Origin of the sequence: Polyangium jinanense (assembly GCF_028435265.1) — a bacterium.
GTDB lineage: Bacteria > Myxococcota_A > Polyangia > Polyangiales > Polyangiaceae > Polyangium > Polyangium jinanense.
In genome coordinates this window covers 682,638-739,533 of sequence record NZ_JAGTJK010000001.1, presented here as the reverse complement: position 1 = coordinate 739,533, position 56,896 = coordinate 682,638, and the positions used below count along the sequence as shown (strand labels likewise).

Annotated in this window: 50 protein-coding genes (2 of these 50 only partly in view); 20 read left to right on the top strand and 30 right to left on the bottom strand. The window is 67.4% G+C overall.

Going from position 1 to position 56,896, the window contains the following annotated elements:
* Window positions 1-317: the beginning of a hypothetical protein gene (locus KEG38_RS03110; protein WP_272417466.1), read on the bottom strand. It extends 541 nt beyond the left edge of the window; 317 of the gene's 858 nt are visible here — the first part of the coding sequence; its start codon is at window positions 315-317; its stop codon lies off the left edge, out of view.
* Between the two features lie 177 nt (window positions 318-494).
* Window positions 495-3,680 carry a serine/threonine-protein kinase gene (locus KEG38_RS03105; RefSeq protein ID WP_272417465.1) on the bottom strand — a complete coding sequence of 1,062 codons (3,186 nt, stop codon included), beginning with the start codon at window positions 3,678-3,680 and terminating at the stop codon, window positions 495-497.
* A gap of 67 nt (window positions 3,681-3,747) precedes the next feature.
* On the opposite strand from KEG38_RS03105, the gene KEG38_RS03100 reads away from it, so the two are divergent.
* A complete protein-coding gene (locus KEG38_RS03100; protein ID WP_272417464.1) occupies window positions 3,748-4,137 on the top strand; it encodes a Smr/MutS family protein in 390 nt (129 codons plus the stop codon).
* Here the strand turns inward: KEG38_RS03100 and KEG38_RS03095 are convergent.
* Complete coding sequence (locus KEG38_RS03095; RefSeq protein WP_272417463.1) at window positions 4,124-5,005, bottom strand: endonuclease/exonuclease/phosphatase family protein; 882 nt, start codon at window positions 5,003-5,005, stop codon at window positions 4,124-4,126. The two genes, KEG38_RS03100 and KEG38_RS03095, sit on opposite strands and share 14 nt — an antisense overlap.
* A 35-nt stretch (window positions 5,006-5,040) precedes the next feature.
* Window positions 5,041-6,681, bottom strand: a complete 1,641-nt coding sequence (locus tag KEG38_RS03090; protein WP_272417462.1) for a PAS domain S-box protein — start codon at window positions 6,679-6,681, stop codon at window positions 5,041-5,043.
* 249 nt (window positions 6,682-6,930) lie between these two features.
* On the opposite strand from KEG38_RS03090, the gene KEG38_RS03085 reads away from it, so the two are divergent.
* Window positions 6,931-7,881, top strand: coding sequence for a DUF6882 domain-containing protein (locus tag KEG38_RS03085; protein WP_272417461.1), 951 nt, complete (start codon window positions 6,931-6,933; stop codon window positions 7,879-7,881).
* On the opposite strand, the gene KEG38_RS03080 is transcribed toward KEG38_RS03085, so the two are convergent.
* Complete coding sequence (locus KEG38_RS03080) at window positions 7,843-9,183, bottom strand: ATP phosphoribosyltransferase regulatory subunit (protein ID WP_272417460.1); 1,341 nt, start codon at window positions 9,181-9,183, stop codon at window positions 7,843-7,845. The two genes, KEG38_RS03085 and KEG38_RS03080, sit on opposite strands and share 39 nt — an antisense overlap.
* Before the next feature lie 232 nt (window positions 9,184-9,415).
* On the opposite strand from KEG38_RS03080, the gene KEG38_RS03075 reads away from it, so the two are divergent.
* Together KEG38_RS03075 and KEG38_RS03070 are read left to right on the top strand one after the other, a co-directional pair.
* The gene (locus KEG38_RS03075) at window positions 9,416-10,099 is read left to right on the top strand and encodes an RNA polymerase sigma factor (protein ID WP_272417459.1); all 684 of its coding nucleotides are present in this window, start codon (window positions 9,416-9,418) and stop codon (window positions 10,097-10,099) included.
* A gap of 105 nt (window positions 10,100-10,204) precedes the next feature.
* The gene (locus KEG38_RS03070) at window positions 10,205-11,494 is read left to right on the top strand and encodes a hypothetical protein (protein ID WP_272417458.1); all 1,290 of its coding nucleotides are present in this window, start codon (window positions 10,205-10,207) and stop codon (window positions 11,492-11,494) included.
* Here KEG38_RS03070 and KEG38_RS03065 read toward each other — a convergent pair.
* The 4 genes from KEG38_RS03065 to KEG38_RS03050 are packed head-to-tail and all read right to left on the bottom strand — an operon-like array spanning window position 11,487 to window position 16,144.
* Window positions 11,487-12,134: a pseudouridine synthase gene (locus KEG38_RS03065; protein WP_272417457.1), complete on the bottom strand. Its 648-nt coding sequence runs from the start codon at window positions 12,132-12,134 to the stop codon at window positions 11,487-11,489. The genes KEG38_RS03070 and KEG38_RS03065 overlap by 8 nt on opposite strands.
* Before the next feature lie 5 nt (window positions 12,135-12,139).
* Complete coding sequence (locus tag KEG38_RS03060) at window positions 12,140-12,832, bottom strand: HAD family hydrolase (RefSeq protein ID WP_372518155.1); 693 nt, start codon at window positions 12,830-12,832, stop codon at window positions 12,140-12,142.
* Between the two features lie 52 nt (window positions 12,833-12,884).
* Entirely contained in the window at window positions 12,885-15,167 is a 2,283-nt protein-coding gene (locus KEG38_RS03055; protein WP_272417455.1) for a sulfatase-like hydrolase/transferase, read from the bottom strand.
* A complete protein-coding gene (locus KEG38_RS03050; protein WP_272417454.1) occupies window positions 15,164-16,144 on the bottom strand; it encodes a tyrosine recombinase XerC in 981 nt (326 codons plus the stop codon). Before KEG38_RS03050 ends, KEG38_RS03055 begins: the two co-directional genes overlap by 4 nt.
* Window positions 16,145-16,282: 138 nt before the next feature.
* Between KEG38_RS03050 and KEG38_RS03045 the strand changes: the two genes are divergently transcribed.
* The 3 genes from KEG38_RS03045 (at window position 16,283) to KEG38_RS03035 (ending at window position 19,337) form a co-directional block, all read left to right on the top strand.
* On the top strand, window positions 16,283-17,176 hold the full coding sequence (locus tag KEG38_RS03045) for a serine/threonine-protein kinase (RefSeq protein ID WP_272417453.1): 894 nt from the start codon (window positions 16,283-16,285) through the stop codon (window positions 17,174-17,176).
* Window positions 17,177-17,182: 6 nt separating this feature from the next.
* Window positions 17,183-18,460 (top strand): serine/threonine protein kinase, encoded by a 1,278-nt coding sequence (locus tag KEG38_RS03040; protein ID WP_272417452.1) that lies wholly within the window; start codon window positions 17,183-17,185, stop codon window positions 18,458-18,460.
* A gap of 118 nt (window positions 18,461-18,578) precedes the next feature.
* On the top strand, window positions 18,579-19,337 hold the full coding sequence (locus tag KEG38_RS03035; protein ID WP_272417451.1) for a hypothetical protein: 759 nt from the start codon (window positions 18,579-18,581) through the stop codon (window positions 19,335-19,337).
* A 22-nt stretch (window positions 19,338-19,359) separates the two neighbouring features.
* Here KEG38_RS03035 and KEG38_RS03030 read toward each other — a convergent pair whose 3' ends face one another.
* The 4 genes from KEG38_RS03030 to KEG38_RS03020 form a co-directional block, all read right to left on the bottom strand.
* The gene (locus KEG38_RS03030; protein WP_272417450.1) at window positions 19,360-20,565 is read right to left on the bottom strand and encodes a hypothetical protein; all 1,206 of its coding nucleotides are present in this window, start codon (window positions 20,563-20,565) and stop codon (window positions 19,360-19,362) included.
* A gap of 53 nt (window positions 20,566-20,618) precedes the next feature.
* On the bottom strand, window positions 20,619-21,884 hold the full coding sequence (locus KEG38_RS03025; RefSeq protein WP_272417449.1) for a tetratricopeptide repeat protein: 1,266 nt from the start codon (window positions 21,882-21,884) through the stop codon (window positions 20,619-20,621).
* Window positions 21,885-22,123: 239 nt separating this feature from the next.
* Entirely contained in the window at window positions 22,124-22,435 is a 312-nt protein-coding gene (locus KEG38_RS55970; RefSeq protein ID WP_372518154.1) for a DUF6968 family protein, read from the bottom strand.
* Window positions 22,423-23,109, bottom strand: a complete 687-nt coding sequence (locus KEG38_RS03020; RefSeq protein ID WP_272417448.1) for a hypothetical protein — start codon at window positions 23,107-23,109, stop codon at window positions 22,423-22,425. Before KEG38_RS03020 ends, KEG38_RS55970 begins: the two co-directional genes overlap by 13 nt.
* Window positions 23,110-23,614: 505 nt before the next feature.
* Here KEG38_RS03020 and KEG38_RS03015 point away from each other — a divergent pair.
* Window positions 23,615-24,358 carry a hypothetical protein gene (locus tag KEG38_RS03015; RefSeq protein ID WP_272417447.1) on the top strand — a complete coding sequence of 248 codons (744 nt, stop codon included), beginning with the start codon at window positions 23,615-23,617 and terminating at the stop codon, window positions 24,356-24,358.
* Between the two features lie 2 nt (window positions 24,359-24,360).
* Here the strand turns inward: KEG38_RS03015 and gor are convergent, their stop codons facing one another.
* The 7 genes from gor to KEG38_RS02980 all read right to left on the bottom strand — a co-directional run bounded on the left by gor (window position 24,361) and on the right by KEG38_RS02980 (window position 33,787).
* Complete coding sequence (gene gor, locus KEG38_RS03010) at window positions 24,361-25,737, bottom strand: glutathione-disulfide reductase (RefSeq protein ID WP_272417446.1); 1,377 nt, start codon at window positions 25,735-25,737, stop codon at window positions 24,361-24,363.
* Window positions 25,738-25,817: 80 nt separating this feature from the next.
* Entirely contained in the window at window positions 25,818-26,882 is a 1,065-nt protein-coding gene (locus KEG38_RS03005) for an STAS domain-containing protein (RefSeq protein ID WP_272417445.1), read from the bottom strand.
* Window positions 26,883-27,094: 212 nt separating this feature from the next.
* Window positions 27,095-28,168 (bottom strand): STAS domain-containing protein, encoded by a 1,074-nt coding sequence (locus KEG38_RS03000; RefSeq protein WP_272417444.1) that lies wholly within the window; start codon window positions 28,166-28,168, stop codon window positions 27,095-27,097.
* A gap of 74 nt (window positions 28,169-28,242) precedes the next feature.
* A complete protein-coding gene (locus tag KEG38_RS02995; protein ID WP_272417443.1) occupies window positions 28,243-28,959 on the bottom strand; it encodes a dienelactone hydrolase family protein in 717 nt (238 codons plus the stop codon).
* Window positions 28,960-28,992: 33 nt separating this feature from the next.
* Window positions 28,993-29,742 carry a hypothetical protein gene (locus KEG38_RS02990; RefSeq protein ID WP_272417442.1) on the bottom strand — a complete coding sequence of 250 codons (750 nt, stop codon included), beginning with the start codon at window positions 29,740-29,742 and terminating at the stop codon, window positions 28,993-28,995.
* A gap of 131 nt (window positions 29,743-29,873) precedes the next feature.
* Window positions 29,874-32,516: a hybrid sensor histidine kinase/response regulator gene (locus tag KEG38_RS02985; protein WP_272417441.1), complete on the bottom strand. Its 2,643-nt coding sequence runs from the start codon at window positions 32,514-32,516 to the stop codon at window positions 29,874-29,876.
* Window positions 32,517-32,662: 146 nt separating this feature from the next.
* Entirely contained in the window at window positions 32,663-33,787 is a 1,125-nt protein-coding gene (locus tag KEG38_RS02980; RefSeq protein ID WP_272417440.1) for an alpha/beta hydrolase family protein, read from the bottom strand.
* Between the two features lie 142 nt (window positions 33,788-33,929).
* On the opposite strand from KEG38_RS02980, the gene KEG38_RS02975 reads away from it, so the two are divergent.
* Genes KEG38_RS02975 through KEG38_RS02965 form a run of 3 tightly spaced genes read left to right on the top strand, consistent with a single transcriptional unit; the run spans window position 33,930 to window position 38,475 of the window.
* Window positions 33,930-36,716, top strand: coding sequence for an NACHT domain-containing protein (locus tag KEG38_RS02975; protein ID WP_272417439.1), 2,787 nt, complete (start codon window positions 33,930-33,932; stop codon window positions 36,714-36,716).
* Complete coding sequence (locus KEG38_RS02970) at window positions 36,713-38,056, top strand: S8 family serine peptidase (RefSeq protein ID WP_272417438.1); 1,344 nt, start codon at window positions 36,713-36,715, stop codon at window positions 38,054-38,056. Before KEG38_RS02975 ends, KEG38_RS02970 begins: the two co-directional genes overlap by 4 nt.
* A gap of 23 nt (window positions 38,057-38,079) precedes the next feature.
* Entirely contained in the window at window positions 38,080-38,475 is a 396-nt protein-coding gene (locus tag KEG38_RS02965; protein WP_272417437.1) for a hypothetical protein, read from the top strand.
* 13 nt (window positions 38,476-38,488) lie between these two features.
* On the opposite strand, the gene KEG38_RS02960 is transcribed toward KEG38_RS02965, so the two are convergent.
* The 5 genes from KEG38_RS02960 to KEG38_RS02940 form a co-directional block, all read right to left on the bottom strand.
* Window positions 38,489-40,597: an ATP-dependent helicase gene (locus KEG38_RS02960; protein ID WP_272417436.1), complete on the bottom strand. Its 2,109-nt coding sequence runs from the start codon at window positions 40,595-40,597 to the stop codon at window positions 38,489-38,491.
* 92 nt (window positions 40,598-40,689) lie between these two features.
* Window positions 40,690-41,673: a hypothetical protein gene (locus tag KEG38_RS02955; RefSeq protein WP_272417435.1), complete on the bottom strand. Its 984-nt coding sequence runs from the start codon at window positions 41,671-41,673 to the stop codon at window positions 40,690-40,692.
* 60 nt (window positions 41,674-41,733) lie between these two features.
* Window positions 41,734-42,912: a serine/threonine-protein kinase gene (locus tag KEG38_RS02950; protein WP_272417433.1), complete on the bottom strand. Its 1,179-nt coding sequence runs from the start codon at window positions 42,910-42,912 to the stop codon at window positions 41,734-41,736.
* Complete coding sequence (locus KEG38_RS02945; protein WP_272417432.1) at window positions 42,909-43,808, bottom strand: serine/threonine-protein kinase; 900 nt, start codon at window positions 43,806-43,808, stop codon at window positions 42,909-42,911. Before KEG38_RS02945 ends, KEG38_RS02950 begins: the two co-directional genes overlap by 4 nt.
* A gap of 326 nt (window positions 43,809-44,134) precedes the next feature.
* The gene (locus KEG38_RS02940) at window positions 44,135-44,533 is read right to left on the bottom strand and encodes a winged helix-turn-helix transcriptional regulator (RefSeq protein ID WP_272417431.1); all 399 of its coding nucleotides are present in this window, start codon (window positions 44,531-44,533) and stop codon (window positions 44,135-44,137) included.
* Window positions 44,534-44,620: 87 nt separating this feature from the next.
* Here KEG38_RS02940 and KEG38_RS02935 point away from each other — a divergent pair, with 87 nt between their 5' ends.
* The 3 genes from KEG38_RS02935 (at window position 44,621) to KEG38_RS02925 (ending at window position 47,383) form a co-directional block, all read left to right on the top strand.
* Window positions 44,621-45,481, top strand: coding sequence for an MDR family oxidoreductase (locus tag KEG38_RS02935; RefSeq protein ID WP_272417430.1), 861 nt, complete (start codon window positions 44,621-44,623; stop codon window positions 45,479-45,481).
* A 234-nt stretch (window positions 45,482-45,715) separates the two neighbouring features.
* Window positions 45,716-46,612, top strand: coding sequence for an enoyl-CoA hydratase/isomerase family protein (locus KEG38_RS02930; RefSeq protein ID WP_272417429.1), 897 nt, complete (start codon window positions 45,716-45,718; stop codon window positions 46,610-46,612).
* Between the two features lie 246 nt (window positions 46,613-46,858).
* A complete protein-coding gene (locus KEG38_RS02925) occupies window positions 46,859-47,383 on the top strand; it encodes a hypothetical protein (RefSeq protein ID WP_272417428.1) in 525 nt (174 codons plus the stop codon).
* Between the two features lie 7 nt (window positions 47,384-47,390).
* Here KEG38_RS02925 and KEG38_RS55395 read toward each other — a convergent pair whose 3' ends face one another.
* Window positions 47,391-48,647: an extensin family protein gene (locus KEG38_RS55395; RefSeq protein WP_272417427.1), complete on the bottom strand. Its 1,257-nt coding sequence runs from the start codon at window positions 48,645-48,647 to the stop codon at window positions 47,391-47,393.
* Window positions 48,648-48,760: 113 nt separating this feature from the next.
* Between KEG38_RS55395 and mrtC the strand changes: the two genes are divergently transcribed.
* The 5 genes from mrtC to KEG38_RS02895 are packed head-to-tail and all read left to right on the top strand — an operon-like array spanning window position 48,761 to window position 52,081.
* Window positions 48,761-49,561, top strand: a complete 801-nt coding sequence (gene mrtC, locus KEG38_RS02915) for a myxosortase MrtC (RefSeq protein ID WP_272417426.1) — start codon at window positions 48,761-48,763, stop codon at window positions 49,559-49,561.
* Window positions 49,558-50,223 (top strand): HAD family hydrolase, encoded by a 666-nt coding sequence (locus tag KEG38_RS02910; protein WP_272417425.1) that lies wholly within the window; start codon window positions 49,558-49,560, stop codon window positions 50,221-50,223. The genes mrtC and KEG38_RS02910 overlap by 4 nt, the downstream gene beginning before the upstream one ends.
* A gap of 1 nt (window position 50,224) precedes the next feature.
* Window positions 50,225-50,647: a hypothetical protein gene (locus tag KEG38_RS02905; protein WP_272417424.1), complete on the top strand. Its 423-nt coding sequence runs from the start codon at window positions 50,225-50,227 to the stop codon at window positions 50,645-50,647.
* A 13-nt stretch (window positions 50,648-50,660) separates the two neighbouring features.
* Complete coding sequence (locus KEG38_RS02900; protein ID WP_272417423.1) at window positions 50,661-51,071, top strand: hypothetical protein; 411 nt, start codon at window positions 50,661-50,663, stop codon at window positions 51,069-51,071.
* Window positions 51,068-52,081 (top strand): NAD-dependent epimerase/dehydratase family protein, encoded by a 1,014-nt coding sequence (locus KEG38_RS02895; protein ID WP_272417422.1) that lies wholly within the window; start codon window positions 51,068-51,070, stop codon window positions 52,079-52,081. Before KEG38_RS02900 ends, KEG38_RS02895 begins: the two co-directional genes overlap by 4 nt.
* Before the next feature lie 21 nt (window positions 52,082-52,102).
* Here the strand turns inward: KEG38_RS02895 and KEG38_RS02890 are convergent, their stop codons facing one another.
* On the bottom strand, window positions 52,103-52,786 hold the full coding sequence (locus KEG38_RS02890; protein WP_272417421.1) for an MgtC/SapB family protein: 684 nt from the start codon (window positions 52,784-52,786) through the stop codon (window positions 52,103-52,105).
* Between the two features lie 126 nt (window positions 52,787-52,912).
* On the opposite strand from KEG38_RS02890, the gene KEG38_RS02885 reads away from it, so the two are divergent.
* A complete protein-coding gene (locus KEG38_RS02885) occupies window positions 52,913-53,926 on the top strand; it encodes a M23 family metallopeptidase (protein ID WP_272417420.1) in 1,014 nt (337 codons plus the stop codon).
* Between the two features lie 2 nt (window positions 53,927-53,928).
* Here the strand turns inward: KEG38_RS02885 and KEG38_RS02880 are convergent, their stop codons facing one another.
* From KEG38_RS02880 to KEG38_RS02870, 3 genes are all read right to left on the bottom strand, one after another.
* A complete protein-coding gene (locus tag KEG38_RS02880; protein WP_272417419.1) occupies window positions 53,929-55,038 on the bottom strand; it encodes an AI-2E family transporter in 1,110 nt (369 codons plus the stop codon).
* A 95-nt stretch (window positions 55,039-55,133) separates the two neighbouring features.
* Window positions 55,134-56,105 carry a hypothetical protein gene (locus tag KEG38_RS02875; RefSeq protein WP_272417418.1) on the bottom strand — a complete coding sequence of 324 codons (972 nt, stop codon included), beginning with the start codon at window positions 56,103-56,105 and terminating at the stop codon, window positions 55,134-55,136.
* Between the two features lie 57 nt (window positions 56,106-56,162).
* A protein-coding gene (locus KEG38_RS02870) for a vWA domain-containing protein (protein ID WP_272417417.1) crosses the window boundary here: on the bottom strand, window positions 56,163-56,896 show its end. It continues 778 nt past the right edge of the window; only the last 734 of its 1,512 coding nucleotides appear in the window; its start codon lies beyond the right edge, outside the window — the gene reads right to left on this strand; its stop codon occupies window positions 56,163-56,165.

The following is a 56,896-nucleotide window of genomic DNA, read 5'->3' as shown; positions in this document are numbered from 1 at the left end:
GCCTGGTTTCTGCACGCGGACGTGACCTGGTCCAGGTACGAGATGGTATCGGAAATATTGCCCTGCGCATCCACGTAAAGCGGCTTCTGCGCGAGGAGCCGGTAGGCCGCCTGGATGTTGGGATTCCAGAAGCAACCAGGGTTGAACAGGTTGTTGCTGCCCGGCGGCCTGGGATCGGGGTCGCCGGGATCTTGCGTCTCCAGGCCAACCGCGAAATCGTCGGCGCCAACCGGATTCTCCGCCTCGGGCGCCGCGCAACCCATGAAGGCGACGCTGGCAGCAACCACGACAAAGGAAAAGCAATGCGATTTCAGCATGGGGGGCTCCTCTTCAAGAACGACGTGGGGAACGGGTAGCACAGCTCGTGCCACGTACCCCAGCCCGGCACGGGCGCGGCTTTTCGTGGGTTCTCGGGCTCATGGCGCAGACCCCTGCGGGGAGGTCCCTGCAGGCGATGCTGGCCACGGCATGCAAGCCCGCCACTCGGGCGACGTTCACGGGAGGAGAGCGCCGATCTCCTTCCGTTCGTCCTCATACTTCCGCGCGAAGAGCGCGTTCTCCCGGAGCGCCGCATCGAAGGCCTCCTTCGCGCGGCGCGCGGCCTCCACGCGCTCCCTCTCGACCCGCGACGTGCGTGCCTGCACGAGGCGGAGTTGCCCCATCGCTGCATACGCAGTTGCCATGTGCGGGTTCTTGGCGAGCGCCTTCTCTGCCATGCGGAGGCCCTCGGCGAGGTCCGCCTGGAAGCTTTGACCGGACCTCGCCGACCATTGCGCTCGCAGACCATACACCTCGCTCATGATCTGGTAAGGCGTGGATTGCTCCTTGGCCTCCTCCAGGACGGGGGTCATGATCATGAAAGCGGTGTCGAAGCTCGATGCGGTCGCGCTGCCACGCCGCACTTCGGCGCGAATGGTCAGGATCTGGATGCGTGCGTCGAGGATGCGCAGCGCCATGTTCGCGCCGCCATTGATGGCCGCCGCGTCCCCCACCCGCCGCCGTGCCTCACCGAGGAGAGAGCTCGGATCGAGGCCCTCGCGCAGCGCGTGCTCGGCCGAGAGCTGCCGGCACCTCGCCACCTCGATGAGAAAAAACATGTCCCGCGGTGATTCCCCCGCGAATCTACGGATGGCGTCGATGGCGGCCTCGGTGAATCGCCGAGGGTCGCGGCCGAGGGCCAGCTCGTGACCGCCGAGGATTCGGTACGTGCGCGCCTTCCAATAAGCCGTGCGCCACGGATCGGCGGCGCTTCGCTCGTCGAGGGCAGCCAAGGCGTCGAGCGCGGCCTTCACGTGCCCGTCGGCGGCCTCCCCCCGCTCGAGACTGTTGTCCACGAGCATCGCGAGCACCTCCACGAGCATGAATGCGGGGATCGAGAACCGGGGGTCCAGCGCGAGAGCGCGCTCGAATTGTCGCCTCGCTTTCTCCAGCGCGCCCCTGGCATCCCGGCCTTTTCGGCGGTCGATGTCGGAGGCGAGGATGTACACCTGCCCGAGCTCGTTGTACGACCAGGTGAACAACGGATCGAGCTCCTGGACGCGCAAATAGGCCTGGATGACGTCCTCGATCGGGACGTCCTGACCTCGGGTATCCAGGTGCTTCGCGCGCTCGTACAAAGCCACGGCGACCGCATAATGAGCCATCACGTCCTGCGGTCGCGCGCGCAGGGCCTCCCCGGCAGCGTCGACCGCATCCTGGGCGGTGGTCAGCGCCGAATCCTTTGCGTTGCTGCCGGATACGGCATTGGCCCGCGCAACGAGGAACAACGCGCGCTGCACGAGCGACCTGCCATCCCTGCTGCTCGCCTGCACGGCCCGGTTGCAAGCCTCGACGCCGGCCTCGAACGGGACCTGCCGGTTCGTGTTGCTGTTCAGCGCCGCCCACCCCATCTTCTCCCACAACTCGCACTCCGCCCGGTGCACCTCCGGATCACTCCGCCCCATGTTCGACGCGGCCGCATACGCCCTCGCCGCAGGCTCGAAATACGATTTCATCTTCTCGTAATCGAACGCCGCGTCATGCCGATACTTGCTCCCCTCCGCGAAGAGCGCGTCCCCTTCGAGTTTCTTCGCCTCGTGCATCCAGGGCGCCTTCTCGAATGCCTCCCGCGCCTTCGCCGCGGCCTCCTCGTTTTTCCCCTCGTACAGCGCGATGAGCCCCTCCGCGTAGGCCGGCACCTCGATCCGCGCCCCCATCGCTGCCCGCAAATGCCCGAGCGCCGGATCCCGGAGATCCCTCGAAAGCTCCGCGACCTTCTTCTGCCGCTCCTCCTCGTTCGTGATCCGCCGCGTCTCGGCGAGCGCCTGCTGATAGATCTCGCCAATCGCCCGCCCGAGCGCATATCGCAAATCCGGCGACGAATACCCCGCCGCGATCGCCCTCTCCAGATGCTCCCGCGCCCCCTCCGGATCCCCGAGCGCGAGATATCCACGCCCGATCGCATAATGCCCCGGCCCCTCCCCCACCTTCCCCGCGGCTGCCATTCGCTGCTCGATCTCCGCGAGCCGCGCGCGCACCACGTCCCTTTCCCGCTCCACGTCGTGCAGCGGATACGCATACGCCGCCCGCAGGAACAGCTCCATTTCCTTCACGCCCTCGCCGAGCTCCCGCGCGAGCTCCGCCTGCTCCGCCGCCTGCCGCTGGGCCCGCACCCACACGCCGCCGAACCCCAGCGACGACGCGACGCCGAGCGCCAGAAGCGCCGCGACCAGCTTATGCTTGCGCGCCCTCTTCCAGAGCAAGTATCCGACCGAGGCGCGCTTCGCCTGGATCGGCTCGCCGTCGAGGAACCGCTGCAAATCCTCCGCGAGCGACCGCGCCGAATCGTATCGCCTCGAAGGATCCCGCTCGAGGCATTTCATCACGATCGTTTCGAGCTCCGAAGGCACCCCCTTTTGCACCCTCCCGATCGTCGGCGCGTCCTCGTACGCCACCATCATCAAGAGCTTCCACGGGTGCTCCGCAATGAACGGCGGATGCCCGACGATCATGTCGTAGAGCGTCGCCCCCAGCGAAAACACGTCCGAGCGCCGATCCATCGCCCGCACGTCCCCTTTCGCCTGCTCCGGCGGCATGTACGCCGGCGTGCCGACCACCGCGCCCGTGCGGGTTTGTCCGCGCTCCGAGACCTCCCGCGCCAATCCGAAATCCATGATGTACGGCTTGAGTGAACCGTCCTCGCGCTTCTCCACGAGGATGTTCCCCGGCTTGATGTCCCGGTGAATGATCCCGAGCCGGTGCGCCTCGTGCACCGCCGTCGCGATCTCGCACATCAGCTTGACCCGCTGCTCCAAGGTCAGCCGATCCTTCCAGCGCGACAGCGGCTCGCCGTCGATGAATTGCATCGCGATGTACGGCTCGCCGTCGGCCTGCCCGGCCTCGTACACGCGGCAAACGTGCTCGTGCTGAATGCGCGCCTGCGCCCGCGCCTCGCCCAGGAATCGTCGCCAGAGCTCCGGATCGTCGCCCTTCAAGAGCTTGAGCGCCACGGTCCGGCCGAGGCGCGGATCCATGGCGCGGTAGACCGTGCCCATCCCGCCTTCGCCGACGAACGTGATGTCCTGGTATCGCTCCGAGAGCGACGGCGGCACGCCCCGCCGCTCGGCCGGCGGGCCGGGCAGGACGAGCGGCACCGTCGACGCGTGCCCGATCTCCGCTTGTCCTCCGTCCTCCGCCGACATGGGACCGGGAAGATACACGCGCGAAGGCGGCCACGACAGGTCCACGTGATACCCTGTCCCCCCGGCCATGCTCCGCGCCCTCCTCGACCACCTCGCGCGCCTCTTCTCCCCGGCAAAACCGAAAGAGCCGCCCGCGCCCGCGCCCGACGAGGCCGAGGACGACGAACCTTTGCCCGACCCCGACGCAATCGCCGTGCTCCCGATCGAGGACGCGATCGACCTGCATGGCTTTGCGCCCCGCGACATCCCCTCCGTCGTGGAGGAATATCTGCACGAGGCCCACGCGCGGGGTTTTCCCGAGGTGCGGCTCATTCACGGCCGCGGCAAAGGCGTGCAGCGGCGCGTCGTGCAATCGATCCTGGCGCGTCACCCGCTCGTCGAATCGTTCCGCGACGCCCCGGCCACGCGCGGCGGCTGGGGCGCGACGATCGCGCGGCTCCGCGTCAATCGATCGTGACCGTCACGCCCACGCCGAAATGATCCGAGGCGAACGCTCGGCCCTCATACCTTGGAGGACAACCCGAAAGCTCGCCGAGCGGCGCGACGAACTCCATCGCGATCTGCGTCGGCGCGGCCCGCCGCGACGTCCACACGTAATCGATGAGCGCCCGCTCCGGGCCGCCCTCGTGAAACGCCCGCGCCACGTCGTTCAACTCCGTATCGTACGTCAAGAGCCCCGCGCGCGCCGTGTGGTCCGTCAAGCTCTCGCCGAGCCGCCGCGCCAAACCCTCGTATTCGCGGGTTCCGCAAGGCACGTTCAGATCCCCGCAGAGCACCGTGGGCACGCCGCTCGAAAGCGGCTCCCGCAGCGCCTCGCAGAGCTCCTCGACCTGCGCCTTTCGCACCGCGAGGCACTCCTCCGGCGACACGCGCCCGTCGTCCGCCTGCAAATGCGTGTTCACCAGGAAAAGCTCGCGCCCGCCGGGCAAACGAACCTCCGCGAGCGCGGCGCCCTTCCGGGCGAATCCGTCCGCTCCCACGCCGTGCGGCAATCGCAAAAAACGCGCTTTCACGGGGAAACGCGAGAGGATCACGAGGCCCGCGCCGACGAGCGTCTTGGTCACCGCGCAGGGACCCGGCGGATCGTGCCAGAGCTCGGAAAAACCTCCCGCCGTCCGCAGCGCTTCCAGCCGCTCGTGCACCCCGCCCACGAAGTTCTCCTGGATGCACACGATGTCGAAGCGCGAGAGCGCCTCGATCACCGCCGGCGCGCCGAACCGCTCGGGCCAGAAAGGCCGGCCCTCCAGAAAATCTTCGAGGCTCTGCGGCGCGCCGAAGCAGTTCCAGGTCGCGAGCCGAACGGACAGGGGCCTTTGGTCATCCATCGGGAAATCATCCTAAGCAATTCGCGTGCGCCCGGCTACTTGCCGCTTCCTTTCCTGAAAGAAGCGTTTTTCCCGCGCTTTCGCTCGGAAAGCGCCCAGCGGATGCCCATCTCCAGCGTCGAGCGCGTCACGATCGTGCCGAGATCGAGCCCGAGCCCGACGATCGTGTGCGCGACGTCCGGCCGCAGGCCCGTGAGCAGCACCTCCGCGCCGAGCAGCCGCGCCGCTTGCGTCGCCGAGACGAGCGCGCTCGCCACCTGCGCATCCACGACGCCCACGCCCGTCACGTCGAGGATCACGACCTCCGCCGCATGCGCCACGATCCCTTCGAGAAGCGTCTCGAGCACCTGCCGCGCCCGCGCCGAATCGAGCACACCCACGATCGGCATCGCGAGCACACCCTGTCCAATCGGCACGAGCGGCGTCGACAGCTCCCGCAGCGCGTCCGCCTGCCGCCGGATGAGCTCCGACGTCGATCGCTGCTCGGTGATGTCCGTCGCGAGCCCCACGAGCCGCACGACCTTCCCCGACGCATCCTTTACCGGAAATGCCCGATCCCGCACCCAGCGGATCGTCCCGCCCGGCCGCACGACCCGATATTCGATATCGTATTCGCCCTTCTCCTGCAGCGGCAGCGCTTCGAGGACGCTCGAGTGATCGTCGGGGTGAATCGCTTCGAGAAAATTGGAACGGTCTTCGTATACTTCCGACCGCGGCCGGCCCCACACGTTCTCGTAGGCAGGGCTCACGTACACGAGCCCGTGTTCGTCTGCGTTCGTCATCCAGAAGACGTCGGTGATCGTCTCGGCGAGGAGGCGGAACGTCTCCTCACGCTCGGCGAGCGCGCGCGTGGCTTTTTGGGCCTCGGTGACGTCACTGAGCGTCGCGACGTACTGCTCGATCGCGCCGTCCGCGCCCCGTTGCACCATCACGTTGACCAGGATCCACACGCGATCGGCGGTCTTCGGCCGATCCACGCCGATGATCATGGCCGAAAGCGACTCGCCTTTCCCGAGGGCGCGCGCCATCGGGGCTTGGTCGGGGGGCAAGGGTTTGCCGTCCTCGTCGAGCATCGCCCAGCCCGGATCGCTCGGGGCGCGGCCGAGCATCTGCGCCTCGGTCAAGCCGAGTAGCTCCAGCGCGCGGCGGTTCACGAAGCGCATCTCCCCCCGCGGCCCGCGGATGATGAGGCCGATCTGGAGGTTCCTTAGCAGCCCGTCGAAGCGCGACTCCATGGCCGTGAGATCACGCGTCCTTCGGGCCACGGTGTCCTCGAGCTCGCGCCAGCGCGCCGAGGTGTCGGTCATGTCGCGACCGATCGACACGATGAACGAAACGCCGCCGTCCGCGCCGCGCATCGGCGTGTAGCTCGTGTCGAGGTAGACGACCTCCCCCGATCCGCCGCGGATCTTGTGCACCACCTGCACGACCTCGCCGCTCGAAAACGCGCGCTCCACGCACTGCTCGATGCTCGAAGCCCGGTCCCCATAAAGATCCCGCGGCGACTTGCCCGCGAGCGCCGCCGGCTCGAACGCGAACAGCGCGGTCGCCGCCGGGTTTGCATAGACAAACCGCCGCGCCACGTCGTAGACCACGCAGACATCCTTCGACTGCGCGAAAAACGTAGGCGCATCGAACGGCAGCGGTGGGGCGGGGGCGATTGTAGAGGTGACCATGGGCCTATCGTATTCGCAGGATCGCGCAAGGGACGTGCACCACGCAACTGGGATCCGAAAGCCAAGACCGGAGCAGGATTTCGCGGGGCTTCCGCCAGGGGCGTGACACGCCACGCATGGCGGGCGTGCTGGGCCACCTCGACCGGGGCGTTCGTTGGGAGAGCCAAAAACTAAGGGCGTGACAAACGTGGGGATTCGTTGAAAATGGTGGCAGAGCGCGGCCACGATCCGCGCTGCCTTCGAGGCACGATGAGCAAGGCGCGCGCAGGATCGAAGCCAAAGCCCACGAAAAAGGCCGCCGCAAAGGCCACGAAGGTCGGAAGGAAGACGACCTCGAAGGCCGCCGCGAAAAGGCCCGGGGACGAGCCTGCCCTCGCGCCGAACGCGCCCGAGATGCCCGAGGTTCGGTCCGCACGCACCGAGCCTCCGCCCGCCGCGGACGCGTCGCTCGTCAAGAAGTGGGCCGAGCGCGGGGCCGCGCTGCTCCGCGAGCTCGCCGCGCACGGCGCCGAGGACCACGAGTATCGCGTGGACCTGAAGGACGGACGTTTCGTGTGGCTCGACCCGCGCGGACGCGTCTCGGCCGAGGCCCGCGCCCGCGCGCTCTGCAGCTACGCGCCCACGACGTCCTCGCTGACCATGGCCTGGGCCGATCCGCTCCTGCGCGCGGCCTCGGTGCGTCCGGTCGAACGGCTGCCGACGGAGCGGGACGACGTCGACGAGGAAGAAGCCTGGGGCGTGGCGATCGCCGCGGCCGAGGCCTCGGGCGCCGAATGGCTCTACCGCGTGGCCGCGCCGCACTCGTGGTACTTCCTCGCGCTCTCGGACCTCTCGTTCCAGCCGATCAGCGCGTCGTTCACGCCCGGTTCGCCCGCGGGCCTCGTTCTCTTGGAGCTCGAAGCAAGTCGCAGGGCGATCCGCTCGGGCGCGGAGCCCGCCGTGGTGGTGCGCGAGCGCCTCGCGCGCGTGGGCAGCGCGCTCCTGCACGAGGCCGAATACGCCTACCGCAGCACGGACTGGGTCTCGCGGCTCGCGCGGACGGGCAAACGGCTGGAGAAGCTCGCGGGCAAGGTGCCGGTGCCGTCGTTCGAGTCGGTCGCGAAGGGCGCCTCGTCGTCGGAATGGCTTTCGCCGGACCTCGCAGGTAGCCTCGACGAGGCGCTAGGGCTGCTCGTCGACGAGTGGCGCCTCTTCGCCTAGGGCCCGCACGATCGCATCCACCCCCCCCGCGCCCGCCGCGATCTCCACCGCGGCCTCGGGTTTGTCCGTCCGGATGATTTGCACGGCCCCGTCGTTCCCCTCGGTCACGACGTGCGAGAACCGATGCGCAGCCGCATATCGCAAGGCATCCGCCCCCGACGCGTGAAACGCCGTCGCGATGCCCCGTGCTCGCAGCGACGCGGCCAGCGCCTCCCCCGGCGGATCCGCGGACACGAGCACCCTGAGCGGCCGCTCCTCCCGCACGCCCGCGGCTTCCCGCGCCCGCGCAATCGCGTCGAGGTGCAGACCAAACCCCACGGCTTGCAGCGGCAAACCAAAACGCCCGAGCAAATCGTCGTATCGCCCCCCCGCGCCCACGGGCTCGCCCGGCCCTGGCGCGAGCACGTGGAAGATCGGCCCCGTGTAATACGCGAAGCCCCGCACCTCGCCGAGATCGAGCCGCAAGACGTCCCCGAGCCCGCTCTCCCCCGTCCCACGCGCCGTCTCCCAGAGCGCCCGAAGCTCGCCGAGCGGCCCCTCCGCCCTCGTCCCGGCAAACAGTTTTTCGGCGCGGGCGAGAATCTCCTCGCCCGGCCGATCCTCCGCCCCGCCCGCGAGCTCCGGCAGCGCCACGAGCGCGTCCGCCACGCGCGCCGGCACCCCCGAAGCCTCCCGCCCCGCAAGCAGCGCCCGGAGCCGCGTGGCGTCCTTCTGCGCCAGCGCGTCCGTCACCTCCACGTCGAGCGGCGACGGCACCACGTCGACCAGGGCGCGCGCGATGAGCGCGTGGCCGAGGTCGATCACGAACGATTCGAGGCCCACCGCGCGCGTCACCGAGGCGAGGAGCCGCAGCGCTTCGAGGTCCCCCTCCGGCGACGGCGCGCCGTAGAGCTCCACGCCGGCCTGCGGGATTTGCCGGTGCTTCTTGGCGCGACCTTGGCGGCGCCGGACGATGGTCCCTTCGTAGCAGAGCCGGATCGGCACGGGCTCGGCGGCGAGGCGCGTGGCCACCATCCGCGCGATCTGCGGCGTCATGTCGGGACGGAGCGCGCACACCTCCCCCGACTCCGGCTCCACGAAGCGCAGAACGTCGCCGGGGTCGAGGGCGCCGAGGCCTTTTTCCAGCACCTCGGCCAGCTCGAACGCCGGGGGCGTGACCGGGTCGTATCCGTGCAGAGCGAAATGGTCGAGAATTGCCCGGGCGAGCGCGCGCCTTCTTCGCGTCTCCTCCGGTAAGAGATCACGCATCCCGGCGGGCAGCGGATGCGATAGCGCCTTGGGCGGAGAGCCAGAACGGTCCACGCCGGGCTTATACCGCGGCTGGGCAATCCGTGCGCATCGTTTGTGCCCTCGCTGCGATGGCCCACGCGATCCGCGAGGCGCGGAGGCACATACCTCACGCCCCGACGTGCCAGCGGCGCCAGCCATTCGCGCGGATCCCGACCTGCCATGCCTGGCAGATGACTTGCTAACTCCGACCACCTGCCAGGCGCGCCCACGAAGTGCCGGGAATGCGCTGGCGATGGAGGCTCTCATGGCCGTCCAGGCCGTCACGACGACGCGTACCTCCGCGGCACCGCCCGCGCCTGCCGGGGCCGAGGCCCGGCTCAGCGAGCTCATCGAGCGCGTCAAGAATGGCGACACCGTGGCGCTCGACGCGCTCACGCGTGCCATCCGACCGCATGTGGAGCGGCAGCTCGCTCGGTATCCCGTCTCGGACGAAGACAGACTCGATCTCGTTCAATCGACGCTCCTCCAGGTCATCCGACGAATTCGCTCTTTCCGCGGCGATTCGAGCTTCACCACGTGGCTCTTCCGGGTCACGGCGAATGAAGCTCTGATGCTGATGCGCTCCCAGAGGCGTCAGCGGGCGCGGTTCGTCGGCGGCCTCGACCTCGAGGACCTCAGCGTTCTGCCCACGATGCGCGCCCCGGCGCTCGAAGACGACGCGGCGAGCGTGGCCGAGCGCGAGCGGTTCGTCCGGCTCGCCCTGGGCGAACTGCCGAACGACTATCGGGACGTGGTGATGGCGCATTACCACGAGGACCTCGGGCTCCAGGAAATCGCCCAGAAACTCATGGTGAGCGAAAGTGCCGTCCGTTCGCGGCTGCACCGCGCGCGCCTGCGCCTGCGCGCCATTCTGAACGCGACACCTTATGGTCGCGAGCTGCAGGCGGGATTCGGCCCGGTCGAGCGCCGGGGACCGACGGCTGGGTGACGCCCCACCCACCCCTGTGCGGCCTCCCGTACGCAACGCCAGGGTGACACCGATTTGCCACCGACGGACCCTGTTCGGCATGGAAAACGGTGGTAAGGTCCGACCATGCGCCCTTGCGTCTTGCTTTCGCTCTTCGCCTCGACCCTCGCCACCATGTTCATTGCGTGTGCCACCTCGAACGGAGGCGGCGTCCCAGGGGACCCTTCGGGAGACGGCGGAGCCGGGGCGACCGGGGGAGCCGGTGAGGGAGCGGGCGCGGGCGGCTCGGGGGGCGCGGGCGGATTTTTCCTGGACGACGGGGGGACGGGCACGGACGCGCCGTTCTCGGACGACGCCGCGTGCGCCTCGACGGCGTCCGAGGCGACGGTCGAAAAACTCCCCGTCGACATCATCTGGGTCGTCGACAACTCGTCGAGCATGGAGCCCGCGATCATCGAGATCAAAAAGGGCCTCAATGCGTTCGCTGCGCTGATCGCGGCGAAGAACCTGGATTACAAGGTCATCATGCTCTCGCTCCGGAACAAGACGAGCCCGGTGCAGATCAGCGGTAGCACGCGGTATCCGATCTGCATTCCGGCGCCGCTCGCGGGCGACGACAATTGCGGCAATGGCGCGCGGTTCTTCCATTCGAGCGTGGACATCCGCAGCGTCCAGCCGCTCGAGCAGTTCCTTGGCACGCTCGGACAAACGGACGGCTACAAGCTCGGCGACGAGAGGGGCGGCGAGCCGTGGAAGCAAGAGCTCCGGCCGCAGGCGACGAAGACGATCGTCATCGTATCGGACGATAACTCCCGGCTCTCGGCGGCCAATTTCGAGTCGTTCCAGGGCGGGAAGAACCCGGCGAACACGCTGACCTTGCCGCCGGGGATCCTGAACCCGACGTGGAACGGGCTCTTCACCGATTACGTATTCAGCGGCATCTACGGCTGGGACTCGCTCTCGAACCCCAACACGGTCTGCCAGTACGCGGACGGCACCGAGCCGCCGAGCTCGGGCCCGACGTACACGACGCTCGTGAACAAGACGGGCGGCGTCCGGGCGAAGCTCTGCGACGGCAGCGCCGCGTGGCAGCCGTTCTTCGACGCGGTCGCACAGGCGGTGGACCAGACGGCGAAGCTCTCGTGCGAGCTCGCGATCCCGAAGCCGCCCTCGGGCGAGGACCTCGATCCGGAGCTCGTGAACGTGGCCCTCTCGGACGGCGGCGCGCCGACGTACCTGCCACGCGTGGCCGACGCGGCCGCCTGCAATGGCGGCGGCTGGTATTACGACGATCCCGCGGCGCCGAAGAAGGTGATCCTCTGCGAGAGCTCGTGCGACCAGGCCCAGGCCCTGGTCGGCGAGGACAAGACCGGGAAGATCGAGGTCTTCTTCGGCTGTCAGTCGATCATCAAATGACCACGCCGATCCGCTCGAAGGGCGCCCGGAGGTCCTCCGGCAGCGCCGCTTCGAACGTGATCGGTCGCCCCTCCCACGGATGCACGAAGCCGAGCGAGCGCGCGTGCAGCGCGAGCCGCGCGAGGCCGAAGCGATCCCGATATTCGCGGTTCAGCGCGCCCTTGCCATAATTCGCGTCCCCGATCAGCGGGTGGCTGATGTGCTTCATGTGCCGGCGCACCTGGTGGAGCCGGCCCGAATGCGGCTCCGCGTCGACGAGGGAAAGGTGTTCGCCCCGCCAAACCCGGCGGAACGACGTCGAGGCGGGTACACGCGGGCCGCCCTCGCGGCGGGGGATCGGGTGGTCGATCGTGCCGGCCTCGGGCGTGACGCCGCGGACGAGCGCGAGGTAATGCTTTTCGACCCGGCCCTCCTCGAACATCTCGCAAAAGACGCGGGCGCTCTCGGGATCGAGCGCGAAGACGAGCACACCGCTCGTGGCGCGGTCGAGGCGGTGGACGGGAAAAACCTTCTGGCCGATCGAATCGCGGACCTCGTGCATCGCGGTCCGCTCGTCGTCGGACCAGCCGGGATGGACCGCGAGGCCGGAAGGTTTGTCGACGACGACGAAGCGTTCGCCGTGGTGGAGGATCGAGAGCAACGCGCCTAACGCAGCTTGATCTTCGTCGTCGGCTCGCGCCAGCGCTGCACGATGCCGGGCAGCATCGACAGATCCCGCACGGTCACGTCCGGCCCCGCCTGCACGAGCGCCTCGACCGTGGAGAAGCCGGACTCGACGCCCACGGCCCAGGTCCCGGCGTTTCGAGCACAAAGGATGTCCTGCGGGCCGTCGCCAACCATCACCACCGCCGCCGGCATCGAGCCGAGCTGCTTCGCCGCGAGCAGGAGCGGCGCCGCGTCGGGCTTGCGCTCCTTCGTGTCGCCGCCCGCCACGATCACCCCGAACCGATCCTCGATGCCGAGCGCACGCAGCACCACGTCGGTCGTCGAGCGAGGCTTGTTCGTGCAGATGCCGAGCGCCATGTTCTCCATCGAGGAGAGCGCCTCGATCGCCTCCAGCGCGCCCTTCGCCCAGCGCGTGAAATCGAGCGGGTGCTGCTTGTAGTAGTCGACGAAGAGGCGGACGAGCTCGTCGACCTCCGGCGCGTCCTCCGGGATCTTCGCCGTCCTCGCGCAGAGGGCGCGCGCGCCGTCGCCGACGAGGCGCACGATCACCTGCGCGGGCTGCGGATTGCGCCCCGTCGTGAGGAGCGCGTGGTTGATCGCGGCCACGATATCGCCGCGGCTGTCGAGCAGCGTCCCGTCGAGATCGAACACGACCGCAGTGGGGGGAAGCACGGGGCTCATCCTAGGCGATCGCCTACCGGGTCTGGAAGGGGCTCCCCGGGTTTTACTTCCGCGGGCCGGTCACGCGGATCTCCCGGAGGCGCGCGCGCAGGGCCGCGTATCGCTCCTCCATGCCCCGACGCGTGTCGGGCGAACGCCAGAGGTCCTTTCGTTCCTCGGGATCCTGGCCGAGGTCGTAGAGCTCGTAGCCAGCGTTGTTCGAGACGATCAGCTTGAGGTCGCCGTGGATGAGCGCGCGGCGCGCGTCGTTGTAGGGGCCGGCCGGCATGTCGATGAGGACGTCACGCTCGGCCGGCGTTTGCCCCTCGGGCAAGAGCACGTCGGAAAGGAGCGAGGTGCCCGAGAGGAAATCCGGGCCCTCGGCGGCGGGTTTCGGCTGCTCGATGCGGAAGAGGTCGAGGACCGTGGGCGTGAGGTCGATGAGGCTCCTGCGCGCCTCGATGCGCGCGGGCTTGGCGCCCGGGACGTGCACGAGGAGCGGCACACGCACGAGCGGCTCCCAGAGCTCGAAGCCGTGGCGGAACATCTTGTGCTCGCCGAAGGCCTCGCCATGGTCGCTCGTCACGACGATCGCCGTGCGTTTGCCCCAGGGCGCCGCGCGGATGCCGTCGATGAGCCGGCCGATGTGTTTGTCCGTGAACGCGACCTCGCCGTCGTAGAGACCGCGCTGGCCGGCGCCGAAGCTCGGCACGTCGTCGTGGCGCAGGTAGTCGGCGTGCGGGTCGAGGTAGTGCACCCAGAGGAAGAAACGTCCCTGCGTGTTCTCCGGCTTCGCGAGCTGCGCCAGCGCCGCGTCCGTGAGCGCGTGGCTCGACTTCATGTCCGCCACGTCCCAGGGCGCGTTCTCGGGCGGCGCGGCCGAGAGATCGACCACGTCGAAGCCGGAGTCGAGGCCGCCGAACTTGCCGAAGTAGCGGTGCGCGTGGACGCCCATCGTGCGGACGCCCGCGCGCGAGAGGCGCTCGGCGAGGAAGGTCTCCGTCTCCTCGAACTTGTTGAAGTGCCCCCAGTTGCGCTGCGTCTCGCTGCCGTACTTGCCGATCAGCATCGGGCCGACGCTCTTGCCCGTGTACGAGGCAAGCGAGTAGGCCCGGAGGAACACGGCGCTCTCGGCGGCGAGCTTGTCGAGGTTCGGCGAGACGGGCTGCGGATAACCGGCGTAGCCGAGGTCGGCGCGCAGCGTGTCCACCGTGATGAGCACGACGTTGAGATCGGCGGGGACGTCGGCGCTCTTCGGCGCGGGCGCTTGTGCTGCGGGCGCGGGCGCGAGCGCGGCGAGGACCTCGGCGCGGAGGTCCGTGCCCGAGCAGTCCTCGTCGATGCCGTTGTCGGGGATCTCCACGCCGAGCGGCCCGACCGACGCGTCGCCCTCGCGGCAATCGCCACCGCCGAAGAGCGCGCTCGCGCCGTCGTGATCCCGATCGGCGAGCTTGCGCATCGCCGCGAGCGAGAGCTTGCCGAGCGGCGCATCCCGCTCGATCGCCTGCGCCACCGGCGCGCCCTCGCCCCCGAGCGAGACGGCCGTCCGCGGCGCGAGGAGGACCGGCGCGAGCGCGACGAGCGCCGCGACGAACGACCTGCGCGGCGAGGCAAGCGCGGACGAGAGGAACGCGGCGAACGCGACGAGCGCGAGCATCCCGACCGCGCGCAGATCGAGCTCGGGGCGCTTGAGCACGCCGTAAATCCCGAACAGCCCGCCTTCGCCGCTCGGCCCGCCCGTCGCGACGCCGAGGCCGAAGAGCAGGCCCACGACCACGAGCGCGGCGAAGGCCGTCTTCGCGGGATCGACGAACGCGGGCCGGCCCTCGCTCGCCGTGGCCAGCGCTTGCCGCAGCGCCGGCGTGAGCGCGAGCGAGAGCAGCGTCGCGAGCAGGCCCACGAGCAGCGTGCCCGTCGCGATGGAGAGCCCCGCGAGCGGCGCGGCGACGTCGAGCGCGAGCAGCGCCCGCGCGAGCTGCGCGGAGAGCGTCATCCACAGGAACGCGGCCACGATCGCGAGCGGCACGAACGCGGCCACGTCCGCGGGCCGGCCCTTGGCGCGCGCTCGCAGCCACGCGACGGCCGACGCGGGTGTCGGCGCCGCCTCCGGGAAGAGGAACACGAGCGACGTCGCCACGACGAGCCCCACGACGAGCGAGACGGGCGCGACGAGGCCCGCGTCGGCCACGAAGATCGCGAGCGCCTTGCCGGCCTCGATGCGCTCCTCCTCGCCGCCGCGTGCGTAGGCGGTGTCGAGCGCGGCGGCGGCGAGGCCCGCGATCGACGCGCCCATCGCCCCGCGGGCGATCCGGCTCGCCCAAGCTCGAACGTACAGCGCCGTCTTCATCCCTTGTTTCGAGCGCGCGGCGCGCCTCTCTTCGCGAGCGGGTGCGCCGCGTCGTACACCCGGGTCAGGTGATCGATCGAGACGTGCGCATACCGTTGCGTCGTCGACAGGCTCGTGTGCCCGAGCATCTTCTGGATCGCCCGCAGATCCGCGCCGCCGTCGAGCAGGTGCGTGGCGAACGTGTGCCTGAGCGCGTGCGGATGCAGATCTGCGCGGCCCGCTCCGAGCGCGCCGTACCGATGCACGAGGTGTTGCACTTGTCGCACGCTGATGCGCCGGCCGAGCCTCGACACGAAGAGCGCCCGTTCGTCGAGCGCGCCCGTCTTCGGGTTCCTGAGCTCCTCCCGCCGCCCGAGCCATCGCACGAGCGCGGCGCGCGCATGCGAGCCGAACGGAACGATCCGCTCCTTGCGCCCCTTGCCGAGCACGCGCGCCCGTCCTCCGTCCGCCTCGATCTCCACGTCGCCGACGTCGAGCCCCACGAGCTCCGACACGCGGAGCCCCGAGCCGTACAGCACCTCGAGGATCGCTCGATCCCGCTGCCCCTCCGCCGTCGCCTCGTCCGGCGCCTCGACGACCTCCGCCGCGGCGTCCGCGTTGACGAACGTGGGCATCGGCCGCCGCACCTTCGGTAGCTCGAGCTCGGCCGCGGGGTTCTTCTCGATCTCCCCGCGCCGTTCGAGCCAGCGCAGGAAAGCTCGCACCGCGGCGATCTTCCTGCCGATCGAGGGCGGCGCGTGCGTCCGGGCGAGCTGCCCGAGGAACCCTCGCAGGACGAACACGTCGAGATCTCCGGGGCCGCGAACCCGCCCGCGCCGCTCCTGCACGTGAGCGACGAGCTGGGCAAGGTCTCGACGGTACGCGGCCACGGTATGCGGCGACGCTCGACGCTCCTCGCCGAGATGGCGCACGAAACGCGCCACGGCCTCCTCGAGGCCCGCGCCCTTCGCGGCGTTCTCCGGGACCGCGCTCTTCACGGCCCTTCCCGTAGCATCGCCCCCCGCCCCCGGGCAAAGAGACGACGGTCCTCGTCGATCGACCGGCCCGAACCGGAACGTTCCGCGAAAAGATGCCTTCCGTGGGAGGGAACGGGTAGATTGCTCCTCGGGGAACCTATGGAAGGCGAGACACTCGACGGCCGCTACAAGCTCGGGGAGGAGCTCGGCCGCGGGGGTCATGGCGTCGTGTACCGGGCCGAGGACCTGCAAACCGGGACCGAGGTCGCCCTGAAGCGCCTGCGCAAACAGGTGAGCGACGACCCGCAGCTCCCCGCGCGCCTCCTCCGCGAGGCCCAGTCCCTCGCATCGCTCTGGGGCACGAGCGTCACGCGCATCCACGCGTTCGGGACCGACCCCGAGGGCGCCTTGTACGTGGCCATGGAGCTGCTCGATGGCGAGAGCTTCGAGGCGCACCTCCAGGACCTGGAGTGCTTCGGCGATCGTTTGAGCTCGTACAACCTGCTCACGCTCCTCGATCCGATCGCGCGCGCGCTCCACACCGCGCACGCGCTCGGCATCGTCCACCGCGACGTCAAACCGGCAAACCTCTTCCTCCTCTCGCCCGAGCGCGGCGGCGGCGTGCGTCTCCTCGATTTCGGCCTCGCCCAGGTTCTCGGCTTCGAGGCGCTCACGGCCGAGAACAAGCCCGATGGCTCGCCGAGCTACGTCGCGCCCGAGGCGTGGCGCGGCGAGCCGCTCGATCATCGCGCCGACGTCTACGCCTTCGGCGCCGTCGTCTACCGCGCGCTCGCCGGCCGAGCGCCGTTCCAGGGCGACTCCCTCGCGGATCTCTCCCTCGCCGTGACGACCGCGCCGCGGCCCGAGCTCGCCTCGATCCGGCCCGACCTCGCCCCCGAGATCGACGCGTGGGCGGCCCGCGCGCTCGCGGCCGATCCGAACCAGCGTCATCCGTACATCCCCACGTTGTGGAACGACCTCATCCGCGTGATGATGAACGGCAAAGGCCCGAGCGCCGATCGGGTGCGACAAACCTTCCGTCTACCCGGCTAGCCCCGCATGTCGCCTACCGAAGAGAGCGCGCAGTCCATCGAGATCGACGCCGAGGCCGAGGCCGAAGAGCCGCTCGACGTCGACCAGGCGAACGCCGACGCCCATCAAAAAGCGCTCGAACGCGCGCGGGATCTCATCGGCCAGACGATCTCGGAGCGCTACCGCATCCTCGACCTCCTCGCGATGGGCGGCATGGGCGCGGTCTACCTCGGCGAGCACGTGCTCATGCACAAGCGCGTCGCCGTGAAGATCCTGCACCCGGAGAGCGACGACAACCCCGAGATCGTGGCGCGCTTCGAGCGCGAGGCCCTCGTCGGCGCGCACATCGACAACCCGAACATCGCCCACGCGACCGACTTCGGGAAGCTCGACGACGGCTCGTACTTCCTGATCCTCGAGTACGTCGAAGGAAAAAACCTCGCCGAGGTGATCCGCGAAGGCCCCATGAAGCCGCGGCTCGTCGTGCACGTCGCGCGGCAGATCTTGATCGGCCTGCAAGCCGCGCACGACCTTGGCATCGTGCATCGCGACCTGAAGCCGCGAAACGTGATGCTCGAAGCGGGCTTCGTGGCGAAGCTCATCGACTTCGGCTTCGCGAAGGTCTCGGTTGGCAAGCTCCCGCTCACGGTGCCCAAGGAGGGCCGACCGCCCTCGCGCCTCACGGGCGTCGGCGTGATCTTCGGGACGATCAATTACCTCGCGCCCGAGGCGGCGCACGGCATGGACGCGGTCGACGAGCGCGCGGACCTCTATGCGCTCGGCGTGATGATGTACGAGATGCTGACGGGCAAACACCCGTTCGACTCGACCGATCCGATCGAGATGTTCCAGCATCACCGCACGACCCCACCGCCGCCCTTCTCGGTGCGCGCGCCGGACGTGAAGATTCCCGCCGAGCTCGAGCCGCTCGTAGGCAAGCTGCTCGAAAAGGATCCGTACGAGCGATTCTCGAACGCGGGCGCGGTGATCGAGGCGCTCGACGCGCTCTCGATTTCGAGCGAGGTCGTCGAGGAAGCTGCCGTTCGTTCGAAAAAGACCCCGCCGCCGCCCTCGGTTTCGGTGCGCCCCCCGGAAAAACCGAGCGAGAAGGCGAGCGAGGAAAAAACGCCGGAAAAGGCGCCGCCGAGCGCGGAGCCGCGTAAGAAAAAGAAAAAGGCGCGGGGCGATGAAACCGCCCTCTCCGCGCGGCGGGCGCCCGAGAGAAAGCCGAGCCCGATCAATTACACGCTCGCCGTCGTTGCGATCGTGGCCGTGCTCGCCGCGGCGTTTTTCGCGTCGCGCTGACGCGGGCGCACCGCGCCAAACGAGGCAGCTCTTCCCCTGCGGTGCATCACCGTGGTACCCTCACCTGCATGCTCGGCGATTTGTCATCGCCTGCTGTTTTTTTCGCTGGAGGTCTTCGATGGGGGAGGATGTTCGTCGAGGCGCCCGTATCGCGCGTGCGCTGTTCTTGCTGGCCGCTGTTGCCGCAACGTCTGCCGTCGCCGTCCCTACGGCCCTTGCGGAGGACGATACGTCCGAGGGCGATCAGGATGATGGACCGTCCGATGACCAGGACGCGCAGAAGAAGCCGAAGCAGAAGCCGATGCCGGCTATGATCGATATCTGCATGACCAGCGCGGTCATCGCACCCACGAAGGCGGACGGAAGCCCGTGGGACCCTGGCCCTCCGAAAGCGACCGAGGACCAGCGAGCAAAATCCAACGAAGCGTTCAGAATGCTGGCAGCGCTTGCTCGCAAGCATCCGGCTATGGTTGCCGCTGAGCTCACCACCGTTCTCTCCGGCTCCCTATTTCGCGCGTTTGGCAAGCCCGATGTTTTCGGGACCCTCGAGGTAGCACCCACGGGCTCGTATGATGGGAAGCTCTCGCGCAAAATGGACCTCGCCTCCAAGAAAAGGCCCGTACGGGAGTTCCATCCGAATTTCGGCACCTCAACCTGCTTCAAGGCTGTCCCCTGGCACAAGGAGCTCCGTCTTCGTGTCGACCTGACAGACCAGGACGTGGCCTTCGATGATAAAATTGCAACCGTGGTCGTCCCTGCGTCCGATGTGGCTGCTGCCTTCGAATTCGGCAAGGTCTTCCATGTGTATGTTGGCGATCAGGACACCACCCAATTGAAATTCGTGGCGCTCGAAGTCACACGCACGGCGGACGAATAAGCGCACTTGCGCAGAGCAGGGCCTACCCTGCAAACACGTACGACGGCCGGCAGCAGAATGTGACCGCGTTCTCCACATCCACCATCGCCTCCCCGTACGGCTCGCCGCCGCTCGCTTCGCAGGTGCCGGTCATGTACATCGCGGGGCTGGTTTCCTTGCCGCCGAGGGCGCGGCCGTTCGGGAAGATTGGATCGCAATCACCGCCGAGGGATGCCGTTGTCTTCTCCATGAACTGCGCGGAGCAGGCCCCATCCTGAAACAGCCGCAACGACGACACGCACGCCCCGCCACTCGGCGCGCCGCACGCACATTCGGTGCACCCGCGGCCTTCCTTCACCTTCTCCGGATACATCCAGCGCGCTGGCTCGCCCTGGTAGTTCGTGGGGCATTGCGTATGCAGCCCCTCGCGCCAGATACAGATCCGGTTGGGAAACAGCGCCTCGGGGAGGCACATCTTGCCCGCATCATCGCAGAGCGAGGTATCCGTCACTCCGCGACAAGCGAGGCTCGTCGTCTGCCATTTCGTGACGAGGCCGGTCACTTTGGGCACTTCGACCACGTCCACTTCGCACTTCTCATTTTGCGGAGGCGGAAGCGGTCCGATCTCGATCGATTGCAGGCAGGGGACGCCGCTCCCCGGCGGGCATTCGGCGCCTTGGGGCAAGGCGTTCGCGGCGGTGCAGCTCCCGTCCCAGCCGGCAGGGCCGTCGAAGGGAAGTGTCGGGGCGCTTGGGTCGTCGCAGGTGCCCGCGCGGATTGTGATGGAGGTGGGGACCGGGTCGCAATCAGCCGTCGCGGGCTTGCACGAGCATGAATCACACGTGGCGGGGGGCGCGACGAGATCCGAAAACATGCGCGCCTGCACGGCGGGCGCCGTGTTGGGAAGACACTTGGGCTGGTTCTCCTCGCCCTCGACGTTTTCGCCGATCCACACGAGAAGCGGCGGATCCGCGTGCCAGAAGATCGCGTCGTCGCCTTCGGGGAGAGGCACGCACGTATGCGTTTCCGTCGGGCAGCGGCCGTTGTCCGCGGTGGGGCCGTCGGTGCCGGCGTCCGCGGGGGCGTCGGTGCCGGCGTCCACGCAGATAGGGGCGGGAAAGTGAGTGTCGGGATTGCACTCGTTCTCGAACGTCTCGGGTATCCCGCTGCATCCGGCTCCCAGCGCCACGGCGGCCCCGCTCATCACACACACGAGGGCGAGCCCGATTCGGATCCTTGATTTGCGCATGCCTCCATGTTCTAGGGTTCGTCCGGGAACTGTCAAGCGTTCTCGGACGAACCCTAGAACTTCCAGAACGCAGAAAGAGACGTGCCGATCATGATCGCGGGTTGTTCCACGAGAACGGTTTGCCCGAGGGCGATTCGCGTGCCCCGCGAGAGACCGAGGACATCTCCCGCCACCTGAACGCCCCACGACGAGCCCACATCGAATCTGCCGCCTACGCGACCGCCAAAGCCCGGCCGGAAGCCAACATCCGTGTCCCTCTTGAAGGTGTTTTCGTCCCAGTTGACCGTGATCACGCCGAGATGGCCGACTGCGCACCCGTAGATCCACCGCCAGTGCCCGCACAGCCCGAGCAGGCCCCCCGCCGTCATCGTGGAGACCGGTTGCCCCTTGACATCACCCGCAAGCCATGCAGCCCGCCCCTCCAGCTCCAGCGACACATGCTCGTGGAGCTGCAAGCCCCCCGTGATCGACGCGCCCACCGCTGGCGCCCATGTCGCCGCGCCAAACACCACGACCGGCCCCAGGCCGACGAAGCCACGCATGGGGGGCTTCTTATCGGGCTTCATCGACGGATCTTCGTAGGCGAACGGATTCTCCTGCTTGGGAATGTCTCGCTCGATGTAGATGCCGAGCGCGTGATCGGCCTTCGCCTTCGTCACCGAAAGCGGCGCCGGGGGCGTGGACGGGACGACCTCGATCGCGGGCGTCACGTCCGGTGCGGGCTCGGGCTCGACCTTCGGCGCAGGCTCGGGCAGCTTCCAGCGCAGGTTCGCCGTGGCCCTCTTCCCGGCGGGGCAATCGACGGTCTCCGTCACCTCCCCATGCGCTTCCGAGGTGCCTCGCACCACGGTGCGCCCGGGCTTGACGAATACCGTGGAGCCCGGAACGCTTGGGCCATCGACAGGGCTCCCCTCGACGAACACCAGCGCATCGAACACGTTGCCGAGAATGAGAAGCTGACAGACACGCGAGCGCACCCCTGCGAACGCGCGGGCGAGTTCCTCTTTCTCCTTCAACGTCGCGCCTGCGCCGCCCTCCAGCGCCATCAAGAGGTTTTGCGCGGCGGCGAGGTCCTTTCCGAGGCGCACCGCCAGCATGCCGAGGCGCGCTTCGACCTCGGGATCTTCGCGTAGGTCGAGCGCCTCATTGTAGGCCGCGACCGCGATGTCGACGTTCCCAGCGGCCCGCGCCTTGTCCCCGACCTTGAGGAGCGCGGCGACGGCGCGGTCTATCTCCGCATCATCCGGCTCAGCAGCGGAGGCGATCGACGCGAGGAGCGGGAGCCAGAGCAGGGCGGTGAGGGCTACGGCGCGCGGCATGACGGGATCATGATATCGCAACCCGCACAGGAAAAAGCGAGGCCGACGCGAGTGTCTTCCTGCGTCTCAGGTCACGAGCGCACGCACAGCGTCGGCCTCCGGGGATACCCCTTACCGGAGACAAACCGGGGAGTCAAGTCCCTGGACAAACATTTGGTTCCGGGACGAACGCGCTCTGGAGGCCCTGCACGACGGGCCGGAGCGTTCCTCGGGCCCACCACGGGGCCCGAGCGGCTGTGTCATTTGAAGCTTGGAAACATGAGATCCTCCCCTCCGAGGAATGTCACCTTGCCGCCCGTCAACATTTCAATTCCTCGCACGTCGACGGGCACGCTTCCCATTGCCATGTGAAGCGCTTGCACCGAATCGATCCCCCAAACTTTCCGCTTTTCTCGCCGCCTACCGGGCCCGCGTATCTCGTACACGACGGACCAATCGTTTCCTTCTTTTTGAGGTGCGCTGATTCGCACCCTGACATTTTTAGGCTTTGACTCCTGGGAGTGGCGGAATTCAAGTATCCTCTCGGCAACGACCCTTTTTATCGTGGGCATTTGTCCTTCATTGCCTCTCGTTCGCAGGCGCGCCGACAGTTCGCCCGGTCCTCGTTCGATTGCGCCCAGCAAATGGCCCTGTCCCTCGCACTTCGCAACTTGCGGCAGCGCGCGTTATCCATATTCCAAATGGCTTCGCACGCATTGTAACATGCCTCAAGGGGGGTATAGGCCGCATTCTTGCACCGTTCCTTCTCGGCTTCCTCGTCGGTATCATCCTTCAACGACACGGCCGCGACCACCACGAGCACCGCGACCGCGACGACGATCATCGTCCCAGACGACCCGACGACCACCGGGATCAACCTGATCACCTGGGGCAGCGCCCACGTGTTCGCCAGCAGGCCTCGCGTAGGCAAGAGGCCGCCGCGCGAGACCAGCTCGTCGCTGTCCGGCGAGAACCCCGCGTCCGCCATCCTTCGCAGCGCTTCCATCATGCATTGCTGGACGCCGGCGTCGTCGAGCCGCGGGCCCTTGGGCTTCACCGCCGTGACGCGGTCGCCCGTCAACTCGACCGCGAACTCGATCTCGTACGCGTTGTGCCGAAGCCGCTGGCCCCCGTCTTTGACGCACGCTTGAAGCGCCTGGACCGTCATCGGAGGGAGCGCGAGCCCGCTGCCCTGCCTGGGCGCGACGGCGTGCTCGTCGCTCGCCCCGCATCCCATAGGCACCATGGACACAGCCATGCACGTAGCGACCACGGTCACCCCCGCAAGCCGCCGCTTCCCCATGAGCCCACCCCCTCCCCCCTCAACGTAGGTAAGGCAGGCTACGAGACACAAACGATCTCCGTCAACCGTTTTCCCGGCGCGCAAAAAGCCTTCAAGGATCAACTCGAAGCGGTGCACCGCCGCTGTGTGAGCCGATCCTGGTGAACCGTAAGGGCTCCATTCCCCCCGTGAACGCGGATCCCGGTCAACTGCAACACCTCCCGCCCACCCCTTGCAGGTGACCAGCATCAGGAACAAGGGGGCGAGTCGACCCCTTGCAACTGACCCGTGGCAGCCCGAAGCGCAGTCGACTCCGTATCGCAGCCGATCCCGGTCTTCCTCGACACCCGCCGTCCCATGCCCCGAGGCACTCCTCATCAGGCGCAATACGTGGCCCGTGCCCCTCGCGCCTCCCCCTTGTCATCCGCTCGTTGACACGGCTCCCCGTTGCATGCGACCGTCCTTACCCATGCGCGACCTGCACCTGGGTGATCTGGACATCGGTCTCGAGAACCTCGCGACCCAACGCAAAGCGGACCTCGACCTGTCCGCGGCGGGGAAGCTGTATGGCCCCATGCTCGCGAAGAGGCTCGAGGCCATCCAAAAGCTCCCCGAAGTGCTCCGCAAGCGTCCCCTCGTCGCCGAACTGGAGGCGACCGATATCCGTCACGACGGGTACGGCGGCGCCATCTTCGCGTATGTAGAGGCCATTCTCCTTCTGCCCATTGCCTCGGACGCGACACGCGCGGCAGCCCTGCGGATCCGGGAGGCATTCGTCCCGAACAAGACCGGCCTCACGGATTCGTATGCAGAGGAAGCGGCGACGGCCAAAAAGAACAGGCCCAAGCTCGCCGAGCTGGAGGCCGAGTTGAAGATGCTGCCGGCGCCGGACGGCAAGACGCTCCACGACTGGGTGAGCGGCTTCCTCGACGCAGGGGACGAGCTCTCGACGTTGCTGAACGAGCGTTCTCTCGCAGGCGTGAGCGGCAACGAGAACGGGAGCAAGCTGCGGAGCGAAACGATCAAGCTCCTTTACCAGTTCCGCGCGACGCTCCGGACCGAAATGGACGAGAACCCGGCCCTACCGCGGGACCTCGAAGGGCGCGTGTTCAGCTACTTCGATGAGCTGAATACCCGCAGGAAGCGGGCCGGAAAGTCGAAAGAGGCGGATGCGCCTCGACAGGAGCCGGAAGGTGGGTCCCAACAGGGGTAGGTTCAATCGCCCGTCGTCGGCCCCGGATCCGGAATCGGGTCGCGCATCGTGACGAACTCCTCCGCGGCCGTCGGGTGAATGCCGACCGTCGCGTCGAATTGCGCCTTCGTCGCGCCGCATTTGATCGCAATGGCCACGCCCTGGATGATCTCCGGCGCGTCCGCGCCGACCATGTGCGCGCCGACCACCTTCTGCGTCGCCCGATCCACGACGAGCTTCATCATCGTTCGCTCGTCCCGCCCCGAGAGCGTGTGTTTCATCGGACGGAAGCGCGCGCGGTAGACGTCGACCTTGCCGTACCGCCGCCGCGCCTCGTGCTCCGGCAGGCCCACCGTGCCCACCGGCGGCTGCGAGAACACCGCGCTCGGCACGTTCTCGTGGTCCATCTCGGTCGGGCGATCGCGGAAGAGCGTCTCCGCCACGGCCCGCGCCTCCGCGATGGCCACCGGCGTCAGGTTGATCCGATCGGTCACGTCCCCGACCGCGAAGATGCTCGGCACGCGGGTACGCGAATACGAGTCGACCTTGATCGCGCGCACCTCATCGAGGGCCACGCCCACCTCCTCGAGCCCGAGCCCCTGCGTATTCGGCGCGCGACCCGTGGCGAACAACACGACGTCCGTCTCCAGGATCTCGCCGCCCGCAAGGCGCACGGACAAACAGTCGGCTTCCTTCGCCACGCTCCGCAGGATCGTCTCGCGCAGGATCTTGATGCCGCGCTTCTGCATGCCCTCGGCCACGGACTCGCGCACGTCCTGATCGAAGCCGCGCAGCACGTTGTCGCCGCGCAGCGCGAGCGTCACCTCCGCGCCCGCGGCGCGCCAGATCCCCGCGAATTCCACGCCGATGTAGCCGCCGCCCACGACGAGCGCGCGGCGCGGCACGTACGGCAGATCGAGCGCCTCGTCCGAGGAAATGCCGAGCTCCTTGCCCGGAATGTCGGGCCGCACGGGCCGACTGCCCGTCGCGATGAGCAGGTGCCGCGCCGTGTATCGTTTGCCGCCGACGTCGACCGTGTGCGGATCCACGATCCGCGCGAACCCCTCGATCGTCGTGACGCCCGCGTCCCGCAGCATGCGCACGTAGATGCCGTTCAGCCGATCGAGCTCACGATCCTTCGCCTCGATGAGCTTCGCCCAGTCGAGCTTGGCCTCGCCGAACGTCCAGCCGAAGCCACGCGCGTCTTCGAGCTCCTCGGCCACGTGCGCGCCGTGCACGAGCAGCTTCTTCGGCACGCAGCCGCGCAGGACGCAGGTGCCGCCCACGCGGCGCGCCTCGCAGATCGCGACACGCGCGCCGTACGAAGCCGACCTGCGGCTCCCCGCCACGCCGCCTGAGCCTGCTCCGAGGGTGAAGAGATCGAAATCGAACGTGGTCATCGCGGGGCCTCCTCGGCGCGAAGTATGCGGGAGGAACGGCTGGCGCGCGATGGCGTTTGGAAAAACGCTCGGCCCGGCCGTTACTTGCGGCCCGTCTCGCTCGAACGCATGCAGCGCCGGAGCGCCTCGCGCAGCGTCGAGAGCGTGATGATCTTCGTGAGATCGATCCCGATCTGCACCATCGTCTGCGCGACCGCCGGCCGGATGCCCGTGATGATGCAGCGCGCGCCGAGCAGCTCGGCCGCGCGCACGAGCCGCCCGATGTGATCGGCCGTCGAGGTATCCACGATGTCGACGCCCGTGAGATCGATGATCGCGTACGTCGCGACCTTCTGGGTGATCGCGTCGAGCAGCCGCTCCATCATCTCGGCCGCGCGCTGGCTATCGACCACGCCGAAAAGCGGCAGCGTGAGCACGCCGTCCCAGACCTCGATGATCGGGGTCGAAAGCTCCCGGATCGCCTCCTCTTGCCGCGCGATGAGCTCGAGTTTTTCCCGCAGCTCGCGCTCGGCAAGCGACCGTTCCTCGACCTCCTTGCGCACGCGCTCGAGCGCCACCGCGAGGTCCGCCTTCGTGGCCTGGTCCGAATGAAAGAGCGCGTCGAGCCGGTCTTCGAGGCTCCTCTCCGAAGCCCGGATGACGAACTCGTCGTAGGCGTCGCCCTTGGAGGCGAACGCCGTCTGCTCGGCCCAGCAGGACGGAACTCCGAAATAACGCTGAAAAATCCCGGCGAATTTACCGCCCACGTAGGCAGAGCCCCAATCGGCCTCGATCGCGCGCTGCGCCATCGACTCCCAGCCATTGTGGACCCGGACGCGCGCCTCGCCGGTTTTCAGGTCGGCGACCACGAGCTCCCAGCGCCCCCAGCCCGCCGAAGAGGCGATCGCCGCGAGCGCCTCGAAGCCCTTTTCGAACGTGGGCCCCGCGGCAATGACGGCCCAATCTTCGTCCGTGCTGTCGCGGCCGCCGCCATGGAGCGCGAGCCGGAACCGCTCGGTGCCCACCATCCGGTGAAAACCGGACAAGAGCCCGGCGATGGACGATTTCGTCCACATCGTCACGGCGGGAGAGCCGGCCCAGGTGCATACGCCTTTCTCGGCGTCCCACTCGACATCGATTCCCCCGACAGAGATCTTGTCGCCCATCTTTCGGACTCACCTTGCAATGAAAGAAGAGCGTATCGCGGGCGCCGAAATCAAGCCAGCGAAATCAAAAGTTGCAGCCATAGCGTAGTACGCCGCCATCACGAGTGACAACGGGCTGACACTGCTCTGCAATCGTGACCGTGTACCTGGAAAACGGTGCAGGCGCGCCTTCGCCAGAGCGAGGCGCGGGCGCTCACGCGGCTCCCACGTGGTCAGGAATTTTTGGGCTTTTGCGGATCCACCGGACGCATGAAGCGGCGCAATGCCTCGCGCAGCGTCGATAGCGTGGCGATTCTCGTGAGGTCGATCCCGATTTCGACCATCGTCTGCGCGACCGCGGGGCGAATGCCCGTGATGATGCATTTTGCGCCGACGAGCTCCGCCGCGCGCACGAGCCTTCCGATGTGATCGGCCGTCTCCGCGTCGATCGTGTCGACGCCCGTCAAATCGATGATCGCGACACGCGCGCCTTTGTGCATGATCGCGTCGAGCAGCCGCTCCATCATCTCGGCCGCGCGCCTCGCATCGACCACGCCGAAGAGCGGGACCGTGAGCACGCCGTCCCAGACCTCGATGATCGGGGTCGAGAGCACCCGGATCGCCTCCTCCTGCCGCGCGATGAGCTCGAGTTTTTCCCTGAGCTCGCGCTCGGCCAGCGACCGCTCCTCGACCTCCTTGCGCACGCGCTCGAGCGCCACCGCGAGGTCTGCCTTCGTGACCTGATCCGATTGAAAGAGCGCGTCGAGCCGATCTTCGAGCGTCCTGTCCGAGGGCCGGACGACGAATTCGTCGTAGGCGTCGCCGTCCACCGCGAACTGCGTCTGCTCGGCCCAGCAGGTCGGAACCCCGAAATGGCGCTGAAAAATTCCGGAGAGCTTGCCCGCGACGAAGGACGCACCCCAGGAGACCCCGAGCGCGCGCTGCGCGACCGATTCCCAGTTGTTGTGGACCCGCACCCGGGCCTCACGCGCGGCGAGGTCGACCGAAACGAGCTCCCAGCGCCCCCAGCCCGCCACCGCCGCGACCCGGATGAGCCTTTCGAACCCCTCCTCGAACGTCGGCGCCGAGGTAATCATGCGCCAATCACGATCGACGCTGTCGCGCCCCCCCTGCTGCATCGCGAGATCGAACCGCTCGGCCCCGACCATTCTCTGCACCGTCGTGAGCAGCCCCGCCATGGTGCTCTCGATCCACGCCGTCATCACCGGCGCACCGCCCCACAAGCAAAGCCCCTCCTCCTCCCGCCACTCGATGTCGATGCCGGCCACCTGAAGCTTCGAATTCATGGCGCCGACGATAGATCGAGCACGAAAAAATCGCACCCGAGAAACGGGAAAATCACGGTCTACAATGTGCTACATTACACCACAGGATCGAGATGCTTCTGGAAGAACGCGAGGACGCGATCCTTCGCGTCGAGCGCGGAGGGCTCGTGGTAGCCGGCGTGCATCGGCAGGAGCGGGCCGATCTTCTGGAGAATCGGGCCCTCGATGCGCGTGTAAAACGAATGACCCGCGTCCTCGTAGACCTTGATGTCCGCGGGGACGCCGAGCTTGTCGAGGCTCCTCCGCAAGCGCACGGGCGCGTCGCGCAGAGGCTCGTCGAGCCCGCCAAAGCTCGCCACCGTCGGGCAGGCGCTCGGCAGATCCTCGGGGACTTCGCCATAGAAAGGTGCAGCAACCTTGTAATGGCCCCGCATCGCGAGCACGATCGCGAAGCCGCCGCCCATGCAAAAGCCGACCACGCCGAGCCGCTTGGCGTCCACCTCGGGGCGCGACGCGAGATACCGCCTCGCCGCGTCGAGATCATCGAGCGGACGGCCGCTTTGCTTGACGATCGAGCGAATCGCACGCGCGACGCAGAGGAGCTTCGGGCCGCGGTGAAAGAGGTCCGGGATCAGCACGACGTACCCCGCCTCGGCGAACTCCCGCGCGACGCGCTTCATCTCCTCATTGAGGCCGAACACCTCGTAGATGAGCAAAAGCCCGGGGCCCGGCTCCTGCCGGTCCGGCAGCGTGAGGATGCCCCGCATCGAAAAGCCGTCGTCGCAAGGAAACCTGATCTCGCGCTGATCCATGAAGCCCCCTTCTACCACGGGGGGGCCGCATCCTCAGCCGAGAGAGCGCTTCTTGCCGGGCGGCGCGCCCTGCCCCGCGGACGCCGGCATGCGCACCGAAGGCTTGCGCGCAGGCCTCCCCTCCGTGCGGGGAGGCGCGAGTTTGCGCAACGTGGCCTGCACCTCTTCACGCACGTGCGGGCCAAGGAGGCGCTCGGCCTGGGCCACGACACGGCCGGCGAACGCGGCGAGGATGGCCTGGCCTTCGAGGTCGTCCTGCTCAGGCGCGCCCGTCTTGCGCCGGTGTTCCTCATAATCCCGGGCGCACGCGCCGAGCGGACCCGGCGCGGAGAGGGCGCGACGCACGACCAGGCGCGCGCCCCGCTCGCTCGTGACCGCCGGGAGCTCCGCGGCGATGCGGAGGGCGCCCTCGACGTTCCCGGCCGCGGCGAGCATGGGCGCGAAGTACTTCCGGGCGAGCTCGACGAGGCGCGGGGCGAGCGCCTGCTCGTCGAGGACCGTGACGTCCGGCGAGAGCAGCCCGGCCACGCCAGCCTCGTGCAGGAAGGCGTTGAGGACCCGCGAGCGTGTCGGGGCGACGCGCAGATACGTCCCCGAGCCCCGCTCGTCCGGACGTACGGCGGGCATGCTCTTGACCGAGCGAGGCCGCCGCGCCCGCGCGTGGTGCTGGGCGGCGAGCGCCTTCTGCGCCTCCGGATCGGTGCCCGAGACGAGCTCGGACACGCGCTTGGCGGGGCCAAAGGCTGGATCCGACGGTTTCGTGTGGCGCTTGCCGCTGGACATTCGACGGGGTGGCCCCGAAAGGAGCCTGCTCGTCCGTCTACCACGCGGAAAGCGTTCAGGTGTGGAGAACTTGGAGAGGCTCGGACGAATATTGTCCGAGGCTGGATCCAGGCTGGTTTTGGAGAGAGGGCTCAGGCGGCGCGGAGGACCTCCTGGATGGCGTCGAAGCTCGCGGGCTTGACGAGGTGGGCGTTGAAGCCTGCTTTCAAGGCGCGATCGCGGTCCTCGGCCTGGCCGTAGCCGGTGACGGCGACGATGAAGGGGCGCGTGGCGTCACCGTCGCGCAGGCGCCGGCAAACCTCGTAACCGTCCATGCGCGGCAGGCCGATGTCGAGCAGGACGATCTCGGGACGGCCGTTCGAGACGGCCTCGAGGGCCGCCTCTCCGTCGTGCGCGACGGCGACCTCGTGGCCGAGGGTTTCGAGCAGCGCGGCCATGGTCTCGGCCGCGTCGATGTTGTCGTCGACGACGAGGACGCGGCGGCTCTGGCCGGACAAGGGGAGATCGGTTTCGTGCGGGAGCGTCATCGGGACCTCCTCGAGGGCGAGACGGACGATGAATTCGCTGCCTTTTCCCAGCCCCTCGCTATGGGCTTCGACCCTTCCGCCATGTAGCTCGACGAGGCGGCGAACGAGAGAGAGCCCGATTCCGAGCCCCCCTTCCGAGCGGTCGAGGGTGCGCGTCGATTGATAGAATGTGTCGAATACATGCGGTAGGTCCTTCGGGTCGATCCCACGGCCGTTGTCCTTGATCCGGATGAATGCTTCGTTTCTGGGCCCCCTTTCGATGCAAAGGTGGATGCAGCCGCCGTCGTCGGTGTACTTGGCCGCGTTGTTCAGCAGATTGGCCACGACCTGCGTGAGCCGCGCCGCGTCGACGTTCACATGGAGTAGCTCCGGGCAAGGCGCGAGGACGAGCTCGTGGCTCCGGGCGTCGATGAGCGGCATCGTCGATTCGACCGCCTGGGCCACGATCTCGCAGAGCTCGTGCGTCTCCCTTTGCAACGTGATCCGGCCGCGCGAGATCCGCGAGACGTCGAGCAGGTCGTCGAGCAGGCGCACGAGGTGCTCGACCTGCCGCTCGATCACGGCGCGGGACCGCAAGAGCCGCGGCTCTCGGAGCTCGAGCTGCTTCTGGATCTCCACGGCCGTCTTGATGGGCGCGAGCGGATTGCGGAGCTCGTGCGCCAGCATGGCGAGGAATTCGTCCTTGCGGCGATCGGCCTCGCGCAGGGCCTCCTCGGCGCGCGTCTGATCGGTGACGTCCTGGACCAGGATACCGATGCCCACGATGTCGTCCGCCTGGCGAGCCCGGATCGGATAATAATTGCATGACCATTGCCGGACCTCATCCGGGCGCGCACGCGTCTCGCCGGAGACGACCACGTTGAGGAACCGCTCTCCCGCGAGCACACGGGCGTACACGTCCTCGACCTTGGACCAGAGGTCGGGGACGAGCTCGACGACCCGGCGCCCGAGGTGCTCGGCAACCGAAAAACCATTCATCACCGCCAAACTCTCGTTGACCTGGACATACCGGCATTCCCGATCGAGCAGGGCGATGCCGACGGGCGCATACGCGAAGAGGCTGTCGAGCAGGCCGAGCGTCTCTTCGGTCAAGCGCTGCATCTCGCGGAGCGCCTCCTCGTTGCGCTTTCTTTGCGTGATGTCCTCGATCACCGCGGTCGACGTGGTGATCACCCCATGAACGTCCCGCAAGAAAAAGGCGTGCACACGCACCCAGGCGATGCTGCCGTCCTTGCGGAGATACCGCTTTTCGGTGCGGTACACCCGCCCTTCCCGCGCCGCCTCCCGGTACCCGGCCACGTCCTTGTTACGATCCTCGGGGTGCGTGAGCTCGCTGAAGGTCTTGCCGAGGAGCTCGGTCGCCGAATACCCGGTGATCTCGCAGTAACACGCGTTGACCCGGAGCAAGCGCCCGTCCTTGACATCCGCCTGCGCCATACCGAGGGGAATCCACTCGTAGAGCTGCCGGAACAGCTCGTCGGTCCAGCGTGCCGCGCTCTCGGCGGCGTGGCGCGGCGTGAGGTCGCGGATGACCGTCGCGCGCGCCGGACGGCCCTTGACATGGACGTTGCCGCCACGAAGCTCGGCCACGAATCGGCTGCCGTTCTTGCGCTGGAGCACGGCCTCGTACGCGGTCTCGACGCCGCTTTTGCTGTGCTCCGCGATCAGAGGCCGAAATTCCTCGGGCGCGAGCATTTCCTTGCGGGTCCCGAGAACCTCCTCGCGACCATACCCGAAGAGCTCGGTGAAGGCCTGGTTGACGTCGAGGATCACGCCCTCGCTATGGAGGACCAGCGGATCGAAGGAGGCCTGCGCCAGGGCGCGAAATCGCTCCTCGCTCTCGCGCAGGACCTCGACCTCGCCCATCGTGCGCACCTCGCGGGCGCGCAGCCGCTCGAGCAGGGTCGTGCAATCGCCGAACTGGCGAGCGGAGCGGCGCATACGCTCGCCGATCCAGGTAATGGCGAGGCCGAGCGCGACGAACGGCACGACGAGCAAGAGCGCGCTCCCGCCGGCCATCGCCCCGCGGGCGAGCACAGCGAGGCCACAGAGCGCCGTGGCGAGCAGGCCGGGCCCGAGGCCGCCGACCACGGCCGGAAAGGCGACCGCAAGGGAAAAGAGGGACAAGGGTGGACGCTCGCCGAGCCACCGTTCGAGTGACGCATGCACGGCGATCGCCGCGAACGGCGAGAGGACAGCCAGGAAGAGCCCGAGCGACGTGGACCGTTGTGTTCTATGCGTGTGCATTCGGCCCCATGACGTCACGGATCGTTACGTAATAGAGCCCTACTACGATCTAGGCGAGCAGCACGTCACGCTGAATGCATTTTCTCGACGCTGTCCGGAAAAACCTGTTTTCCGCAAGGATGGGCTCGCTGCGGAGAGTGTTCGGCTCAGCAGCCCGGGCCGGTCGGGCAGCTCCCTTCGCGGGGCGTGGCGCTCGCGGCGCCGATGTCACACCAGGTGGGGAAGATGTCGGGCAAACCCTTGGCATAAGGTGATTCGCCGGCGCCGAGCCAGTAGGGGTGGTCGAGGACGAACTGCCACATCGACGCGTAGCTCGTGAGCCCGTTCATGGCGTCGATGGGCGGCTCGGCGTGGCCGCAGTTGTGAACGCATTCGAGGAAGAAATGCCCCCGCTCGGCGAGGTTCTTCTCGAGGTCCTTCGAGGCGGTCTCGAAGTTCATGACGCCGAAACAATTGTCGGTGGGGCCGCCCCAGAGGACGATCGCCGGCATGCGATGCTCGGGGTTCGGGAAAGGCTTGATGAGGCCGCCCGTGCCGCCGGAGAGCGAGATGATCGACGAGAGGTATTGCCCGCGGCCGCCCGCGAGCTGGCTCGTCCAGAGCGCGCCGGCGCTGACGCCGGCGCTGGCGACACACTCCTTGTTCACGCTGAACTGCGCCGAGACGCAGGCGAGCATGTCGTCGAAGAAGACGAATTCCTCTTCCATGCGCGCCGGGGTCTGCGTGGTGTCGAAGGGCCATTTGAATGTGATGTCGTCCTTCGATTCGGGGATGACGGCGATGAAGCGCTGGCTGTCGACGGCCGCCTGGATCTGGCCTTTCTCGAAAAAATCATCGGCGCTGCCGCCGAGCCAGTGCCAGAGGAAGATCACGGGGAGGCGCTCGTCGGGCAGGATTTCGGTGGGGACGACGAGGCGAAAATCTCGGTCGGCGTCGCCACTCTTGATGAGGTTGTGGCCGGAGACGAGCGCGGGACATTCGCCGCCCGAATACTTGGGCGGCTCGGGCGCGAGGGGCGCGCCCGCCGGAGGCGCGTCGCCGCATTTCAAAAAGACACTCGCGCCGCCCCCGCCCCCCGCGCCGCCTCCTGCGCCCCCCGCGCCCCCCGCGCCGCCGTCGCCCCCGGCGCCGCCCGCGCCGCCCGTGCCCCCGGCCGCGCCGGCGCCCGATCCCGCGAGGCCGCCCGTATTGGCCGACCCGCCGTCGTCACCGCAGCCCTCGGCCATTGCGACGAGCCCGAGAAGTGCAAGAAAAATCGCGCCGTACTTCATAACGAAGACCTCCCGGAATGGTCTTACACCCGGGGCGGCGCGGCGGAAAGTGGATCCGGGACACGGGTGACATTGCCCGCGAGTGGGACTTGTGTCTTGTGACACACCGGTGTACCGTGCTTCCTCTCTCCGTGGAGTTGACATGTCTGCTGACCCGGCGATCGTCGATCTCGTCGTCGACTTCTACCAGGAGCTGTTCCGCAGTCTCTTCTCGTCGCCATTTGCCGAAGATCTGCGCAGGGAACGTCTGAAACGAGACGCGATGCGCCGACAGGTGGAAGAGGTTGCGAATGCGGCATCGCAATCCGTCGTCCGGCTCTTCATGACGGAAGAGCTGAACGAACCACAGGTACGCGCGATCGTGGAGGGCTGGGCAGCGCTGTCGTCGACCCTCCGCCTGCCCGACGTCTCGACGTCGGGCAGCAACCCCGAGGAGCTAACGGAGCGGCTGCTTCCAGCACTTGGCTGCCCTCCCGCGGTCCAGACGAATCGTCATGAGACTGTGTATCGGCTGGGGTTGCACGGAGTCATCCAAGTCTTGATGTTGACCGGGCCGGTCCTGGCCGAGTGGAGGCGTCTCTCCTTCTCCCAGCACTACGAGCCCGTCCGCAAGGTCGTGGCGAAGCTCGACGATATCGGCGAGAAGCTCGCGTTAGGCGTTTCTCAACTCGAAACAAGCGATGGGCGGTACGAATTAAGCTACCGCGACTTCTTATTGCAGCGGTTCAATCGTGTAGAGGCAGGTACCGTTCGGATGACGACGAACATGGACGTCGATCTCCGGGAGCTATTCGTAATGCCGCGAATTGAAATCCGCGAGCACGGGCAGGCGAGAACGGTGGCCGAAGATTGCGGCAACTTGATGAAGCTTGCGGACGCACGAAAATCGCTGGGAGAACGCCGGAAAGGGACGAGTTCTCAAAAGCCTGAAGGCGTACCTGTTCTAGATGCCGTCAGAGATAATCGTTGTCTGGTGATTGTGGGACCGCCCGGCAGCGGGAAGTCTTCATTTCTTGAGTGGCTCCAGCTTCAGGTCGCAGGGGTCGACGAGCAACTCGTCCTCGCAGGACAGCAAGCGATACCGTTGCTGCTCCGAATGAGGCAACTCGTCGCGACCGAGCTTCCGATAGGTAGTGCCATGGTTGAAAAGGCGACCGGGAGTCGGGAACTCGTCACGATCATGCCAGACGGCTGGCTCGAGCGACAGATGAAAGGCGGTCGAGTGCTACTCATGATCGATGGCCTCGACGAGGTTGACCCAGAGTTGCGTGCCCGCTTTGTGATTCCATGGCTTGAGGGGCTCTACAAGGAATACCCCGGATGCCAGTTCGTCGTATCGTCCCGACCCGTGGGCTATGCTGAAGGAGCACTCTCGGCGCTAGAATTCGTAGAGGGGAATCTACTCGACTTCAACGACAACCAAGTTCATGAATATGCACGACACTGGTGCACCGCGATCCGCCTTGGTCGTAACGAGCCGGAGGATGAAGCGCGCCAGAGGGGACACGACGACGGGACGCAGATAGTCCAAAGCTTCGAAAGCCACGCGTACGTGCGTAACCTGGCCAGCAATCCTTTGATGTTGTCGGCCATCTGCCTCGTGAATTACTTCGAAAGCGGGAAATTGCCTGAAGACAGAGCCCGACTCTACCAATTATGCGTAGAGGGACTGCTTCACAACTGGGACAAACGGCGAGGAATCCACGGCGCATTCGACTTACCAGAGAAGCTGCGCATCTGCCGTGAGATCGCGATCGGCATGCAATCCGCCGATAGGGCTGAATGCCCGGTGGATGAGGCGCGACAGATGGCCGCCACGGTGCTCGCGAATGAGGCAAGAGCAAAGGACCTAATCGAGCACATTCGATATCGAACTGGACTTCTTATCGAACGCCGTCCTGGCGTCTTTGCCTTCGCACACTTGACCTTTCAGGAATACCTCGCAGCGCTCGCCGTCCACGAAGGGAACCACGCGAACATCACCACCGAACAGGTGGTGCAGGAGCATGATGACGGCCGGTGGCATGAGGTCATCGCACTCTATTGTGGAATCGCCCCGGTACCAGCAGCACGCTGGGTGCTTGAAAGCTTAATAAGGCACAAGGACACCCCATCGCTTGCACAAGTGTTAACGGAGTCATATTTCGCCACGGGTAGAGAACTGCCACAGGACATCGACATTCGAAAACGGATTATTTGCCGAGTTGCGAGTGCACCGGGCCGTTCATTTGGCACCGGCCTTGTTCGCTTCCCCGTCTCAGAAGTCGCACCCGTAGCAAACGAAAAGGTAGGAACCCCCCAAAGCGAAATCTCCGCAAGTCAGGCACATTTTTGGCTCGACTTACATAGCAAATTTTTAGATTGGGACCACTTACTATCACGCACTCTCGATCGCGACTGGGGATCGACCATGGGATTTGGTGAACTAATCTATCTCCTACACCGCCACGCCATCCCGGAATCGATAGAAAAATTAAGCGTTTGCGCCCAATTTTACAGCGAACCGGGCCCACATTTCAAGGGTGGCGTGCAGTACGATCGAATGGCAATGGTTGCGTTGTTCGCACTTACCCCGAACCCTTCTGTTGTCGCAGTACAGCCCGCACACTCAGATAGGCTCTTGCTACGAATGCTACAGAACATTCCACTCACTTTGGACCGCGATCCGCTCACGACCCAACGACTCACCGACGAACTGGCAACCCTTTTTATACCGTTCCTCGAACGCAAAGGCACAGCCTTAGACGAACCAGAGCGGACCGAGCTATTGCATCTCGTGCGCGCAGTTCGCAAATTTCTCAAGGGCAAGCAAGCTCGCCAAGAGCCCATCAAGGTCGCCATTCATTCAATTGACGCCTGGCTCCGGTCCGTGGCCCCGAACACTCACGCCCCCCAAAAACCAAAGCGGAACCGAAAGCACTCACAATGACCAACCCGTCTCCCATCTCCCCTGCATTCCATAATTTCATGCGGAACGGCGACTCTCGTGAAAAAATGGACGCGCTCGTCATCTATCGGGCCCCGAAGGCGAACACGCTCCCTCCCCCACGCGGGCGCCTGCGCGATCTCCAGAACAGGCTTGATAGCATCAAGGCCGCACAGCGCCCCGTCGAAGCAAAGCTATTTTCGCAATACAATAAGGTCAGCGGAGGGCACGTTCCGGGCGGCCAATCCCTTGGTATTGAGCGCGTCGGCGACATCCTGCCCGTGGCGAAGGCCGACGTGACCCCGAGGACACTGCCTGAGCTCGCCGAGCAACCGAACGTCATCGCCATCCTGCCGAACCAGAAGATCCGCCTCATTCAGCCCAAGGAGATCAACTACAAGTCCCTTCAGAAGAACGAGTCCAAGAACAAGTTGACCTGGGGCCTTGAACGGCTCGGGGTCCCAGCGCTCTGGGATACGACGAAAGGCGCCAAGATCAACGTCGCCGTGCTGGATACCGGCGTCCATGGCGACCACCCCGCGCTAAAGGGACGTGTGAAGGACTTCGTCGTCTTCGATCCGCTGGGCCGCCGTATCGAGTCGAACCCCTCGTTCGACGCGGGGCAACACGGCACCCACGTGTGCGGCACGATCGCGGGCGGCAAGACCCCCGACGGGGTATCTATTGGCGTCGCCCCCGAGGCAAACCTGGTGGTCGCCGCTTGCCTCATCGGCGATGCCACGTTGCTAACCCTCATCCGCGCCATCGAGTGGGCCATCGGCAGAGACGCCGATATTATCAGCATGTCCCTCGGGTTCACGTATTACGAGCCCCTTTTCGCTGAAGTGTTTCGCGATCTTATCGAAAAATACGGCGTCCTACCAATCGTTGCCATCGGCAATGAGAACCACGGGAACACGAGTTCGCCCGGCAGCGCACATAATGCACTCTCCGTCGGCGCCCTTGAGTCGATGCCGCGCGGCAAAGTCGATGTGGCCTCGTTCAGCAGCGGCGCGAGCCTCGTTTTCCCCGGAGAAGAGGTCGCGCTAGTCACGAAGCCGGACGTGGTGGCCCCAGGCGTCCAGGTCTACTCCTGCATTCCGCCTGAACGTCGCAATGGCAAGGATTACGAGTACACGTACATGGACGGAACGTCCATGGCGACCCCGCACGTCGCAGGTGTCGCTGCCCTCCTCATGGCAGCGAAGCCTGATGCCCCCGTTGCGACCATCGCGCAAGCCCTGAGAGACACGGCGGAACACCCGTCAGGCAAGGAGAAGACCCCCGATAACCGTTGGGGGTACGGCATGATTCGACCAGCTGAGGCACTCAAGGTACTCTAGGTCACAGGAGGCGCCGACTTCCAATGGCCGACGAGCGAAGAAGCACACCGGCAGGTACCTCGAAGATCAGTCCGGAGTTCAGGCGCCGGCTAACCGGATTCCCGCGCGGTGAGAGGGTCCGCGCCGTCGTCCTGCTCAAGACGGAGATTGAAGGTGGTGGACGGCGGCGCAACCGGCAGGAAATCATGGAGGCCACGAAAACAGCCGCCCGCATGGTCATGGCTGAGCTTGAGCCGCTTCTCTCCGCGACCGGAGGGCACTTCCTCGCCGATTCGCCCGACGCACTCGGCAGCGTCCCGGTCGAAGCCACCCCGGAGGGACTGGAAGCATTATCGACGAACGAAAAGGTCCGTGCAATCCTAGAAGATCAGCCTATCGCTCTTTATACCCCGGCGACGGGCAGACGCTCCCGCCCTTGAAAGTCGCGATCTTTCAAAACCGCGGGCGCGTCCGCGGGATCATCGGCAGCTCGCCCGGCGGCAGCGCCTGCAGCGCCGCCAGGAGGTTCGCGGCGCCGGCCTTCGTCTTCTCGATGCCCGGCGCGATCGGCGCCGTCTCCTCGCGCTCCTCGTAGAGCTCACGCGGAAGCTCCAGCAAGAATCGGCTCGGGGTGCGCGGCACGAGCTTGCCGCGTTGCCCACGGGCCATGCAGCGCGACATGAAGAGTTTTTCCCGGGCGCGCGTGACGGCCACGTAGAAAAGGCGACGCTCCTCTTCCAAGCTCACCGCGCCGTCCTGGTCGCCAGGTACGAAATCGGTCGCGCGCTCGACCGTCGTGCGCGAATGCGGGCAAAAGCCCTCCTCGACGCCGATCACGAAGACGTACGGGAACTCCAGGCCCTTCGAGCCGTGCATCGTGGTGAGCGTGACGCGGTCCGTCGCCTCTTCATCCTGCTCGTCCATACGAAGCGCGAGCAGGCGCAAAAACTCGGCGAAATGCTCCCGATCGCCCTTTCCGGCCTCATCACGGCGCGCGAAGACCTTGAGCAGGCCCTCGACGTTGCCCCAGCGGCGCGCCGCGACCTGCGGGTTCGCCGAGGCCGCCATGATGTCGGCTTTGAGGCCGATCGCCTCGCAGAGCTTCGCCGCGATCTCCGCGCTCGGCAGCTTTTGCTCGAACGCGAGCCGCCCGCCCTCGATGATCCGGACAAACTGCCGGCACCCTTCGAGCGCCCCCGGCGGCAGCTCCCGCACCGCGTGCGCGCGCTGCACGACGGCCCAGAGGCTCATGTCCTGCGCGGTCGCGTGCGCCGTGATCTTGTTGAACGCGACCTCGCCGATGCCCCGCGCCGGATAATTCACGACGCGCCGCAGGGACATCTCGTCGTCCGGCGAGAGCACGACCTTGAGGTACGCGATGAGGTCCTTGACCTCCTTGCGCTCGAAGAACTGCTGGCCGCCGATCATGCGCAGCGGAATGCTCCGCTCCTTCAAGGCCTGCTCGATCGGCTGAGCCTGGAGGTTCGAGCGGTAGAGCACGGCGATGTCCTTGGGGCGCACGCCATGCTTCTCGATGAGCTGTTGCGACTCGGAGGCGACGAAGCTCGCCTCGACCTCGGGATCGGCGCAGACGACGACCTGCACGATCGGCCCGTCGCCCTGCGTGGGCACGAGGATCTTGCGATGCCGTTTGCCCGACTGCTTCGCGAGGATCGCGTTCGCCACGTCGAGGATCGGCTTCTTCGAGCGATAGTTGTGCTCGAGCTTGACGACCTTCGCGCCCGGGAAATGGTCCTCGAACGAGAGGATGTTCTTCACGTCGGCGCCGCGCCACGCGTAGATCGACTGATCGTCGTCGCCGACGACGACCACGTTCCGGTGCGCGCCCGCGAGCTGCAGCACAAGCTCGAGCTGCGCGTGGTTCGTGTCCTGGTACTCGTCGACGATGAGGTACCGGTAGCGCATCTGGTACTTCTGGAGCACGTCGGTGCGTTTTCTCCAGAGGCGGACGAGCTCGCAGATGAGATCGTCGAAGTCGAACGCCTGGAAGGTGCGCAGCGCCGCGAGGTACTTCGGGTAGACGAGCATGCTGATCTCGTCGTACTCGTCCACGCCGCGGCTCTTGCGTTGCTTCTCGAGCCACTCCTCGGGCGTGATGAAGTCGTTCTTCGCGGCGGAGATCCGCGCCAGGATCGCGCCGATGTCGTAGTTCTTCGTGGTGCGGAGCTCGCGCAGGATCTCGCGGATCGCGCTCGTCTGGTCCGCCTGGTCGAGGATGGCGAACTTCGAGCCGCGGAAGCCGAGCGCACGGGTCTCCTGGCCGAGCGTGTCGAGGCCGAAGCGATGGAAGGTGCAGACCTTGAGGTCCTTCGCGACCTTCGGGCCGACGAGCTTCGCGACGCGCTCGTGCATCTCGGCGGCGGCCTTGTTGGTGAAGGTCATCGCGAGGATGCTGGTCGCGGAGACGCCCTTGCCGAGCAGCCTGCCGATTCGCTCGGTGACGACGCGCGTCTTGCCCGAGCCTGCCCCGGCGAGCACGAGCATCGGCCCGAGATCGTGCTCGACCGCCTGCTTCTGAGAGGGGTTGAGATCGATCGCCACGGCCGGGGGGTAGCGCGGCCGCGGCGGGTTGGGTAGTCGGAAAATTTCGCGGTGCGTCGGGGCCCAGGATCAGGGCGGATTCCAGGATGGGATCACGGAGGCGTCGCGAACTGGCCGGGGAACGGATTGGCGTCGTGGCGCTTGTTCACTTCGTCGTTCGTCCAGGGGAACGGGTTCGTGCCGCGCTCGTGGAAGAAGGCGAAGCCGATGACGCCAACGTTGCGCGAATCGCCGCCGGACTTTTTGGCCGCGTACGAGCCGCGCACGGAGCCGAAGCGGAAGGCGGCGACAGCGTCGACGCTCTGGCGGAAGCCGTCGATCTCGAGCTCGCCGTGCGGCTGCACGAGGTAGCCGCGCTTCGAGAAGCCCGCGGCGCGGCCGTCGATGACGTCGAGACCGTCGACGGAGACGACACACTCGATGCGGTTCGGCGTGCGGTTACGAATGACGATCGTGTAGCGGCGGCCCGCCTCGCCGACGATGTAGTTCTTGTCGCTCGCGACAAACCCGTTGAGGAACGCGCCGTTCTCGTCACGCAGGCCGACGAGCAGCGCGCCGCCCGCGACGGGGGTGACGCCGCCCGAGGTGCGACGGAAGCCGACGGCGTTCGCCATGGCGCGCGCGCCCTCCTCGTCGTTGTAGAAAAGGCTCGCCATCGAGAACGGGCTCGTGGGTTCGGCGCGCTGGAACGCCACGGTCGTGATCGACGACGAGCGCGTCTCGCCCCACTCGGTGCCGAGGCCGGGGCGGTTCTGCGGCGGCTCGGGCTGCATGACCTCGGCGCGCTTGGCCTCGGCCTCGAACGCGCCGGGGCGCTGGGAGGCGGTCCCTTGCACGGCGGCCGGGGGCGGCGGAGGCGCGGCGGGCGCAGCCTCGTCCGCGGCGGGGAAGGCGGCTGAATCGCTGCCAAACTGACCGGCGGAGGCCGTGCCGGCCGGGGTGGACGACTCGACAGCCCTCGCCTCACTCGGCGCCGCCGAGCCACCGCCCGTGTAGGTGCTCCCGCCGCAGCCGACGGCGGAGGAAAACAGCGTCGCTAACGAAACAGCCAAAAACCCACGTCGGATGAGGTCCATCGTCGTTCTCCCCACGGCTCGCGCCGTTCGCCGGTGGAAACGGAGGCGTGCACGAAGACCTTACACCGATCGCGAAGGGATCGGATCGTTCACGACGCCGCCGAACGAAGTGTGGGGCCCGAGGAGCCTGCCTAGGGCGAGACCCGCGGCAAGCGAGACGATGGCAAGGACAGAGACCACCATGCGGCGCGTGCCTTCCGACAGCGGCGTGACGCCGCTCCGGGAAGGCGGGCGAGAAACGTCCGCGGAGAAAGCGGACGGCGTGGTGATCTCGGCGGCTCGCGTGGTGGGGGCGTAAAGAGGGGCGACGAGCGCGGGGATCTCGGCGGCCATGGCTTCGGCCGAGGCGAAGCGGTCGTCCGGGTCTTTTTCGAGGGCGCGGAGGATCCACGCGTCGAGGGCCGCGGGAATGGGCTGCGGCGCGAACCACGACGGGGGCGCGGGGATCCGATCGAGGTGGGCAAAACGGAGGGCATCGAGGTCTTTGATGTCGTCGAAAGGGCCACGGCCGGCGACGAGCTCGTACAGGACGAGGCCGAGGGCATACAAATCGGTGCGCCCGTCGACGGGTTTTCCCTCGAATTGCTCGGGCGCCATGGTGCGCGGCGTCCCGAGCGAGGCGCCCCGCGCGCCCGGGCCTTCGCAGCCCGAGGCGGGCTCGGCGGCGCCGAGGTCGAGGATCTTGGCGCGACCGTCATCGCAAAGGAAAAGGTTTTCGAGCTTGATGTCACGATGCACGAAGCCCGCGCGGTGAAGCGCGCCGAGGCCGCGGAGGACCTGCGATGCAATGGTGAGGGTCGTCGGCACGGAAAGGACGCCGATACGAGCGAGCTCGGCCCGGAGGTCACGCCCTTCGAGGAGCTCGAGGACGAGGTAGGGGCGGCCGTCGTCCGTGAGCAATCCGAGGTCGAGGACCTCGACGAGGTTGTCATGACGCACGCGGGCGAGGATCCGTCCCTCGTCGGCGATACGCTCTGCGAGTCCGTGGCGCTCGGCATTGGCGGGGAGGAGCGCTTTCAGCGCGGCGCGGCGCCCGAGCAGGGCGTGTTCGACCTCGAAGACCTCGCCGACGCCGCCCTTGCCGAGGGGGCGAAGGATGATCCAAGGCGTGCCCGGCGCACGCTCGCCGCAGCGAAGAGGCGTGGAGCGCACGGGGGAGCGGGTGGAAAGAGGGGGAAGGCTCTCGTCGGGCTGGGTGGAACGCTCGTGGACGTCCGTGCGGAGGGTAGCGTTTGTCACGACGCCCTCCGTTCGGCACCGGAGAAAGCCTCGGGCGCGACGGCGCCGCGGATCGCGGCGGCGAAGGCGGCGGCCGTGGGATAACGTCGCGCAGGTTTCTTTTCGAGGGCCCGCGCGACGACGCGAGCGAGGGCGGGCGGCGCGTCGGCGACGTCGTCGAGGCGGCGCGGTGCGAGGCCGAGGTGGGCGCGCATGAGGGTGAGCAAATCGGATCCGGCGAGGAGATCGAAAGGGCCACGGGCGGCAATGCATTCGAAGAGGACGATGCCCATGGCATACACGTCGGTACGAGCATCGACGCGCCCGCCGAGGATCTGCTCGGGGGCGAGGTAGCGGGGCGTGCCGAGGATGATTTCCTGCTGCGTGGTGCAGAGAGCCGCGGCGCCGGAGACCTTGGCAATGCCGAAATCGAGCATCGCAGGGCGCGGGGGCGCGGCATTCGCGGCCACGAGGAAGATGTTGCCGGGTTTGACGTCGCGGTGCACGACGCCCTGCCGATGGGCGGCATGCAATCCATCGAGCGCGCCGGCGACGACGGACGCGGCGAACGCGGGCGCGAGGGAGCCTTTGCGGAGGCGGGTTTCGCGGAGGGTCTCGCCGGCGAGGCGGGGCATGGCGAGAAAAGGACGACCGTCCCGGGTCATTCCCATCTCACGCAGAGGGACGAGGTTCGGGTGGCGGAGCGAAGCGAGCAGGCGCCCTTCCTGGAGGAGGCGCGCGGCGGCCTCCTGGGAGTCACGCAATTCGTGACGGAGCACCTTGATGGCGAAGAGCTCGCCGGAAGGGCCCGCGGCCTCGAATACGTCGGCGGACGAACCGCCGCCGATCAAACGAACGACACGATAACGGGTCCCCACGAGCGAATCGGTTGGAAGCGCTGCGACGTCGATGAGCATGAGTTCGTCCTCCCAGGGGTTCGTCCGAGCATGACCCCCACGCACTCATGTCGACAGGAAGGGGGCGGCAGTTGCGTGTCGGGACGAAAAAATCGTAAATGGGAGGACGGGCGTTCAGGTCTGTCGCGGGAGCGCTGGACGGAGATCCAGGGGAGGGAGCCGGGGAACGAACATCCGTGCGTCGAGTGCGGGCGCACCTGGCGTGGCGTCCGCGAGCCCGTTCCTGCAGCTCGCGCGAGCGTCTGACCGCAGAGGCCCTCGGTGAAGAGCGCGCGTCGCGGAGAGCGTGCGACCGCCGAGCGCGCCCGAGTGAATCGCCCTCGCGATCACCGAGCACGGGTGGGCCCGCGCGGGCTCGCTTTGGGACTACGGCCGGGCAGGGGATTCGGCTCGATTCCACGCGCGCGCAGATAGGTGGCCCCCCAGTCGCGGAGCGTCCGCAGGACGGGCGCCAACGTGCGCCCAAACTCGGTGAGCTCGTACTCGACCTTGGGCGGCACCTGCGGATAGACGTGCCGCACCAGCACGCCGTCTTCCTCGAGCTCGCGCAGCTGGAGCGTCAGCATCCGCTGCGTGGCGGTCGGGATGCGCCGCGTGAGCTCCATGAAGCGCAGCTTGCCGCCGAGGAGATGGAACAAGATCAGGGGCTTCCACAGCCCGCCGACCACCGATAGCGTGGCTTCCACGCCGCAGCCGCTCTTCGGATCGTGACGTCGGGATCTCATACTTACAAAAATGGTAGTATAGGCGAAAATTGTGCGTTCTTGCAATGCCTGCGGTGGCGACCTAAACGTCCGTGACCCGGAGGCGACATGCACGCACTGCTCACAAGAAAATCGGCGTCGGGCCTCTCGACGGAGCTGACAGATTTGCCCGCGGACCAGCTGGGTGAGGGAGAGGTCACGCTTCGCGTCGAGTGGTCGACGGTCAACTACAAGGACGCGCTGGCCCTGACCGGACGCGGCGATATCATGAAGGTGCTCCCGCTGGTGGGCGGCATCGACCTGGCCGGGACCGTCGAGTCGTCCGAGGACGCGAATTTCAAGGCAGGCGACCGCGTGCTGGCGAATGGGTGGGGGCTCAGCCAGACCCACCACGGCGGTTACGCGGAGCAGGCCCGGGTGCCTGGAGCTTGGCTCGTGCCCGTACCGGATGCGTTCAGCACACGGGACGCGATGGCGATCGGTACCGCCGGCTTCACCGCGATGCTGTGCGTCCTCGCGCTCGAGCACGCAGGGCTCGCTCCCGACCGCGGGCCGATCCTGGTGACCGGCGCGAACGGCGGCGTGGGAGGGGTCGCGATCTCCTTGCTGTCGACGCTCGGCTATCGGGTCCTCGCGTCGACCGGACGCTTGGCGGAAGCGGACTATCTGAGCTCCCTGGGGGCGGCCGAATGCATCGACCGAGAAGAGTTATCGAAGCCGGGGCGCCCGCTTGGCAAGGAGCGGTGGGCCGGCGCAGTGGACTCCGTCGGCAGCCACACCCTCGCCAATGTCCTCTCGCAGACGCAGTACCGCGGCGCGGTCGCGGCGTGCGGGCTGGCGCAGGGCATGGACCTGCCCGCATCCATGGCGCCGTTCATCTTGCGCAACGTGACCCTGGCCGGCATCGACTCCGTGCACGCACCCAGGTCGGCGGAAGCAGGCCTGGGCGCGCCTGGCGACCGATCTTGACCTTGGAAAGCTCGCGTCCGCAACGCGCGAAATCGGCCTCGCGGACGTCCCCGGGGTCGCGGCAGAGATGCTGCAAGGCAAGGTCCGCGGCCGCACGGTCGTACGGATCCGCTGATTTGAAACGACGCGAGAGCCCGCGGCGCGCCGCGCTTTCGCCCACCCCACTTCGGCGAGCGGGCGCGCCCGCACGCACACCATTTGGTCACCTGAGAACAACGAGAGATGAGGAATGAGATGACCCAAGCACAAGAGCCCAAGGCGCAATTGGCGGTCGAGGCGCGCGGCGCCACCTTATTGGTTCGCATCGACGCGGGGCCGCTGCAGGTGTTCGGCGCCGACTTGGCGCGGCAGCTGGAAGCGCTGGTGGAGCGAGTGGACAAGGATCCTGACGTCCGTGCCGTCGTGCTCGCGAGCAGCCACCCGACGCGCTTCATCAGCCACGCGGACGTGAAGTGGCTGCAGGAGGGGGGCGCGCAGTATCTGGCGAGGCAGCAGTCGGGGGCCGCCGCCCCTCCTCCGCCGCCGGACTACGTCGGCCTCGATCGCCTGCACGCGCTCTTTCTGCGTATGAACAGCGTCGCCGCCGTCTTCGTAGCCGCGCTGGAAGGCGCCGCGCTCGGCCTGGGTGCTGAGCTCGCTTGGGCTTGCGATCTGCGCGTCATGGCGGACAGCGACGCGTTCATCGGCCAGCCGGAGGTGCTGCTCGGCATCATGCCCGGTGGGGGCGGCAGCCAGCGACTGACGCGCCTTTTGGGCGTCCATCGTTCGCTTCTGGCCATCCTCGATGGCAAACCGTTCACGCCGGCGCAGGCGTTGGAGATCGGCGCAGTGGACGCCGTTGTGTCGAAGGCGAACGTGGTCGCGAAGGCCATCGCGCTTGCCGACGAACTCGCCAAGCGCCACAAGCCGAGCCTCGCGGCCATCAAGCGCTCGGTGTACTTCGGCGGCTCGCTCCCGCTCCCCGAAGGCATCAAGCTCGAGGCGAAAGAATTCCTGGGGCTCGACGTCGCCGAGGAAGGCCAGAGGCGGATGCGCGCGTACCAGGAGCAGACCGCCGCGCGGGGAGAGCTGCCGCTCTACATTCCGGGCGGGTACGAAGCGGCGCTCCAGGCCGGCCGGACCACCGACTAGCACGAGATCCACATAGAGCGCACGGGTCGCCGTGTCCTCGATGCTCAACGCTCGCGGTCAATGCAGCCACGGCCACCTCGAACGCAGTTTTCGTCTGCCCGTGCGCCATTGCCGACAGAACCGCGAGCTCCGGCCTTCTCTGCGCCTCCGCGATGTCCGCCACGACCGGGACGCCAAGAAAAACCTCGCCGCGCGAAGCGCGATTCGATTGACGCGGCCCAGGCGCTCCCCCACGCTCCCCGGTTCATGCGCCGCCGGGTCTCCTCGCTCGCCGTTGCCCTCATGCTGCTCGTCTCCACGAGCCCGAGCCGCGCCGACGGGTGGAACGTTTTCACGGTCGGGCCGATGGGCGGCGTCGTGTTCGGACCTGAGCAGCCCGCGCTGGGGCTACTCGGCGGTGAGATCACGTTCGTGCATTACGGGAACGCGTCCGGCCGAGGAGTGGGATACGGAGGCTTCGTTCAGGCGAGCGCCGTGGGCTTCGAGCGCGCGCGGGTTTCGTTCGGCCCGCAGATCAATACCTCGATCTTCGGTGCCGAGGTCGGGGCCACATTCGAAAGCGCGACCAAGGAGCGAGCCGCGTTCGTCGGCGCGCACCTCGCGCCTTTCGTGTCGATCGGATTCGCCTCGATCACGTTCCAGCTCGACATCCCGTTCGCACCGCTCTCGGACGGCCCGCTCCCCCCCGTCGAGATGGTCTTCGGCGGCACCCTCAAGCTGCCGATCGATCTCAAATATGGGGTCCTATCGCCACTCAAAGCGCTGCGATAGGCGCCGGTCAGTGCACGAGGAACCACCGCACGCCGGGCTTGATTTCCATGTGGAAATGGTCGGCGTGGTCGGTGTTGTAATTCGGCGAGAGCACGTACGTGAAGATGCCCGCGTCCTGGGATTCGCACACGAGCGCGCGGAGCTCCTGCGCGACGGGCTGCTCGGGCTTGCGGGCTCCCTCGCCGCAGGTCTTTTCGCCGATCTTGCCGTGGAAATGGTCGAGGACGCTGATCCAGGTGCCGTCCTTTTTACGCAATCGGCCGACGTCGATCGCGAGCCCCGCGGGATGACGCGTGCCCGGCGGGGCCCAGCGCGGGTGGGGCACGGTCTTCGCCGGCGCTGCGTGAGGCTCGGTCTTCGCGGGAGCGGCTTGTACCTCGGGCTTCGCCGGCGCCGCTTTCGCCTCGGCCTTCGCCGGCGCATGATGCGGCGCGGTCTTCGGCGCATGATGCGGCGCGGTCTTCGGCTTTTCGCTCGCCGTCACCATCTCGCGCGGCTTTGCCTGGACCGCGGCGGGCGCCTTGTGTTTCGTGCCCTTCGTCGCGCCCTCGGAATGCTTGGTCCCGAGCGCGCCTTTGCCAAGGTCCGACGCCTTCGCCGCATTCGCTTGCGGAAGCTTCGAGCCTGTCTTGGGCGTTTCCGCTTTCGGCGCCTCCGCTTTCGGCGCCTCCGCTTTCGGCGCCTCCGCTTTCGGCGCCTCCGCCTTCTGTGCATCCGCCTTCGGCGTCTCCTTCTTGGGCGCCTCTTTCTTCGCCGATTCCTTCTTCGGCGCTTCCCTCTGCGCCGGCGCCTTTTTCGCCACCACGGGCGCAGGCATCTCGCGGGGCACGTTCGGCCGGTACATCGTGTAATGGACGAGCTCGTCGATCTCGTGACGTTCGAGCACCGCCGTGAAATCGTCGAGCGCAAGCGCCAAGCGCGCGTCGAGGATCTCGAACATCGACGTCGACCGCTGCTCCTCCGGCAACGCCGAATGGATCAACACGCCGTGCAGGCGCCCGGTGAGCCGGACCGGCGCGCGCACGCCGGGCACGGGGTCGATGCGCACGTACGGCAGGCTCCTCTTGTCGAGCTCGGCGAATGCCTCGTCGTCCGTCATGTTCGCGTATCGATACGCCGGGCTCGCATCGACCACGGAGGCGTCAGGCGTCACCAGGAACGGCGAGACCGCGCTCGCCGGACGGGTGCAGAGCATGCCCGCGCCGAACGTGAGCGCCGCGAGACAGGACGGGCCGAGGGAGCGGAGAAGCGAACCGAGCACCACGAGCCGACTGTACCCACCGTCCCCAGGAAGGCCAGAAAATCGAAGATCTTCCCGGACCACCCCCTGACCACGGGCTCGCGCCGCCGGCCAGACGAAGCTATCCTCGCCGGCGCGTGCTGCCGGATCCTCCCGCCCCCCTCGAAACCCCCGCGCCGCCGCCCGCCCCGGGCCTCGGCGCCGAGAGCCCCGCGCCCGCCGCGCCCCTGGAGCCCGTCCCCGAGGCGCCGAACGCGCGCCGCCCGCTGCTCGTCGCGCTCGCCACGACGCTCCTCGTGACCGCGCTCTCGTACCTCGCGCCCAAGGATCACGCGGGCACGGCCGTGGGGCTCGCGTTCCTCGCGGTCACGTGGTGGCTCGTCCTGCGCGGAGACGAGCACGTGATCCGCGCGCACGGGCTCTCGCTCGGAGGCCTGCTCGAGCCGCTCCCGCTCGATCGGCGCAGGCTGCTGCGTGACGCGGCCTCGGCCTCGCTCTGGGTGCTTTTGCTCGCGGCGATCATTTTCCCGCCGTTCTGGTTCGGCTTCAAGCTGTTCTGGCGCGTGAAGATGCCCTTCGTGTTCCGGGGCTTCGAGTCGCCGTTGAACGAGATTTCCGGGCATTTTCTGGCCGTGGCGCTGCCCGAGGAGGCGTTTTTCCGGGGATACCTCCAGACCCGGCTCGACGCCGCGTGGCCGCCCCGATGGCGCGTGTTCGGGGCGGAGCTCGGCCCTTCCTTGATCGTCTCGTCGGCGATCTTCGCGATTGGGCATTTTTTGACCGTGCCGAGCGTGGACCGGCTCGCGGTGTTTTTCCCGTCGCTCGTCTTCGGCTGGCTGCGCGCGCGGACGGGCGGCGTCGGCGCGGGCGTCGTGTTCCACGCGCTCTGCAACATCTTCTCGGCGACGCTCCAGCGCGGCTACGGGTTCTCGCGATGAACGCACCGAAACCCCGCGCGGCGCTCTTCGACATGGATCGCACGCTCGTGCGCAAGGAGACCGCGAGCCTTTACGTGCGGTATCTGCGCGACATCGGCGAGGCGTCGACGTTCGACCTCTTGAAGACGTTTTACTGGGTCGGGCAATACACGCTCGGGCTCCTCGACGCAGAGAACATGGCGGAGAGGGCGCTCGCGCCGCTTACAGGCACGCCCGAGAGCGCGCTCATCGCGCGCTGCGAAGACTGGTTCGGCAAATACGTGGAGCGGCACGTCGCCGACGCGGGACGGCGCGCGGTGAAGAGGCACAAGGAGGCCGGCGACGTCTGCGCGATCGTGACGGGCGCGACGAAGTACGCCGCGCGGCCGCTGGCGCAACGACTCGAAATCGAGCACGTCGTGGGGACCGAGCTCGAGATCGACGCGCGTGGCCATTTCACGGGTCGGGCGGAGCGGCCGATTTGCCTCGGCGCAGGGAAGGTGCGGCGCGCGGAGGCGCTCGCGGACAAACTCGGGTTCGTGCTCGAAGAGGCGACGTTTTATTCGGACAGCGTGACCGACGTGCCCCTGCTCGAACGGGTGGCGAAGCCTGTCGCCGTGAATCCCGATCCGCGGCTCGAACGCCTCGCCCGACAGCGCGGGTGGCGCATCGAGAGGTGGTGAGATGGTCGCCGTGGACTTCCCGGACAAACCCACGACCGTCGAGATCCGCGAAGAGGGCGATCTGCTCGTCGTGTGGCTCCGCGGCGATTACGACACGCAGGTCGAGCGGTACATGCAGGCCCTCCGCGGGGACCTGGAGAAACGCCACGGCTACCGGCTCATCCTGATCCACGTGGGGCAGGCCGGTACGATCACGACCGAGGCGCGGCGGGAAATGGTCGCGTGGAACCGGGAGCGGAAGGCGCCGGGCGCGGTCGCCATTCTGGGGGCGAGCTTCACCGCGAGGACGCTCGCGAAGATGGTGCTCACGGCCGGCCGTCTGCTCACGAAGCGGCGCGTCGATTTCGGTTTTTTCGAATCCGAGGCCGAGGCGCGGACGTGGCTCGCCGAGCGGCGCAAGGAACTACGCGAGCTCATCCGGTGAGGTGCGGAGGCGAATGAGGCGGCAATTCGGGGAGCAAGTCGCGTGGATCGAGGAGCCGAACGTCTTCGCCATGCGCCTCTCGGGGGAAATCGACGGTCCGTCGCTCGAAGGGCTCCTCGATTTTCAATCGGACTGGTCCGCAGGAAAAGACCATATCTTCGTGCTCTGCGACCTCTCCGCGGTCACCGGAGCGACGATCGAGGCGCGGCGGGTGCTGCAGGGCAAGCGCGTCACGACCCCGATGACCCACCTCTGCATCGGCGCGAGCTTCACGATCCGGGTTGTGACCGAAATGGTCGTGCGGGCGGCGCGATTCATCGGGACGGCGCCGCGCGAGATGCAGATCGTGTTTTTCGCGTCCGAGGCCGAGGCGCGCGCCTACCTCGACCGTCCACGGCCGTCCAGGCGAGGGAAACGAGCATGAACGGCATTCCGCGGCGAAAGACCGCATTCGTGACGGGCGGGACAGGGTTTCTCGGCTGGGAGATCATCCGGCAGCTCCTCGAAGCGGGGCACCACGTGGTCGCGCTGTCGCGGAGCGGGGATTTGCCGGGAGACCTGCCGCGGGCCGCGCTCGAAATCGTGCGGGGGGATCTCGACGACGTGGAGACGCTGACCGAGGCCATGCGCGGCGCGTCGGTCGTGTATCACGTCGCCGCCGACGTGCGAATGTGGCGCGCGAAATGGGTGGAGATCGAGCGGACGAACGTCACGGGCACGCGGAACATGCTCTCGGCGGCGCGGCGCGCGGGCGTCCCGCGATTCGTGTTCACGTCGACGGGCTCGACGATCGGAAAGCCGTATCCGCCTCCCCATGCGGTCGTCACGGTGGACGAGACGAGCCCGTACAATTTCGCGCCGCTCCAGATGGTCTATCCGCACACGAAATGGCTGGCGGAGCAGGAGGTGGAGCGCGCCGGGCGCGAGGGGCTTTTCGTGGTGATCACGCATCCGGTGGCGGTGTTCGGTCCGGGTGACTGGAAACGAAACGTGCTGCCGCTCTTTTGGGCGACGCGGAAGGGCACGACGATCGCCGCGCCGAACGGGATCCGGACGACGTGCGACGTGCGGGACGTGGCGACGGCGCACCTCGCGGCCGCCGAGCGGGGGAGCTCCGGGCGGCATTACATCCTCGGAGGCGAGGCGCTCTCGGTGCGCGCGCTGCTCACGCGAATCGCCGCGGCGGCCGGCGGGAAGGCGCCACGTTTCACGCTGCCGGATCGAGCCGTGATGGGTTTGTCGTTCCTGATGGAGAGCGCGTCGCGCCTCACGGGCCGGCCGCCGATGCTGAGCCACGAAATGGCGCTGCAAAGCACGTTTCGGGTGCGTTTGTCGTCGGAGCGGGCGGCGCGGGAGCTCGGGTATACGTCACGGCCGCTCGACGTGTCGCTCGCGGATGCGGCGCGGTTTTACCGGGAACAGGGGTGGCTCTGAGCAGGCCCGAGGACGAAGGCGTCAGTGCGTATTCTCGACGTGCACCCGCCGAACATCCTTGAGCCGTTCGAGCCGCTCGATCAGGTCGCCCACGCGGAGCGCCGATGGAAAACCGACGTCGAAGGTGATGGAGATCCGCCGCTCCTCATCGAGGCGCCGCTCGTAGTCGATGTTGAAGACGACGACGTGGAGTTCATCGAGCAATGCCTCCACGTCGTCGAGTTGCTTGGAGTCGGCGAGGACCACCGAGACGCGCTTCCGGACGAGCACGTTGCTTTTGCCCTCGAGTCGCCGCACGACCGTCTGCACCACGAGCCCCATGGCCGTCACGACGGCGGCTTCGAGCAGCATGCCCGCGCCAGCACAGAGACCTATCGCGGTCACCAGCCAGAGGCCCGCTGCGGTCGTGATCCCCTGAATCGTCAGCCCGGTCCGCAGAATGACGCCGCCCGCTAAAAAGCCGATGCCCGATACGACGGAGGCCGCGATGCGTGAGCCGTCCACCTCGACGAGCTCCCCCTCCGTGTACCCTTGAAAGTAGACGAAGTGAGCGGACACGACCATGAACGTGGCCGATGCCGTCGCGACGAGGAGGTGCGTTCGCAGGCCCGCGCGCTTGCCGTGCCGGTCGCGTTCGTAGCCGATGATTCCGCCGAGCGCCGTACCCACGACGATGCGTGTGATCATCTCAACGTGAGAGATCATGGCCTCGACTCCTCGAGTCACACCCATTGTGCACGCGTGGAGCGGCGGCGCAAGCCTCGGGAGCGAGGGAGGGGTGCCAGCAAGTTGCACGCCCCGATCGGTGCTGGTAAAACTTCGCTCTCTTCGATGGAGCCGTTCGATCCAGACTCCTCACGGCGCACGATCGCCACGCTCGACGTCGCGCTCGGGTGCATTGCGATCCTCGGATTGGCGTGGATCCCGTTTTTCTGCTGGTCCGTCTCGCTGGAGAAGTCCTGGGCCCGCGCGGCGGGTGAGCGAACAGCGGCCGCCCCGTCAGCAAGCACGGAAGCGGCTCACCGCGAGTTGGTCACGCCCGAGCAGGAGCAGGCGGGCGCGCTCGTATGGGTATCGCCGGGGCCCTCCGCCGCCCGAGGGGAGCTCGACGAGGTTTTTCTCGACGAAATCGACGACGCGCTCGGCAGTTGCCTGCCCGACGACGACCATCGCGAAGGGGCCACGATCCGGCTCGTCGCAGACGAAAAAGGGGCCGAAGACGGCAGCCGCGACACGCATATCCTCGCCGTCGAGTACCGGCCGCCCGTCGGCGAGCCGTCTCGGTTTTACGAGTTCGTAGGGCACGAGTTGCAGGGTTATTTCGACGCGACGGGGACACAGGCCTGCTCGACCGGCTGGCGTTCGCCCCTCGCCAATCTGCGCAGGACGTCCCCCTTCAACCCGCGCCGCATGCACCCGATCCTGCGCCGGCCGATGCCGCATCAGGGGACGGATTTCGGCGCGCCCAAAGGGACGCCGGTTTATGCGTCGTATCGCGGCACCATAAGCTTCGTCGGCCCCCACGGGGCGCACGGAAACTGGGTCGCCATTGTGCATCCGGACGGGACCGAAACCGGGTATGCCCATCTCTCCAAGTTTGCACAAGGGCTCGAGGTGGGTGATCAGGTGCGCGCGCACCAGCTCATCGGTTATGTCGGAAGCACGGGGCGCTCGACGGGGCCCCACCTGCATTTCAGCGCACGCGCGAAGGGTACCTATTTCGACGCCGAGACTCTCCTCACCCCGCCCGCCACGGCCGTGCCCGAGGCAGAACGGCACGTCTTCCTGAAGGTGAAGGCCGAGCTCGATCAGCGGCTCGACGCCGCGCCACGCCCGGCACACTGAGGTCACGGCAAGGGCGGGTTTTCCGGCGCGGGCGCGGGCTTCGACGGCGGGGGCACGATCGTGTCCTTGTCCGTGGGCGGTGCGGTCGCCTCACGGCGCGGGGGGTGGAGCTTCGCGTAGGTGTCGACGGTCCAGACGGCCATGGCCGCGATGACGGGGCCGAGGAAGACGCCGACCGGGCCGAAGAGCTCGAGGCCGCCGAAGATGCCGGCCAGCGCGATGAGCGGGTGCATGCGGGTCGACGAGCTCTGCACCCAGGGGCGGACGACGTTGTCGGAGAGGCCGATGATCACGGCCGAGATCGCCATTCCAATCGCGCTGCCGACGTGCCCCGTGGCGAAGAGGTAGATCGTCGAGCCCACCGTGACCGGCGTCGTGCCGACGAGCGGGATGAACGAGAGGAGCGCGGCGAGGACGCCGAGCAAGAACGCGTTTGGCACGCCGAACACGTTGAGGGCGAGCAGCGCGAGGCTGCCCTGGACCACGGCCGTCGCGAGGATGCCGAGGATCGCGCCATTGACGGTCTCGCGGACGGAGGCAAAGAGCTCGCGCGTCTGGTTCGGCGGGAATGGCGAGAAGCGGAACATCCAGCGGACGAGCTTGCCGCCGTCGCGCAGGAAATAATAAAGCGAGACGCCGAACAGGAAGAGGCTCAGGATGAACCCCGGCAACGCCGTGGCCATGCCGCCGACGAACGTGGCCGCGAAGGACGCCGCGCGCTGGCCGATGTTCTGGATGGCCGCCTGGAGCTGAGGACCGCCGATGTGGATGCTCCGGCCGCGAATGTCGATGCCCTCGGTCAGGAACGACTGGAAGCGCTGGATCGTCGGCGTCCAATCACGGGCCAGAAATTCGCTGATCGACTGGATGGCCTCGATCGTGAAGAAGACGAACGGGATCACGACGAGGATGATCGTGGCGAACGTGAAGAGGAGCGGCGTATGGCGCTCGGCGCGGCCCAGCCGGGGTTTCGCCTTCTCGGCAAGGGGGCTCAGGAGGAGCGCGAAGAGGCCGCCCAGGACAATCGGGACGAGGAGCGTCCGGATCATCCAGAAAAACAGGACGAGCAGCGCCGTCCTCAGCACAACGGAGAGCCAGCGATCTCGGTCCATGGACAGCACGCCTCGCTGAACCGGAGACCTGGGATGAAAGAGGCGCGGCGTCAACCGGAACGGCAGGCCGCCGCGCGACTTCGAAGAGCGTGCGGTCAGAGGCCGTCGCAGACGGGGGTGCCAGTGCTCGGGCTGCAAGCGCCGGCGTCACAGAGGCCGCTCGCGCATTCGGCGGAGACCATGCAAGCCGCGCCGTCCGGCTTCGTGGGCGCGCAGGCGCCCGCGCCCGCAGCGTCGTCGCAGAAGCCGCTCGCGCATTCGACGCTCGTGACGCACGCCGCGCCGTCGGTCTTCTTCGCAGCGCACGTCCCGGCCGCGACGTCACAATAACCGCTCGCGCAGCCCGCATTGACGGAGCACGCGCTGCCGACCTCTGCGGGCGCGGCGCAGACGCCGGACTGGAAATCGCAATAACTGCTCTGGCAATCGATATCGAGTTCGCACGCGCCGCCGTCGGCGGTCGGGGCGACGCATTTCAGCATGCCCTCGTCGAGCCGGCACGTGAGGCCCGGGCCGCAGAGGCCGTCCTGGCAAGGTTCGCCCTCGCCGGGCGGGGCCTTGCAGGTGCCGAGATCCGCGCCCGAGGCGCCCGCGCAGGAGGCGCCAGGGTCCTTGCATTCGTCGTCGGCGAGGCAGGCGCCGCCGAGCGCGACGGTGCCCTGGAACGCGGCCTCGCAATCGAGGTCCTCTTCGAGGAAATCGGTGCCGAAGAAATCGGCGCAGGTCGCGGATTCGGCCTTCGTGAAGCAGGCGTCCGAGCGCGCCGCGTCGTAGACGAGGCGGCCGGCGTCGATGCCCTTGCGGAGGTCGACGACGACGGCGCCAAAAAAGCTCTCGTATCGGGCCTCGCATTCCTGCTGGGTCGCGGGGACCGGGTCGAAGAGGAGCACGTCGTCCCGCTCGGCGGCGTCGCAGCAGGCGAAGACGCGGCCGCACTGGACGCGGGCATAGGTTTTGGGGAGGCCGGCGAGCGGATCGTCCGGGGTTTGCTGGGGATCGTCGCTGCAGCCGGCCCAGACGAGGCCGCTCATGAAGAGGCCTCCGAGAATCTTCGCAATCGTTCGCACGGCCCTTTTTAGGAGTTCTCCGGCGGAGAAGCAACAACGCCGTTCGTCCCGAAAGGGTCAGGGCTGGAGGTGCACGGGGTGCTTGGCGATGAGGGCGGCGATCTCGTCGAGCTCGGGGTCGGACGCGCCTGCCTTGGCTTCCTCGATGAGCGTGAGCGCGCTCTGGAAGGCTTCCTTGCTCGGATTCTTGAGCGCCTCGGCATACGCGACGATGGCCTTGCCCTTGGCGAGCTGGGGCTTCGGCGCGGCGAGCAGATCGGCGAGGGTCATGGTGACCTTCACCTCGCGGTCGAGATACGTGAGCGGGGTCTTCCAGCGCGCGACGACGGTGATGCTGTCGTTCGGATCGACGACCGACGGGTCACACGCTTTGATGACCTGGTTGAAGATCATCGCGTCGCTCGGAGCGAGGTGCTGCGGCTCGACCTCCTCGGGGTTCGTCGAGTACTCCTCGCCGTAGAATTTGAACATGCGCATGTACCAGGGGAGCGTGATCTCGACCTGCACGCCGCGCGCGGCGACCTCCATGGTCTCGTCGAATCGATCGACGAACATGCGCGTCGCCTCGGCCGGGTTGTCGAGATAAACGTATGCGCCGCGGCCCTTGTCCGTGACGGTATCCATGAGCAGGTCGTTGTAGTTCTCGCCGGGGCCCGCGCCGACGCCGACGAGGTAGATGCCCTCCTTGTCGGCGTCCTCGGATTGCAGGCCGATGAGGTCCTCGTCCGTGACGCCGACGTTGGCGCCGCCGTCGCTGATCAGGATGACGCGGTTGAGCCGGCCCGTGCCGT

Excerpts from the sequence above, each read along its gene's own strand:
- KEG38_RS02930 (WP_272417429.1), top strand. The coding sequence starts at position 45,716 with ATGACCCAAGCACAAGAGCCCAAGGCGCAATTGGCGGTCGAGGCGCGC.
- KEG38_RS02955 (WP_272417435.1), bottom strand. The coding sequence starts at position 41,673 with ATGGACCTCATCCGACGTGGGTTTTTGGCTGTTTCGTTAGCGACGCTG.
- KEG38_RS02910 (WP_272417425.1), top strand. The coding sequence starts at position 49,558 with ATGAACGCACCGAAACCCCGCGCGGCGCTCTTCGACATGGATCGCACG.
- KEG38_RS02945 (WP_272417432.1), bottom strand. The coding sequence starts at position 43,808 with ATGCTCATCGACGTCGCAGCGCTTCCAACCGATTCGCTCGTGGGGACC.
- KEG38_RS02990 (WP_272417442.1), bottom strand. The coding sequence starts at position 29,742 with ATGTCCAGCGGCAAGCGCCACACGAAACCGTCGGATCCAGCCTTTGGC.
- KEG38_RS02965 (WP_272417437.1), top strand. The coding sequence starts at position 38,080 with ATGGCCGACGAGCGAAGAAGCACACCGGCAGGTACCTCGAAGATCAGT.
- KEG38_RS03005 (WP_272417445.1), bottom strand. The coding sequence starts at position 26,882 with ATGGGCGACAAGATCTCTGTCGGGGGAATCGATGTCGAGTGGGACGCC.
- KEG38_RS03055 (WP_272417455.1), bottom strand. The coding sequence starts at position 15,167 with ATGAAGACGGCGCTGTACGTTCGAGCTTGGGCGAGCCGGATCGCCCGC.
- KEG38_RS03075 (WP_272417459.1), top strand. The coding sequence starts at position 9,416 with ATGGCCGTCCAGGCCGTCACGACGACGCGTACCTCCGCGGCACCGCCC.
- KEG38_RS02895 (WP_272417422.1), top strand. The coding sequence starts at position 51,068 with ATGAACGGCATTCCGCGGCGAAAGACCGCATTCGTGACGGGCGGGACA.
- KEG38_RS02890 (WP_272417421.1), bottom strand. The coding sequence starts at position 52,786 with ATGATCTCTCACGTTGAGATGATCACACGCATCGTCGTGGGTACGGCG.
- KEG38_RS02940 (WP_272417431.1), bottom strand. The coding sequence starts at position 44,533 with ATGAGATCCCGACGTCACGATCCGAAGAGCGGCTGCGGCGTGGAAGCC.
- KEG38_RS02880 (WP_272417419.1), bottom strand. The coding sequence starts at position 55,038 with ATGGACCGAGATCGCTGGCTCTCCGTTGTGCTGAGGACGGCGCTGCTC.
- KEG38_RS03085 (WP_272417461.1), top strand. The coding sequence starts at position 6,931 with ATGAGCAAGGCGCGCGCAGGATCGAAGCCAAAGCCCACGAAAAAGGCC.
- KEG38_RS03045 (WP_272417453.1), top strand. The coding sequence starts at position 16,283 with ATGGAAGGCGAGACACTCGACGGCCGCTACAAGCTCGGGGAGGAGCTC.
- KEG38_RS02925 (WP_272417428.1), top strand. The coding sequence starts at position 46,859 with ATGCGCCGCCGGGTCTCCTCGCTCGCCGTTGCCCTCATGCTGCTCGTC.
- KEG38_RS03025 (WP_272417449.1), bottom strand. The coding sequence starts at position 21,884 with ATGCCGCGCGCCGTAGCCCTCACCGCCCTGCTCTGGCTCCCGCTCCTC.
- KEG38_RS03015 (WP_272417447.1), top strand. The coding sequence starts at position 23,615 with ATGCGCGACCTGCACCTGGGTGATCTGGACATCGGTCTCGAGAACCTC.
- KEG38_RS03100 (WP_272417464.1), top strand. The coding sequence starts at position 3,748 with ATGCTCCGCGCCCTCCTCGACCACCTCGCGCGCCTCTTCTCCCCGGCA.
- KEG38_RS03030 (WP_272417450.1), bottom strand. The coding sequence starts at position 20,565 with ATGCGCAAATCAAGGATCCGAATCGGGCTCGCCCTCGTGTGTGTGATG.
- KEG38_RS03105 (WP_272417465.1), bottom strand. The coding sequence starts at position 3,680 with ATGTCGGCGGAGGACGGAGGACAAGCGGAGATCGGGCACGCGTCGACG.
- KEG38_RS02995 (WP_272417443.1), bottom strand. The coding sequence starts at position 28,959 with ATGGATCAGCGCGAGATCAGGTTTCCTTGCGACGACGGCTTTTCGATG.
- KEG38_RS02885 (WP_272417420.1), top strand. The coding sequence starts at position 52,913 with ATGGAGCCGTTCGATCCAGACTCCTCACGGCGCACGATCGCCACGCTC.
- KEG38_RS02980 (WP_272417440.1), bottom strand. The coding sequence starts at position 33,787 with ATGAAGTACGGCGCGATTTTTCTTGCACTTCTCGGGCTCGTCGCAATG.
- KEG38_RS03070 (WP_272417458.1), top strand. The coding sequence starts at position 10,205 with ATGCGCCCTTGCGTCTTGCTTTCGCTCTTCGCCTCGACCCTCGCCACC.
- KEG38_RS02985 (WP_272417441.1), bottom strand. The coding sequence starts at position 32,516 with ATGCACACGCATAGAACACAACGGTCCACGTCGCTCGGGCTCTTCCTG.
- KEG38_RS02935 (WP_272417430.1), top strand. The coding sequence starts at position 44,621 with ATGCACGCACTGCTCACAAGAAAATCGGCGTCGGGCCTCTCGACGGAG.
- KEG38_RS02905 (WP_272417424.1), top strand. The coding sequence starts at position 50,225 with ATGGTCGCCGTGGACTTCCCGGACAAACCCACGACCGTCGAGATCCGC.
- gor (WP_272417446.1), bottom strand. The coding sequence starts at position 25,737 with ATGACCACGTTCGATTTCGATCTCTTCACCCTCGGAGCAGGCTCAGGC.
- KEG38_RS02970 (WP_272417438.1), top strand. The coding sequence starts at position 36,713 with ATGACCAACCCGTCTCCCATCTCCCCTGCATTCCATAATTTCATGCGG.
- KEG38_RS02975 (WP_272417439.1), top strand. The coding sequence starts at position 33,930 with ATGTCTGCTGACCCGGCGATCGTCGATCTCGTCGTCGACTTCTACCAG.
- KEG38_RS03020 (WP_272417448.1), bottom strand. The coding sequence starts at position 23,109 with ATGGTGCCTATGGGATGCGGGGCGAGCGACGAGCACGCCGTCGCGCCC.
- KEG38_RS03090 (WP_272417462.1), bottom strand. The coding sequence starts at position 6,681 with ATGGTCACCTCTACAATCGCCCCCGCCCCACCGCTGCCGTTCGATGCG.
- KEG38_RS55970 (WP_372518154.1), bottom strand. The coding sequence starts at position 22,435 with ATGCCCACGATAAAAAGGGTCGTTGCCGAGAGGATACTTGAATTCCGC.
- KEG38_RS03000 (WP_272417444.1), bottom strand. The coding sequence starts at position 28,168 with ATGAATTCGAAGCTTCAGGTGGCCGGCATCGACATCGAGTGGCGGGAG.
- KEG38_RS02900 (WP_272417423.1), top strand. The coding sequence starts at position 50,661 with ATGAGGCGGCAATTCGGGGAGCAAGTCGCGTGGATCGAGGAGCCGAAC.
- KEG38_RS03095 (WP_272417463.1), bottom strand. The coding sequence starts at position 5,005 with ATGGATGACCAAAGGCCCCTGTCCGTTCGGCTCGCGACCTGGAACTGC.
- KEG38_RS03040 (WP_272417452.1), top strand. The coding sequence starts at position 17,183 with ATGTCGCCTACCGAAGAGAGCGCGCAGTCCATCGAGATCGACGCCGAG.
- KEG38_RS03035 (WP_272417451.1), top strand. The coding sequence starts at position 18,579 with ATGGGGGAGGATGTTCGTCGAGGCGCCCGTATCGCGCGTGCGCTGTTC.